At 56.4% G+C, this 57416-nt stretch carries 49 protein-coding genes (2 of these 49 only partly in view); 24 read left to right on the top strand and 25 right to left on the bottom strand.

Features of this window, described 5'->3' with window-relative positions:
- The 4 genes from pqqB to AC6I8K_RS08825 form a co-directional block, all read right to left on the bottom strand.
- On the bottom strand, nucleotides 1–465 hold the 5' portion of the coding sequence (gene pqqB / locus AC6I8K_RS08840) for a pyrroloquinoline quinone biosynthesis protein PqqB (RefSeq protein WP_483817311.1). The gene continues 462 nt to the left of window position 1, outside the view; 465 of the gene's 927 nt are visible here — the first part of the coding sequence; it begins with the start codon at nucleotides 463–465; its stop codon lies beyond the left edge, outside the window.
- A 55-nt stretch (nucleotides 466–520) separates the two neighbouring features.
- Nucleotides 521–592 (bottom strand): pyrroloquinoline quinone precursor peptide PqqA, encoded by a 72-nt coding sequence (gene pqqA, locus AC6I8K_RS08835; RefSeq protein WP_002905689.1) that lies wholly within the window; start codon nucleotides 590–592, stop codon nucleotides 521–523.
- Between the two features lie 148 nt (nucleotides 593–740).
- Nucleotides 741–1766, bottom strand: a complete 1026-nt coding sequence (locus AC6I8K_RS08830; protein WP_483817310.1) for a dipeptidase — start codon at nucleotides 1764–1766, stop codon at nucleotides 741–743.
- Between the two features lie 78 nt (nucleotides 1767–1844).
- A complete protein-coding gene (locus AC6I8K_RS08825; RefSeq protein ID WP_483817309.1) occupies nucleotides 1845–2777 on the bottom strand; it encodes an ABC transporter substrate-binding protein in 933 nt (310 codons plus the stop codon).
- A 281-nt stretch (nucleotides 2778–3058) separates the two neighbouring features.
- Here AC6I8K_RS08825 and leuA point away from each other — a divergent pair, with 281 nt between their 5' ends.
- Complete coding sequence (gene leuA, locus AC6I8K_RS08820) at nucleotides 3059–4744, top strand: 2-isopropylmalate synthase (RefSeq protein ID WP_497826538.1); 1686 nt, start codon at nucleotides 3059–3061, stop codon at nucleotides 4742–4744.
- Here the strand turns inward: leuA and AC6I8K_RS08815 are convergent.
- On the bottom strand, nucleotides 4695–5477 hold the full coding sequence (locus AC6I8K_RS08815; protein WP_497826537.1) for an AraC family transcriptional regulator: 783 nt from the start codon (nucleotides 5475–5477) through the stop codon (nucleotides 4695–4697). The genes leuA and AC6I8K_RS08815 overlap by 50 nt on opposite strands.
- Before the next feature lies 1 nt (nucleotide 5478).
- The gene (locus AC6I8K_RS08810; RefSeq protein WP_497826536.1) at nucleotides 5479–6342 is read right to left on the bottom strand and encodes an NAD(P)-dependent oxidoreductase; all 864 of its coding nucleotides are present in this window, start codon (nucleotides 6340–6342) and stop codon (nucleotides 5479–5481) included.
- 218 nt (nucleotides 6343–6560) lie between these two features.
- On the opposite strand from AC6I8K_RS08810, the gene pqqU reads away from it, so the two are divergent.
- From pqqU to AC6I8K_RS08795, 3 genes are all read left to right on the top strand, one after another.
- Nucleotides 6561–8660 (top strand): TonB-dependent receptor PqqU, encoded by a 2100-nt coding sequence (pqqU, locus tag AC6I8K_RS08805; protein WP_483817305.1) that lies wholly within the window; start codon nucleotides 6561–6563, stop codon nucleotides 8658–8660.
- A 134-nt stretch (nucleotides 8661–8794) separates the two neighbouring features.
- Nucleotides 8795–9046, top strand: a complete 252-nt coding sequence (locus tag AC6I8K_RS08800) for a type II toxin-antitoxin system prevent-host-death family antitoxin (protein WP_497826535.1) — start codon at nucleotides 8795–8797, stop codon at nucleotides 9044–9046.
- The gene (locus AC6I8K_RS08795; protein WP_497826534.1) at nucleotides 9046–9471 is read left to right on the top strand and encodes a type II toxin-antitoxin system VapC family toxin; all 426 of its coding nucleotides are present in this window, start codon (nucleotides 9046–9048) and stop codon (nucleotides 9469–9471) included. Before AC6I8K_RS08800 ends, AC6I8K_RS08795 begins: the two co-directional genes overlap by 1 nt.
- Nucleotides 9472–9579: 108 nt before the next feature.
- Here AC6I8K_RS08795 and AC6I8K_RS08790 read toward each other — a convergent pair whose 3' ends face one another.
- The 3 genes from AC6I8K_RS08790 to AC6I8K_RS08780 form a co-directional block, all read right to left on the bottom strand.
- Nucleotides 9580–10134, bottom strand: coding sequence for an isochorismatase family protein (locus tag AC6I8K_RS08790; protein ID WP_064741111.1), 555 nt, complete (start codon nucleotides 10132–10134; stop codon nucleotides 9580–9582).
- Between the two features lie 17 nt (nucleotides 10135–10151).
- Entirely contained in the window at nucleotides 10152–10577 is a 426-nt protein-coding gene (locus AC6I8K_RS08785) for a MarR family winged helix-turn-helix transcriptional regulator (RefSeq protein ID WP_064741110.1), read from the bottom strand.
- 232 nt (nucleotides 10578–10809) lie between these two features.
- Nucleotides 10810–11355, bottom strand: coding sequence for a helix-turn-helix domain-containing protein (locus AC6I8K_RS08780; protein ID WP_064741109.1), 546 nt, complete (start codon nucleotides 11353–11355; stop codon nucleotides 10810–10812).
- Between the two features lie 95 nt (nucleotides 11356–11450).
- On the opposite strand from AC6I8K_RS08780, the gene AC6I8K_RS08775 reads away from it, so the two are divergent.
- The 4 genes from AC6I8K_RS08775 to AC6I8K_RS08760 all read left to right on the top strand — a co-directional run bounded on the left by AC6I8K_RS08775 (nucleotide 11451) and on the right by AC6I8K_RS08760 (nucleotide 19469).
- On the top strand, nucleotides 11451–12629 hold the full coding sequence (locus AC6I8K_RS08775) for a benzoate/H(+) symporter BenE family transporter (RefSeq protein ID WP_497826533.1): 1179 nt from the start codon (nucleotides 11451–11453) through the stop codon (nucleotides 12627–12629).
- Nucleotides 12630–12781: 152 nt separating this feature from the next.
- Nucleotides 12782–14125: an SrfA family protein gene (locus AC6I8K_RS08770; RefSeq protein ID WP_497826532.1), complete on the top strand. Its 1344-nt coding sequence runs from the start codon at nucleotides 12782–12784 to the stop codon at nucleotides 14123–14125.
- Nucleotides 14126–14127: 2 nt separating this feature from the next.
- Complete coding sequence (locus AC6I8K_RS08765) at nucleotides 14128–17100, top strand: virulence factor SrfB (protein WP_064741106.1); 2973 nt, start codon at nucleotides 14128–14130, stop codon at nucleotides 17098–17100.
- Nucleotides 17097–19469, top strand: a complete 2373-nt coding sequence (locus AC6I8K_RS08760; protein WP_497826531.1) for a virulence factor SrfC family protein — start codon at nucleotides 17097–17099, stop codon at nucleotides 19467–19469. Before AC6I8K_RS08765 ends, AC6I8K_RS08760 begins: the two co-directional genes overlap by 4 nt.
- Nucleotide 19470: 1 nt before the next feature.
- Here the strand turns inward: AC6I8K_RS08760 and AC6I8K_RS08755 are convergent, their stop codons facing one another.
- From AC6I8K_RS08755 to AC6I8K_RS08745, 3 genes are all read right to left on the bottom strand, one after another.
- Nucleotides 19471–19743, bottom strand: a complete 273-nt coding sequence (locus tag AC6I8K_RS08755) for a barstar family protein (protein ID WP_497826530.1) — start codon at nucleotides 19741–19743, stop codon at nucleotides 19471–19473.
- 2 nt (nucleotides 19744–19745) lie between these two features.
- Nucleotides 19746–20180 carry a ribonuclease domain-containing protein gene (locus AC6I8K_RS08750; RefSeq protein WP_483817298.1) on the bottom strand — a complete coding sequence of 145 codons (435 nt, stop codon included), beginning with the start codon at nucleotides 20178–20180 and terminating at the stop codon, nucleotides 19746–19748.
- Between the two features lie 101 nt (nucleotides 20181–20281).
- The gene (locus tag AC6I8K_RS08745) at nucleotides 20282–20629 is read right to left on the bottom strand and encodes a helix-turn-helix domain-containing protein (protein WP_007891342.1); all 348 of its coding nucleotides are present in this window, start codon (nucleotides 20627–20629) and stop codon (nucleotides 20282–20284) included.
- A gap of 294 nt (nucleotides 20630–20923) precedes the next feature.
- Between AC6I8K_RS08745 and AC6I8K_RS08740 the strand changes: the two genes are divergently transcribed.
- A complete protein-coding gene (locus AC6I8K_RS08740; RefSeq protein WP_064741102.1) occupies nucleotides 20924–22078 on the top strand; it encodes an efflux RND transporter periplasmic adaptor subunit in 1155 nt (384 codons plus the stop codon).
- An 18-nt stretch (nucleotides 22079–22096) separates the two neighbouring features.
- Nucleotides 22097–25249: a multidrug efflux RND transporter permease subunit OqxB gene (gene oqxB / locus AC6I8K_RS08735; RefSeq protein ID WP_483817297.1), complete on the top strand. Its 3153-nt coding sequence runs from the start codon at nucleotides 22097–22099 to the stop codon at nucleotides 25247–25249.
- A 115-nt stretch (nucleotides 25250–25364) separates the two neighbouring features.
- On the opposite strand, the gene AC6I8K_RS08730 is transcribed toward oqxB, so the two are convergent.
- On the bottom strand, nucleotides 25365–25850 hold the full coding sequence (locus AC6I8K_RS08730; RefSeq protein ID WP_008110154.1) for an RrF2 family transcriptional regulator: 486 nt from the start codon (nucleotides 25848–25850) through the stop codon (nucleotides 25365–25367).
- A 158-nt stretch (nucleotides 25851–26008) separates the two neighbouring features.
- The gene (locus AC6I8K_RS08725) at nucleotides 26009–27235 is read right to left on the bottom strand and encodes an MFS transporter (RefSeq protein WP_483817296.1); all 1227 of its coding nucleotides are present in this window, start codon (nucleotides 27233–27235) and stop codon (nucleotides 26009–26011) included.
- A gap of 129 nt (nucleotides 27236–27364) precedes the next feature.
- Here AC6I8K_RS08725 and tus point away from each other — a divergent pair, with 129 nt between their 5' ends.
- The 4 genes from tus to AC6I8K_RS08705 all read left to right on the top strand — a co-directional run bounded on the left by tus (nucleotide 27365) and on the right by AC6I8K_RS08705 (nucleotide 30192).
- Nucleotides 27365–28294: a DNA replication terminus site-binding protein gene (tus, locus tag AC6I8K_RS08720; protein ID WP_483817295.1), complete on the top strand. Its 930-nt coding sequence runs from the start codon at nucleotides 27365–27367 to the stop codon at nucleotides 28292–28294.
- 92 nt (nucleotides 28295–28386) lie between these two features.
- The gene (locus AC6I8K_RS08715; RefSeq protein ID WP_483817294.1) at nucleotides 28387–28950 is read left to right on the top strand and encodes a fasciclin domain-containing protein; all 564 of its coding nucleotides are present in this window, start codon (nucleotides 28387–28389) and stop codon (nucleotides 28948–28950) included.
- 43 nt (nucleotides 28951–28993) lie between these two features.
- A complete protein-coding gene (locus AC6I8K_RS08710; RefSeq protein ID WP_497827233.1) occupies nucleotides 28994–29548 on the top strand; it encodes a sigma-70 family RNA polymerase sigma factor in 555 nt (184 codons plus the stop codon).
- A complete protein-coding gene (locus AC6I8K_RS08705; protein WP_497826529.1) occupies nucleotides 29545–30192 on the top strand; it encodes an anti-sigma factor in 648 nt (215 codons plus the stop codon). Before AC6I8K_RS08710 ends, AC6I8K_RS08705 begins: the two co-directional genes overlap by 4 nt.
- A 90-nt stretch (nucleotides 30193–30282) precedes the next feature.
- Here AC6I8K_RS08705 and fumC read toward each other — a convergent pair whose 3' ends face one another.
- Entirely contained in the window at nucleotides 30283–31680 is a 1398-nt protein-coding gene (gene fumC, locus AC6I8K_RS08700) for a class II fumarate hydratase (protein WP_064741095.1), read from the bottom strand.
- 197 nt (nucleotides 31681–31877) lie between these two features.
- Between fumC and manA the strand changes: the two genes are divergently transcribed.
- Both manA and AC6I8K_RS08690 read left to right on the top strand, forming a co-directional pair.
- A complete protein-coding gene (manA, locus tag AC6I8K_RS08695) occupies nucleotides 31878–33053 on the top strand; it encodes a mannose-6-phosphate isomerase (RefSeq protein ID WP_497826528.1) in 1176 nt (391 codons plus the stop codon).
- A gap of 132 nt (nucleotides 33054–33185) precedes the next feature.
- Complete coding sequence (locus tag AC6I8K_RS08690) at nucleotides 33186–34685, top strand: YdgA family protein (RefSeq protein WP_064741093.1); 1500 nt, start codon at nucleotides 33186–33188, stop codon at nucleotides 34683–34685.
- 115 nt (nucleotides 34686–34800) lie between these two features.
- Here the strand turns inward: AC6I8K_RS08690 and malI are convergent, their stop codons facing one another.
- Complete coding sequence (gene malI / locus AC6I8K_RS08685) at nucleotides 34801–35829, bottom strand: Mal regulon transcriptional regulator MalI (protein ID WP_497826527.1); 1029 nt, start codon at nucleotides 35827–35829, stop codon at nucleotides 34801–34803.
- Between the two features lie 173 nt (nucleotides 35830–36002).
- Between malI and malX the strand changes: the two genes are divergently transcribed.
- From malX to add, 3 genes are all read left to right on the top strand, one after another.
- The gene (gene malX / locus AC6I8K_RS08680) at nucleotides 36003–37589 is read left to right on the top strand and encodes a maltose/glucose-specific PTS transporter subunit IIBC (RefSeq protein WP_064741091.1); all 1587 of its coding nucleotides are present in this window, start codon (nucleotides 36003–36005) and stop codon (nucleotides 37587–37589) included.
- Nucleotides 37589–38767: a MalY/PatB family protein gene (locus AC6I8K_RS08675; protein ID WP_483817290.1), complete on the top strand. Its 1179-nt coding sequence runs from the start codon at nucleotides 37589–37591 to the stop codon at nucleotides 38765–38767. Before malX ends, AC6I8K_RS08675 begins: the two co-directional genes overlap by 1 nt.
- A gap of 118 nt (nucleotides 38768–38885) precedes the next feature.
- Nucleotides 38886–39884, top strand: coding sequence for an adenosine deaminase (gene add, locus AC6I8K_RS08670; protein ID WP_064741089.1), 999 nt, complete (start codon nucleotides 38886–38888; stop codon nucleotides 39882–39884).
- Nucleotides 39885–39948: 64 nt separating this feature from the next.
- On the opposite strand, the gene AC6I8K_RS08665 is transcribed toward add, so the two are convergent.
- The 5 genes from AC6I8K_RS08665 to AC6I8K_RS08645 all read right to left on the bottom strand — a co-directional run bounded on the left by AC6I8K_RS08665 (nucleotide 39949) and on the right by AC6I8K_RS08645 (nucleotide 45693).
- Nucleotides 39949–40989: an oxidoreductase gene (locus AC6I8K_RS08665; protein WP_008110233.1), complete on the bottom strand. Its 1041-nt coding sequence runs from the start codon at nucleotides 40987–40989 to the stop codon at nucleotides 39949–39951.
- Nucleotides 40990–41066: 77 nt separating this feature from the next.
- A complete protein-coding gene (gene araC, locus AC6I8K_RS08660) occupies nucleotides 41067–41984 on the bottom strand; it encodes an arabinose operon transcriptional regulator AraC (RefSeq protein WP_064741222.1) in 918 nt (305 codons plus the stop codon).
- Between the two features lie 67 nt (nucleotides 41985–42051).
- On the bottom strand, nucleotides 42052–43038 hold the full coding sequence (araH, locus tag AC6I8K_RS08655) for an L-arabinose ABC transporter permease AraH (protein ID WP_064741088.1): 987 nt from the start codon (nucleotides 43036–43038) through the stop codon (nucleotides 42052–42054).
- Nucleotides 43039–43055: 17 nt separating this feature from the next.
- A complete protein-coding gene (gene araG / locus AC6I8K_RS08650) occupies nucleotides 43056–44576 on the bottom strand; it encodes an L-arabinose ABC transporter ATP-binding protein AraG (RefSeq protein ID WP_483817289.1) in 1521 nt (506 codons plus the stop codon).
- 133 nt (nucleotides 44577–44709) lie between these two features.
- Complete coding sequence (locus AC6I8K_RS08645) at nucleotides 44710–45693, bottom strand: arabinose ABC transporter substrate-binding protein (RefSeq protein WP_064741086.1); 984 nt, start codon at nucleotides 45691–45693, stop codon at nucleotides 44710–44712.
- Nucleotides 45694–46059: 366 nt separating this feature from the next.
- On the opposite strand from AC6I8K_RS08645, the gene AC6I8K_RS08640 reads away from it, so the two are divergent.
- Together AC6I8K_RS08640 and araA are read left to right on the top strand one after the other, a co-directional pair.
- On the top strand, nucleotides 46060–47745 hold the full coding sequence (locus AC6I8K_RS08640) for a ribulokinase (protein ID WP_497826526.1): 1686 nt from the start codon (nucleotides 46060–46062) through the stop codon (nucleotides 47743–47745).
- Nucleotides 47746–47757: 12 nt separating this feature from the next.
- Nucleotides 47758–49260, top strand: coding sequence for an L-arabinose isomerase (gene araA / locus AC6I8K_RS08635; RefSeq protein ID WP_483817287.1), 1503 nt, complete (start codon nucleotides 47758–47760; stop codon nucleotides 49258–49260).
- Between the two features lie 1518 nt (nucleotides 49261–50778).
- Here the strand turns inward: araA and yjfF are convergent.
- The 4 genes from yjfF to ytfQ are packed head-to-tail and all read right to left on the bottom strand — an operon-like array spanning nucleotide 50779 to nucleotide 55305.
- Complete coding sequence (gene yjfF, locus AC6I8K_RS08630) at nucleotides 50779–51765, bottom strand: galactofuranose ABC transporter, permease protein YjfF (protein WP_064741080.1); 987 nt, start codon at nucleotides 51763–51765, stop codon at nucleotides 50779–50781.
- On the bottom strand, nucleotides 51762–52778 hold the full coding sequence (gene ytfT, locus AC6I8K_RS08625; protein WP_497826525.1) for a galactofuranose ABC transporter, ATP-binding protein YtfT: 1017 nt from the start codon (nucleotides 52776–52778) through the stop codon (nucleotides 51762–51764). The genes yjfF and ytfT overlap by 4 nt, the downstream gene beginning before the upstream one ends.
- Nucleotides 52771–54291, bottom strand: a complete 1521-nt coding sequence (locus tag AC6I8K_RS08620; protein ID WP_064741078.1) for a sugar ABC transporter ATP-binding protein — start codon at nucleotides 54289–54291, stop codon at nucleotides 52771–52773. The genes ytfT and AC6I8K_RS08620 overlap by 8 nt, the downstream gene beginning before the upstream one ends.
- A 57-nt stretch (nucleotides 54292–54348) precedes the next feature.
- A complete protein-coding gene (gene ytfQ / locus AC6I8K_RS08615; RefSeq protein ID WP_064741077.1) occupies nucleotides 54349–55305 on the bottom strand; it encodes a galactofuranose ABC transporter, galactofuranose-binding protein YtfQ in 957 nt (318 codons plus the stop codon).
- Between the two features lie 674 nt (nucleotides 55306–55979).
- Between ytfQ and ydgT the strand changes: the two genes are divergently transcribed.
- The 3 genes from ydgT to rsxA form a co-directional block, all read left to right on the top strand.
- Nucleotides 55980–56195 (top strand): transcription modulator YdgT, encoded by a 216-nt coding sequence (ydgT, locus tag AC6I8K_RS08610; protein ID WP_036650139.1) that lies wholly within the window; start codon nucleotides 55980–55982, stop codon nucleotides 56193–56195.
- Between the two features lie 110 nt (nucleotides 56196–56305).
- Nucleotides 56306–56749 carry a DUF2569 domain-containing protein gene (locus AC6I8K_RS08605; protein ID WP_483817284.1) on the top strand — a complete coding sequence of 148 codons (444 nt, stop codon included), beginning with the start codon at nucleotides 56306–56308 and terminating at the stop codon, nucleotides 56747–56749.
- Between the two features lie 123 nt (nucleotides 56750–56872).
- Nucleotides 56873–57416, top strand: partial view of an electron transport complex subunit RsxA gene (gene rsxA / locus AC6I8K_RS08600; protein ID WP_007893776.1) — the 5' portion only. It continues 38 nt past the right edge of the window; only the first 544 of its 582 coding nucleotides appear in the window; its start codon is at nucleotides 56873–56875; its stop codon lies off the right edge, out of view.

Below are 57416 nucleotides of genomic sequence, written 5' to 3'. Positions count from 1 at the left end.
CTGCAGGCTGTGGCACACGTCGACGCGGAACGGTTCCAGCGGGGTTAACGCATGATGCTGCAAGCCACCGTTCCAATGCTGCAGCATGGTGAAAATCGGGAAACCACTGGTGAGATCGCCATGCACTTCCTGCGTACACCACACCTGATGCGGGCAGCCTTCGCGCAGGCTCAGCAAGCCGGTGGTGTGATCGATTTGGCTGTCAGTCAGAATGATGCTGCCAATCGCCGTGCCGCGCAGTACACCCTGTTTAATTAATTCTGGCGTGTGGGCAATTTGCTGGCTGATGTCCGGCGAGGCGTTACACAGCACCCAATCTTCACCGTTATCACTGACGATGATCGAAGATTGCGTGCGCGCCTGCGCCTGAAGAGTGCCATTACGCAGGCCGCTGCAATTGGCGCAGTTACAGTTCCACTGCGGGAAGCCGCCGCCAGCCGCTGAACCGAGGACTTTAATAAACATGAACGTTGACCAGAGAGAGAGAACAAAATGCCCGCACGAACGGCGGGCAGAAGTCTTAGCGGTTGGAGATGTACAGAGTCACTTCCAGGCCCAGACGCAGGTCAATAAACGCAGGTTTTTTCCACATAATATTCTTCCTCATAAAGTGAAAACGCAGAGAAATCTCTGCTGGAGAGGATTGCTGCTGTGACGTAGATCACATTGCAATCCGTACGCGCGCAGATGTTGCGCTAATGTAGCGAGCAGATCAACCCTGATTCGGTAAGGGAATGGTGCTAATCCTGCCAAATGTGTTGCAACACGCGCTGCCAGTTGCCCCATGCGAGCTGCTCAAGTGCTGTTTGATCGTAGTCGAACGAACGCAACAACGCATAAAGATGCGGTAATCCGGTCACATCTTTCAGCGCCTCAGGCACGCTAATGCCATCAAAATCGGAGCCCAGCGCCACATGATCGCGGCCCATTATCGCGATCAGGTGTTCAACATGTTTAACAATTTCGATCAACGGCGTGTCGCTGTCGCGTTTTCCGTCGCTGCGCAGAAAAGCGTTACCAAAATTCACGCCCACCACGCCGCCGCTGTCGCGAATGGCGCGCAACTGATCATCGGTGAGATTGCGCGGCTGTGGACAGAGCGCGTGCGCATTGGAGTGCGTCGCTACCAGCGGCGCGGTCGACAGCCGTGCGGTGTCCCAGAAGGCTTTCTCGTTCATATGCGACATGTCGATCAACATACGATGGCGATTGGCTGCCGCGATCAGTTGCTCGCCTTCTGCGCTCAAGCCCGGACCGCTGTCCGGTGAGTTGGGGAATGATCCGTTCACGCCTTCACCAAAGCGATTGGGCAGATTCCAGAACGGCCCGATGCTGCGCACGCCCGCTTGATAAAAGGCCTCAAGCGCTGCGCCATCGCCATCAAAGCCGTCCGCGCCTTCGATATGCGCCACCAGCGCCAGCACGCCATCTGTGCGACAGGCCGCGATGTCCGCGGCACTAAGGCAGAAACGCGCCCGCCCGGCGGATTGCGCCGCCAGCGTTTTCAGGATGTCGAGCTGCTGCCAGAGAATCGTTAGCGGGTCGAGGTTTTCTTCCGCTCGCTGCGGCGCGACCTCTTTCACATATCGCAGTGGCGGCACAAACATCGCGAACAGACCACCGGCAAAACCGCCCTGCTGCATGCGCGGAAAATCGAGGTGGCCCTTTTCGATGCCGTGAAAAAATGCCTGCGCCGGATCATCGCGATGATGCAGCCATAGATTGAGAAGCAGGTCGTTATGACCGTCGAAGGTTTTTAGCAACATGAGGCGATCTTTGACGAAACAACATGCCGCTATGCTACGCGCGCGCTGCTGTTTCGCCAAATGCGGGCGCACAAAGGGTTAGTTCTGCGCAACCTTTAAGCCGTGATAAAAGGTGGGTTTCACATCAAGCGGCTTCTGGATTAAACCGTATTTCTGATAGAAATCGGCGGTCTCTTGCTGCTGGCTGATGGTGGCCTCGTCAATGCTCTGCCAGTGCGATTTGCGGCGTGAGAAGGATTTCGCTGCCGCTTCTTTTGGGAAGCCGATGATTTTTGCCAGCGTGCTGGAATACTCATCAACATGGCTGTTGGCCCAGCGATCGGCGGCGGCTAACCGGTTGACGTAATCCTGCAGCGCCACGCGTTTGGCCTCATCTTTCAGCGCTGCATCGGTGGCGGCGAGGAAGCTATTGCCGCTGGAAAGCCCGACGCCGTTAACCAGCACGCGGCCGGTATGGGTGACTTCCGCCAGCGCGGTGTAAGGATCCCACGTTGACCACGCATCCACCGATCCGTTTGCCAGCGCGATGCGCGCATCCGCCGGGGTTAAGAAGCGCCACTTAACCGCTTTATCGCTGACGCCCGCCTGCTCCAACGCCTTAAGCGCTTCAAAGTGGCCAATCGATCCGCGTCCGGTGGCGATATTTTTTCCCTTCAGCTCGGCAACGGTTTTGATGGGCGAATCGAGGCTCACCAGCACCGCCAATCCTTCGGGCACCGACTTACTCACCGCCACCGCTTTCACCTGCGAACCGGCCGCCAACGAGAACAGCAGTGGCGCATCGCCGATAATACCGGCATCTACCGCGCCGGCATTCAGCGCTTCCGCCAGCGGCGCCGCCGCCGGGAACTCAGCCCATTCGATTTTATAATTGAGGTTGTTTAACTGCTGCGCCGCGGCCATTTCGGCGTGCATATTCCCTTTCTGATCGGCAATGCGCAGCGTCACGGTTTCTGCTGCCGCCGCGCCGCTGGTGGCCAAAATCATTAGTGCCAAAGCTGCTCTTTGCATTGTGTTTTATCTCATGGTGCAAAACCCCAGCCTAACCCGCGCAAGCCAAATGACCGATGCCGATTTCGCATGAGAATTGCCGCCTGGCGCATATGCACGTTAGAGCAAATAACCGCACATTTTGTAGCGGCGCAATTTATTGCGCGATAAATCGCGCCGCTACAGATTGAGCGCGCGGAATGAACGGCATTCTGTCAGTTATGCGCTAAGGATTGTCAGCAATCGGCGAGCCTGTGGCGGCGTGGTAGGTAACACTGAAACCACACCACAAGGAGATCGTTATGCTTACGCAACCCGCTGCAAAATACCGTCCATTCCCGGTCATCGATTTACCCGATCGTCAGTGGCCGTCGCGCCAGCTGACGCAGGCACCCCGCTGGCTCTCTACCGATCTGCGCGACGGCAACCAGGCGCTGGCGACGCCAATGGACAGCGCACGCAAACTGGAGTTCTGGCAACTGCTGCTGCGCTGCGGCTTTAAGGAGATTGAGGTGGCGTTTCCAGCAGCATCGCAGACAGATTATGATTTTGTGCGCTTGCTGATTGAGCAGAACCACATTCCAGACGATGTGGCGATTCAGGTGCTGACCCAGGCACGTAGCGATCTGATCGATCGCACCTTTGACGCGCTGCGTGGCGCGCCCAACGCCATTATTCATCTGTACAACGCCACCGCGCCGCTGTTCCGTGAACGGGTGTTCCGTCAGAGCAAAGCCGAGATTATTGAACTGGCCTGCGCCGGTGCGCGACAGATCCGCGCCCGCTGCGCAGCACAAACGGCGACTGCGTGGACCTTCGAGTATTCACCAGAAACCTTCTGCTTTACCGAACCCGACTTTGCGCTGGAAATTTGCGAAGCGGTAGCGGCGATTTGGCAACCGGGGCCTACACGTCCAATGATCATTAACCTGCCCGCCACCGTCGAAGTGAACACGCCGAACGTCTATGCCGATCAGATTGAGTATTTCTGTCGCCACTTCAGCCAGCGACCGCAGGTGTCGATTAGCGTGCATCCGCATAACGATCGCGGTACCGGCATCGCCTGTGCGGAGTTGGCGATGCTGGCGGGCGCCGATCGCGTAGAAGGCTGCTTGTTTGGTAATGGCGAACGCACCGGCAACGTGGATATCGTCACGCTGGCGCTCAACCTTTACACCCAGGGCGTGGCGCCGCAACTCGATTTCAGTGATATCCAGCAGGTGCTGGAAGTGGTAACACGCTGCAATCAGTTACCGATTCATCCACGCCATCCTTATGCCGGTGAACTGGTGTTTACCGCCTTCTCCGGTTCGCATCAGGATGCGATCCGTAAAGGCTTTGCCGAACGCGCACAACGCGAAGAAACGATCTGGCAGATGCCGTATCTGCCGCTCGATCCGCTGGATATCGGCTGCAGTTACGAAGCGGTGATCCGGGTGAACAGCCAATCCGGCAAAGGCGGCGCAGCATGGCTGCTGGAACAGAATCATGGATTGCAGCTGCCGCGCGGATTGCAACAGGATTTCAGCCGCCTGGTGCAGCAGCAAACCGATCGACACGGTCAGGAGATGACACACCATGCGTTATGGCAGCTGTTTTGTCAGCATTACGGTTTAACCCAGCCAGTGCGACGTTTGCTGGAAGCGGAAAGCCACAGCGATGATAAAGGCGAAACGCGTTTCAAAGCGCGGCTGCAACAAGGTACGCAGCAGGTAACGCTGGAGGGCAAAGGCAATGGCTTGCTCTCTGCCGCCGTCGCCGCATTGCGTCAGCGCTATGATGTGGCCGTCACCATTGAGGATTATCACGAACACACGCTAGGCAAACGCAGCGATAGTCGTTCGGTGACTTATATCAGCTGTATTAATGCACGCGGAGAACGCGCGTGGGGTGTGGGCATTGATAACGATGTGGCGCGCGCCTCATTGCAAGCGCTGCTCAACGCAGCGCACGCTTCTCTGCCACAGGAAAATAGTTCACTGGCGTAACGCCGAGCACGCGGCGAAACATCGCGCTGAAAGCGCTCGGGCTGTCATAGCCGAGATCGAGCGCCACCGTCAGCACGCTTTCACCTTGGGCTAAGCGGGTTAACGCCACGCTTAGCCGCGCGCGGCGCACCCAGTCGCTGAACTGCAAACCGGTTTCGCGACTGAAATGGCGCGCCAGCGTGCGTTCCGCCACGCAAAGTTGAGCCGCGGCGCGGGCCAGCGTCCAGTTTTCGCCGGGTGCTTGCTGGATCTGCTGGCACAAACTCAGCAAACGATCGCTTTCCGGCAGCGGCAAGCCAAAGGGCAGCACATCCATCACGCGGATCTCATCGAGGATCAGCTCGTAAATGCGCTCTGCGCGGCTGCCAGGAACGTACAGCTCCGGCAGCGCCAGCGCGCTCACGATCAACTCGCGCAGCAGGGGCGAAATCTGCACCACCTGACAACTGGCGGGCAGATCGGCGCGCGCGAGCGGATCGACAAACAGCGTGCGCGCGGCCACTGCACCAACGATATGCAGCGCGTGGCGTGTTCCCGCCGGCAGCCAGACGCCGCGACTCGGCGGCACAATCCAGCTGCCGTGCTGCGTTTCAACCTTCACCACGCCGCTTAGCGTATGGATCAACTGTGCGCAGTGGTGGAAATGCCACGGCTCCGCGTCGCCATGCGCATAATCGTGCGCAAAGGGCACCAGCGGACGGTAGGTGAAGTCGAAATTGAGTCGCGCACTCATGTTAGCGCTTCAGGTATTGATACACCGCCGCCAGATCCTGCTCGCCGTAGCCAGCATCCACCGCCTGCTGCCAGACATCCACGATATTTTCCAGCGCCGGCAGTTTGCTATCACCCGCCGCGTCCAGCGCCAGTTTGGCGTCTTTCAGCGCCCAGACCAGATGCATTTGCGGGGTAAAATCACCACTGGCGATCATGCCGAGTTTCATTTTGGCGTACGGTGCAGCCAGCGGGCCGCCATCCAGCACTTTCCACAGATCGTCGGTGCTGAAACCAAACTCTTCCGCCAGGCGTGTGCTTTCCGCCAGGCTCTGCATCAGACCAATCAGCCAGCTATTCACCACCAGCTTCATGCGCGAACTGGCACCTGCTGCGCCCAGCCACTGTGTGCCTTTACCGATCGCGGCAAAGACCTGCTCGGCGGCCTGCGCCTTGCTCTGATCGCCACTCGCCATCACCAGAATTTGTGCATTCTCTGCGGGGGCTTTAGTGCCGGAAACCGGTGCATCGATAAACACCACGTCCGGACGTGTGCGGTTAATTTCCGCGATCAGTTGATCGGTGGCGTCCACGCCGATGGTGCCCATCTGGCACACTGTCGCGCCCTGCTTGAGCGCGCTGCTGGCCGCGTTCAGCGCCTCGCGCGTGGTATCGCCGTCGGCGAGCATGGCGATCACCACATCCGCACCCTCAACCGCTTGCGCTGCGCTGTCAGCCAGCGTGATACCTGCGTCCAGCAGATCTTCGCCTTTGGCACGCGTGCGATTCCAGCCGCGCACCGTGAAGCCTTTTTTCAACAGGTTGGCGGCAAACGCATGGCCCATCGCGCCCAATCCCAGTACCGCTACCACAGGTTGTTGACTCATATTCCCTCTCTTTTATGCCTTCAGACAAAACCGCCAGACTGACAGAATTTCCCTGAGGCAGCCAGGCCAGAGATGCGATGGGAAAACATTTTCAACACCGCAAACAGTAATAATCCGTCATACTATTAACGCTTTTCAAACAATTGAAAAAACGATTAACATACGCGCCATTAATGTTCCACCTGGTACATTCCACGCCCTTTTTACGGTCTTTCATAATGAAAATAGCTTTACTGCGCCAGGCTTCGTTGCTGATGTTGCCTGCGATGTCGCTGGCGGCTGGCGCTGCCAGCAATACTATGGTGGTGAGTGCTGCGCCTGCAGCGTCCGGCCTTTCTGAACTCGACACGCCCGCGGCGGTCAGCGTGGTGTCTGGCGACGATATGCGCCACGCCGCACCGCGCGTGAATTTGTCAGAAAATCTCGCCAGCGTGCCCGGTTTGCAGATTCAGAATCGGCAAAACTATGCGCAGGATTTGCAGATTTCAGTGCGTGGTTTTGGATCACGATCGACGTTCGGCCTGCGCGGCATCCGTATGTACGTTGATGGGATTCCCGCCACCATGCCCGATGGCCAGGGACAAACGTCCAACATCGATATCGGCTCGATCGATCACATCGACGTGCTGCGCGGCCCCTTCTCCGCGTTGTACGGTAACTCGTCGGGCGGGGTGATTAACGTTGAAACCGAAACCGGACAGCAACCGACCACGCTTGAAGCCAGCAGCTGGTACGGCAGTTACGGCAGCTGGCGCAACAGCGTGAAAGCCAGCGGTGCAACCGGCGACGGTACGCAAGCCGGGGATGTCAATTACACGGTTTCCGCCTCGCGCTTTACCACCCACGGTTTTCGCGATCACAGCTCGGCGCAGAAAAATCTCGGCAACGCCAAGCTTGGCGTGCGCATTGATGATGTCAGCACCCTGACGCTGCTGTTCAACAGCGTGCACGTTGAAGCGCAGGATCCAGGTGGTTTGACCGCCGAGCAGTGGAAAGATAATCCGCGCCAGGTAGCCAGCAACGTTACCTTGTACGATGCGCGCAAAACCGTCGATCAGACGCAAGCGGGACTGCACTATCAGCGTCAGATGAGTGAAAACGACGATCTCAGCGTGATGATGTACGCGGGTGAACGTGAAACTACGCAGTATCAATCGATTCCCAAAGCCACCCAGTTGCGCGCAGGTTATCCCGGCGGCGTGATTTCGCTGTCCCGCCATTATCAGGGCATTGATACGCGCTGGACGCACCGCGACGCACTGTTCACCCTTCCGGTGACCTTCACCGCCGGCCTCGACTATGAAACCATGACCGAGAAGCGCAAGGGTTATCAGAACTTTAGCGGCGACGAATTGGGCGTACAGGGCGATATGCGGCGTAATGAACGCAACCTGATGTGGAATCTTGATCCCTATCTGCAAACTGCGTGGCAGCTGACCGATAAGTTATCGCTGGATGCGGGCGTGCGTTTCAGTACCGTCAATTTCGACTCCAACGATTACTACGTTACCGCCACCGATCCTGATGACAGCGGCAATCGTCGCTACCATCGCTGGCTGCCTGCCGCTGCGCTGAATTACGCCATTGATAATAGCTGGAACGCCTACGTTTCTGCCGGTCGCGGTTTCGAAACGCCAACGCTGAATGAGTTGTCGTATCGCGCGGCCGATCAAGCCGGACTGAATCTTAACTTGCAACCCGCCACCAGCGAAACCGTTGAATTGGGCAGTAAAAAACGTATCGGCAATGGCCTGCTAACCGCTGCGATTTTCCAGACCGACACTAAAAACGAGATCGTTTCGGACAGCAGCTTTGAAGGCCGCACCAGCTACAAAAACGCCGGTGAAACGCGTCGTCGCGGCTTAGAGCTGGGCCTCGACCAGCAGTTCGGCGAGAGCTGGCGTTTCAAAGCCGCATGGACCTTGCTGGATGCCCGTTATCGCTCTAACGTCTGCGGCACCGAAAGCTGCGACGGCAACCGCATTCCCGGCATTGCCCGCAACATGGCTTACGCCGGCTTGGCTTACGCGCCCGATCAAGGCTGGTATGCCGGAACCGATGTGCGCTACCTGAGCGATATCGCCGCGGATGATGAGAACGATGTAAAAGCGCCGTCTTACACCGTGGTTGGCGTGAACAGCGGTTATAAATGGCTGGTGCAGAACTGGACGCTGGATCTGTTTGGCCGCGTCGACAACCTGTTTGATCGCAACTACATCGGTTCGGTGATCGTCAATGAAAGCAACGGTCGCTACTACGAACCGGCGCCAGGTCGCAACTACAGCGTGGGTCTGACAGTGAGTTATGCGTTTCAGTAAATAAACGCGTTCTTACGGTTGAAATCCAGGCCCTGCAAGCTTATTGCGGGGCTTTTTTTTGCGCAAATATTGTTCACCTCAATCAATCGTACTATAGTGATGTAGCAACATAACTACATGCCATGGAGGTCTTTATGACAGTGACTCGTATAACTAGTCGAGCATTTAATCAGGAAGTTTCACGTGCCAAGAGAGCCGCAGAAGAAGGCCCGGTCTATATTACTGACCGTGGCAATCCTGCACATGTTTTACTGACGTTTGAAGCGTATAAGAAACTCACCGGATCAAACAGAAGCATCGTTGAATCACTGGCCATGTCAGACGGCGTTGAAATCGACTTTGAGCCTGAACGGGTAACCATCAACACCAGGGATGTGGAGTTCTAATGCGTTATTTGCTGGATACCCATGTTATTTCTGAACTACGTAAGGCAGGGACGCCTAAAGCCAATCCTCAGGTCGTTGCCTGGGCCAAAACCATTGATGCAGATGAGATGTTTATCTCAGCATTAACATTGATGGAGATCGAAAAAGGCATTCTGAAATTTGCCCGGAAAGACCCACAACAAGCTCATCATCTGCAACGTTGGTATCAAGAGCAGGTTCTCACTGAATTTGCCTGGCGCACACTTTCGATTGATAGCGCTATTGCCCGCCTTTGCGCACAGCTACATATTCCCGACGAACGCCCGCATACCGATGCGCTGATCGCAGCGACGGCCATTTATCATGATTTAATTCTGGTCACTCGAAACGTACAGGATTTTGACACGACTGGCGTGATGCTGCTGAATCCGTGGCGGGCATTGTAGGGCAGACATACATGGCAACCTGCAAACCAGATGCGCATCAATGCGCACCCTACGAAAACCCAGCTCTATATACGTAAGGTCGCCATTGATGGCGACCGAAGTTGTCTTTTACTTCAGCAACGCCAGCACATCTTCAGTTGTGCCGGTTTCACCCAGACGCGGGAAGATGCGCTCAACGCTGTTTTTGTGCGTTTCGGCATCCAGGCACGTCATCGCATCGGTTGCCAGCGTGACGTTGTAACCTAATTCATATGCCTGACGCGCCGTCGATTCCACGCCAATGCTGGTGGCGATACCGCAAACAACCACTTGCGTGATGCCACGCTGCTGCAGCTGCTCATGCAAATCCGTGTTGTGGAAGGCGCCCCAGGTTTTTTTGGTGATGGTGATATCGCCACGTTGCTGCGCCACATCCGGCACTAAAGTGGCCCAATCGGCCGGCAGTTCGCCAGCGTGTTTAGGCTGTTCATTACGGCCTGGCGCACCGCCCGCTACGTTGACCAGCACCACCGGGCGCTTTTGTCCACGAAATGCATCGGCCAGGCGCGCTGAGCGCTCAATCACTTCATGCGCCTCTAACGGTGCGACAGGTAACGCGACAATGCCGTTTTGCAGGTCAATCACAATCAGCGCGGTGTTGTCGTCAAGGGTAGTTAAAGCCATGTTGAGTCCTCTCAGGATTATTGGTCAGCAAGTCGTTGCAGTAAGGGAATGGCGGCCAGCAGCGTTTGCTGTTCGTGGGCATTGAGCTGCGTCGCGATGCTGTCCACCAGCCAGTCATCGCGCTGTGCACGATTGGCGGCGATCAGTTGCAGGCTCGCAGCAGTGGGTTGATAGCGCGTTTTACGGCCATCCAGCGGATCGGCGGCACCCTGCACCATGCCCAGCGTTTGCAAGCTGGCCACGGTGGCGCCCATCGACTGCGTGCGCACACCTTCAAGCGTTGCCAATTCAGTGACCGTCATTGCGCCATCACGCACCAGATAACCGAGTACCGACACCTGCGGCCAGGTGAGATCGCCCGGCGGCGCAGATTCCCGCAGGCGACGCGCCAGTTTGCCATTGATGCTACGCAGTAACGCGGCCGCGCTATTAAGGTCGCTCATGGCACCTTCTCCTTAATGATGAACCGCGAGTATATAAATACGAAGGCAAACTGTGTAGTTTACCTTCGTATCAATTTGTAATTACGCGCGCTGTCAACGGGTTTCGTAGGGTGCGCATTGATGCGCACCGGGTGTTCGTCGCCATGAATGGCGAACTGCCAAACAGTTTAGCGCCCATCACATCACCGCACATTCCGTAGCGGCGCGATTTATCGCGCAATGAATTGCGCCGCTACGGGCGCTGCAGATAGTGAATCAAACTGTGAAACCGCAGCGGCGTGCTGAGAGGATTGCGGTAGCTGTGCGGTGTATCGGCGGCAAACTGGCTGGCCTCGCCAGAGAGCAAGCGGCGCCAGGTGCCTTCCACGCCCAGCAACAATTCGCCCTCCAGCACCACAACCTGCTCAATCACTCCGCTTTCATGCGCCGATGAATCGCTCTGCGCGCCACCCGCCAGCGTAACTTCCAGTAGGTCAAAACGCAGTGTGGCATCGTACGGCAGCAGCGGCTTGACCTGCATCTGCGCATTGGGCTGGCTGAATGTCGCCGCGCTGCCCGGTGGGTGATCGCTGCCCTGCACAAAGAAGGAAAACGGCACGTTAAAGCCGGTGGCGATTTTCCACAGCGTTGCCACCGTGGGGCTCGATTCACCGCGTTCAATCTGGCCAAGCATCGCTTTACTCACGCCGGTGCGATCCGCAGCCAGCGTCAGGCTCCAGCCGTTGGCCTGACGCAGTTGCTTCAGCGCCAGACTCAAATATTGATGCAAATTTTCCATGTATTCTCCCAAAAGCTCGCGCGCAGTGTATCACTTGTGCGCTATAACGCTCCATGCCACAATGTGCGTTATAACGCACAACCGGATGTGATCTGATGACAACCGCCGCCTCACACAGCGCCTTCTCTTTCCCGATGCTGATTTCAGGATTTATCGCCGTGCTGGTCGGCTACAGCAGCACCGCGGCACTCATTTTTCAGGCAGCACAAGCGGCTGGCGCTTCGCCAGAACAGATTGGTGGCTGGTTTTCAATGTTGGGCATCGGCATGGGACTGGCGTCATTTGGCTTGTCGTTGTGGACGCGCATGCCGATCCTCGCCGCCTGGTCAACGCCTGGCGCGGCTCTGCTCGCCACCAGCGTGCAGGGTTTGACGCTGAATGAAGTGGTTGGCGTGTTTGTAGCGACTAACCTGTTGATTGTGTTATGCGGTATCACCGGCCTGTTCGCCCGATTAATGAATTACATTCCACAGTCGCTGGCAGCGGCGATGTTGGCCGGGATTCTGCTGAAGTTTGGCATCAGTACGTTTAGCGGGTTACAGAGTAATTTCGCGCTGTGCGGCAGCATGTGCCTGGTATGGCTGATTAGCCGTCGCTGGCTGCCGCGCTACGCCATTATTCTGGCCTTGATCGCGGGCGTGCTGGTGGCGCTCGGTCAGCAAGCAATCCACTTTCCGCCGCATGCGCTGGCGATCAGTCGGCCGGTATTCATCATGCCGCAGTTTACTCTGACGGCGCTGATTGGCGTCGGTTTACCCTATTTTCTCGTGACAATGGCATCGCAAAACGCGCCCGGCATCGCCACCCTACAGGCGCACGGCTATCAGCCGCCGGTGTCCGCGCTGACCGGCTGGACTGGATTTATCGCCTTAGTGCTGTCGCCGTTTGGCGGTTTTTCGGTGTGTATTGCCGCCATTACCGCTGCCATCTGTATGGGCGACGATGTCGATGCCAATCCGGCGCGCCGCTGGATGGCGTCCACCATCGCCGGCGTGTTCTATCTGTTGACCGGCTTAACCGGCGGATTGATTGCCGTGATGCTGAGCGCCCTACCGCCGGTGTTGATTGCCACACTGGCAGGACTGGCGCTGCTGGCGACGCTCTCCGGCAGTTTGCAGCGCGCGTTAGCCGAGCCCGATCAGCGCGACAGCGCCATCGTGGCGTTTCTGATCACCGCCAGCGGCATTTCGCTGCTCGGTATCGGCTCCGCCTTTTGGGGTTTGATCGGCGGCATGCTGACGTATTTGATCCTTTCCCCGCGCAGCCGCGCTTAAAAATTCAACAATCTTCTCTGCACGCGGGAAAAACGCCCTGTTTTTCCCCCTTTATCAGCCGTTTGATTTGTCTGCATTTGGCTTAAGATCACTATTATCGCCAAAAACACACACTGTTCTGCCTCAGACAACCACCGATAAGGGCCCAACGAGTGGCAAAAACTTTTCTGCGCAGCGGCAATCTGGATACGGTACTGGCACTGGGTGAAAACGGCCAGCCGGTCTGGACGTCCGCGCTGCAAATCCGTGAAACCTTGCGCCTGCGCCGCCAAACTACGCTGGCCAATTGCCTCGCGATTCCGCAGGTTAACGAGCGCGGTGACCGCCTCGATTGGTATGCCCCTTTTAACGGCAAAGTAAAATCCTGGCTGGGTGCCAGCGATCATGAGCGCCGTCAGGCGCTGGAACTGCTGACGCTGAACCAGCAGGATCTGCTGGCGCTGAGCCTGCGTGCGCGCGACGCTGAGAATCCGGCGATGCGCTTGTTTGGCGCGCTGCTGAGCAAAACCCTGCAGTTCCCGGATCAGCAGTACGTTTATCTGGTGGATGGCAAACCGGTGATCACCTTCTGGGGATTTGTCGATCCGCAGGCGCGCTCACGCGATGACGCATTGGCCTGCCTGCGCGATTCGCTGGAAGATGAATTGCCACCGCTGCTGCCAGACCCGCCAGCGCCCGCTCCGCTGGTGGTTGCGCCGGTGATTGCGCCGCTGATCGACGTGCCGCCTGCCGCTGCCGAATCGGTGAACGAGCCTGAAGCTGAAATCGACGCACCGGTGGCTGACGTCATTCCTGAGCCCGTGCCTGAACCCGCACCCGAACCTGTCGCGCCGCCCCGTCGCGCCTTTGCCGTACGTCCGCTGATGCTGCTGTTGCCGGTTGCCGCGGTCGTCGCTGCTGGCGTCGCCTTCTGGCTGCACAGCGCGCCGCAACCTGCTGCGACAACGGGGGCAGACAGCGCTGTGCCAAGCAGCAAGCCGTCTGCCGTCATGGTTAACGTGGAAAAACTCGCCACCACCTTGCCGCAAACTGCCGCGACCGTCATCGCCGCTGCGCCGGTGGCCGCGCCTGCCGCACCGCCTGAAGTGGTGGCAGAACACACCGAACCGGCCAAAGCCGATGATCTGGTGATGACCACTGACGATGCACGCGTTGGCTCGGTGAAATTTATCAATGGCACCTGGCGCGTCACCTTGCGTCAAACCAATCTGCCAACTGGCAAGCCGCCAAGCCTGCGCTATCAGATCCGCAACGGCAAAGGCACCGCCACCATTACCCAGGGCGACAACATCCGCTGTAAAGCCGATGTCACCGCCGCGATGACCACCGCCGGCAGCATGGAAGTGCGCAGCCGCTATACTGCGACGTGCAGCGATAAATCGCGTTACCGCATGCCCGAACTGGTGTGTAAAGCCGGTGATGGCATCGCTAGCTGTACTGCGCAATACGGCGCAGATCAGGTGTTCCCGTTGACGATTAAGCGTGAGAGTAAGTAAACATGTTGGCTCCCCTCATCGATGACAAACAGAAAATCACGCTGATTGAAGATAGCGGTGTGCAGTTTCTTGATTTTGGTTTGCGTTTACCTGCGTTGCAGGCACGCCGCCAGTTCGTCCGCCAAACGGCTAATGGCCCGCTGCTGCGCCTCAACGTTGACGGTAACAGCGGCAAATTCCTGCTCTTCCCGGAAGATGGCGGCGCGGCGGAAGTGGTGCGGCCGGAAACGGATATCGCGCTGGCCGATTCACTGAAACTGCTGGCGCAGCAGTGGCTACCGCTGCCGGTGCTACGCTGCACCAGCGGACGTCGTTTTATTGGCGGGCCGGATAACTGGGCGCGTTTGCATCTGGCGCCGCTGACGCAACCCGACGCGGCGGGCAACACCCATCGCATCACGCTCGCTTTTGATACGCGCATTGTGTCAGAACAGGATGGCGGCGAGCAGCACGGCTTAAGCAAAGCCGATGCGCAGAATGGCGTCAGTTTCGCCCTCGCCTGGCACAACTACGAGCTGGGCGAATTCCTTGATCACACGTGGGTTGATGGCTGGCTGCGTGAAACCTTTAGCCAGCAGGTGCATGCGCTGGAATCGCGTCGCGAACAGGAGCTGAATCAGGCGCTACGTGAATTTGAATATCAGGCGCACTACCTTAATCTGCTGGAACTGCTGGGCGAACAGCTCGATCTGGCGGAAATCACCCTTCAGGCGGCATCACACCAAACCCCGGCGGTTAATGTCGATATCATTCTCGACGTCGGCAACTCGCATACCTGCGGCATTCTGGTGGAAGACCACGCCGAAGAGAGCAGCGGCCTGCGTCAAACCTATGAGCTGCAGCTGCGCGATCTCTCCGAGCCGCATCAGGTTTATAACGAGCTGTTCGATAGCCGCGTGGAGTTTGCGGAAACGCGCTTTGGCAAAGCCAATTTTTCGCTCGAGAGCGGCCGTGAAAACGCGTTTATGTGGCCGTCATTGACGCGTGTAGGACGTGAAGCCAGCCGTCTGGCGCTGCTGCGTGCCGGTACCGAAGGCAGCACCGGTTTATCCAGCCCACGCCGCTATTTGTGGGATGAAGCGCGCTATCAGCCAGGCTGGCGCTTCAACGCCAACGGCAGCAGCGATGAGCCGCAGGCCACCGCATTGCCGTTTACCTTGCTGGTCAATGACGAAGGTCAGCCGCTGCACGCGCTGGCGGAAGACGATCGCTTACCCGTGTTCTCAGCCAGCTACAGCCGCAGTTCGCTGATGACCTTTATGCTGTGTGAGCTGCTGGCGCAGGCGATGATGCAGATGAACAGCGTAGCGCAGCGCCAGCGCATGCCGCAAAGCCAGGCGCCACGCCAGCTACGTCATGTGATTTTGACGCTGCCCTCCGCCATGCCAAAGCCGGAGCGTGAGATTTTCCGTCGCCGCATGCAGGAAGCCATCGCGCTGGTGTGGAAAGCTGAAGGCTGGCATCCGGCCGAAGAGCCCTTTACCGCCGCCAGCCAGGCGCACAGCCTGCGTCCGGTGCCGGACGTGCAGATGGAGTGGGACGAAGCCACCTGCGGCCAGATGGTGTGGCTGTTCAACGAAACCCAGGTCAACTTTGCCGGTCGCGCAGAAGATTTCTTTAGCAGCATGGCGCGTCCGGATCGTCCGCGTGAAGTTGATGAGCTGCCAGGTAAAAGCCTGCGCATCGCTTCAATTGATATCGGCGGCGGCACCACCGACTTAGCCATTACCCAATATCGCCTCGATGACGGCCAGGGCAATAACGTCAAAATTACCCCGCGCTTACTGTTCCGCGAAGGCTTTAAAGTGGCGGGTGACGATATTCTGCTGGATGTGATTCAGCTGTGGATTCTGCCAGCGCTGCAGCAAAGTTTGCAGAAAGCCGGTTTGCAGCTGGCTGAGCCGCTGATGAACAAACTGTTCGGTCACGACAGCCGCATGGATGGACAGGCCACACTGCGTCAACAAGTGACGCTGCAGCTGTTTATTCCGCTGGCGCAGGCGGTGCTGGAACAGTATGAAAACTGGGATCCGCTCGACAGCCACAGCGAAATCAACGCGCTGTTCGGCGAGCTGGTGCCACAAAAGCCGGCCATCAACGTGATGGCATTTGTAAACGGTGAGATCCAGCGCACGCTCGGCAGCGACAGCCGTTTCGATCTGCTCGACGTGCCGTTGGTGGTCAGCATGGCGCAACTGCACGGTGAGTTTCTGCAACACCGCATGGCGATTATTCCGGCGCTGCGCGCGATGTGCGAAGTGGTGTCGCTGTATCAGTGCGATGTGCTGCTGCTCACCGGTCGCCCATCACGCTTCCCCGGCATTCAGGCGCTGGTGCGCCATCTGCAACCACTGCCGGGCAGCCGTATTTTGTCGCTGGAAGGCTATCACACCAGCGACTGGTATCCGTTCAACAAACAGGGGCGCATCGATAACCCGAAATCCACTGCCGCAGTGGGCGCGATGTTGTGCTTGCTGGCGCTCGATTTGCGCCTGAGCAGCTTCTGGTTCCGCGCCGGTGATTTCGAACCTTACTCCACCATTCGCTATCTTGGCGTGCTGGATGAGACCAGCGCGCTGAGCGACGACAATCTGTGCTACAGCGAGATCGATCTCGACAGCAGCAGCTTTGCGCTGGATCGCAAAAGCAGCTTCCGCATTCGCGGCAATGTCTGCCTCGGCTTCCGCCAGCTGGAAAACGATCGCTGGCCGGCCTCGCCGCTGTATAGCCTGAGCATTGTTGATCCGACGCTGGCGCGTCAGGTTGCCGGTGAAAGCGTGCTGCGCATCAAGCTGGCAGTGCAGCCGGGACCGGATAATCTTGGCCCGGAACGCTTAGTGCTGAGCGATGCACGCATGGATGACGGCACGCGTGTGCCGCTGGAACAACTGAGTCTGAAACTGAACACGCTGTCTGCCACCGGCAACGCGAATGCGCAATATTGGATCGACAGCGGGAGCGTCTGCAAACGATGAGAACTGCCAAAAAAGCCTCGCCGGTAACGCCTGCGAAACGTCTAAGCCTGATGCAGGAGACCCTGGACGGCGCGCTGAACTGGGTGGAAACCCATCAGGCGCACGCCCCGCGTCTGGCGATGGAAGCCGAAACCCTGACGCTGCAGCTGCGCCGCGCGCGCGTCGAAAGCCATGCGCTGGCGCGTCAACTGGCGCGCCCGGTGACGCTGGCGCTGTTTGGTCAGTCGCAGGCGGGCAAAGCCTGGCTGCTGAGTGAAATGGTCGGCGATGCGCAGGGCCAACTGATTGCGCGCCTCGGCGATAAGACGCTGAATTATTTCCAGAATATCAATCCCGGCAATGTGGATTTCGCTATCGCTACCCGCTTCAGCCATCTGCGCGAAGCGCAGTCAAATGCCTGGCCGCTGGAGATGACGCTGCTGAGCGAAGTGGAACTGATTCGCCTGATGCTGGCCTGTGCCAACACGGACCTTCAGCCTGACACGGCACAGATCGATGCCGCACTGCAGCGGTTGCAGCGCCATCGTCAGGATGAACTGCAGCCGGGACTGGACAGCGATGCGCTGATCACACTGTGGGCGTGGAGTCGTCGTCACCATCGTCATGCCGACATGCTCGATCGTCACTTTTGGCCGCAGGCGGTTGCGCTGGCGCCGTGGCTCAGCGTCGATGACCGCGTCCAGCTATTTGCCCTACTGTGGCCGGGTCAACACGCGCTGAACGAAAGCCTGCGCGACCTGATGCACTTACGCCACCAGCTGCGCCACGCACCGCGCGTATTAGCGCCGCTTAGCCTGCTGGCGGATGACGCCGCGCTGCCAGCGGAAAAACTGATTGGCAACGATGCTGATTGGCTGGAAATGATTGAAGTGTGTCCAATCGTCGCCAATCGTGTAGGAAAAGCGCAGCATGTTCCGCTCGGTTTACTGGCGCTGCTCACCCTGGAGATCACCCTGCCGCTGAGCTCCACGCCGCGTCAGGCGCTGTACGATGATGCAGATATGCTGGAGCTACCCGCGCCGGGCACACCCGCCGATCGCGCCCAGCAAGATGAACTGGCGCAGTTGCGCAAACGCGATCCGCTGCGCGCCACCCTGTTGGAACAGAAACGCGCGCTGATGCCAGGACTGTACGCCGCGCGTCAGGGCATCGATTTGATGCTGATTTGTACCGCGGCCAGTCAGCGTCAGGACACCGATGTCGCCGCCAGCGCGCTGCGTGAATGGCACATGCATCAACCGATCGCCGCCAGCGGTGAGAAGCCGCGTCTGATTTGGGCAATTACGCCGCATGATGCGCGCTATCAGCAACAGCAGATTAACGTCGATGAAGCGGTGCAACGGCAGATTGGTCAGCCGGGTCAAAGCTGGGGGTCGATGTTGGCGCTCGATCGCGCCGGTGTCGATCGCATGGGCAGCTGGTTGCAGGATGAGATGCAGCCGGAAGCACGCCGCGATCGTCTGGCGCAGCAACTTAGCGCCTTGCAGCAGAAGCTGGTGGAGCGTTTGCAGCCGTGGACCGAGTCCACAGCCACGCCCGAACAGGCAGCACGCAAACAGGCCATCTCCGATACGCTGCTGAAATGTTTGCAACATCGCACCGGATTGCACGGTGAACTGCTGGAGCGCCTCCAGCCTTCACGCGAAGCGGTACGCCAGCTGTGGCTGAGTCAAAGCAGCAGCACCCATATTCAGCACAGCGCCAAAACCGCGGCGGCTGAGCAGAGTTATTTTGGCATTGGCTTCGAGTTCGATCTGTTTAAAGATGAGCCGGTGGCCGCCGCTGAGCCGCGCAGTTCAGGTGGTCAGCGCGATCAGCAATTCCCGCAGCAGGTCTTTGCGCTGTGGCTCGAGCATTTACGTCAGTTGCCGGAAAGCCGCAGCCTGCTGGCGTTGCTCAACGTCGATAAACCGACGCTGGAGATGCTGGTAGAGGAGTTAATTACCGCCAGCTTCCGTCTCAAGGTGCTCAACAAACTGCAGAGCGCGCTCAACGAGCCGGATGCGCAGGCTAGCGCGCATGAAGCGCGAACCGATCGTCAGGTTTCACGCGCCATGACGGTGCTGGGTGATTTTGTCGCGTGGCTGGGCTTTTTACAGCGTCCGGAAAGTGAACGTCCGGAGAGTCGCGTCAATCGCGGTCAGACGATTTTTGCGCGTCCGCCAGCGCCAAGCGTCAGTTTCTCGCCGGGACAGCGTTTAACCCGTCTGTCGGTCGCACCCGCCAATCACACTGCTTACTACATTTATGACTGGCTGGTGGGGTTGAATTCGGTGATCGTTGAGAATAATGGCTATACCGGCGGCGGCGATCTGCCTGCCAATGCGCGGCAGATGCTGGCGATTTTACTGCTGCCGCTGCACGCCTGATTTACGCCTCTCGTACCAGGCGCAGCTCGCCTTGCAACTGCTGCTGCGCCTCTTCAAGCAGCGCCAGCAATGGCGCAAACTCGCCACGTTTACTGGCGTCATCGGCATGCACCAGATAGAACGTCGCAGGCAGCGCCATACCGCCGGTTAGCCAATCCCACATGGCATCCAGATTATTGCCAAAATCCATCGGGCAAGCGCTTTGCTGCGCCAGCGCGTGATAAAACGCCTGGCGGTCCGGCAAGTGTTGGAAGTCAAAATGGAGCGTCAACATGGTTAAGGCACCTGTTTGAAGCTGCGATAGTGATCGGTGGTGAGGAAAATCAGGCCATCGGAAGAGTAAAGCAGACGATCGGCATCGCGGTGACCGCAATCGTAATTGACGTCGGCTTCATACCACTGTCTACCCGGCTGCATCGGCAACCGTCTTTCACGATTACTAAAGCGATCGCCACCAATGGCGCGACCGGGCAAGACTTCGCACAAGTTGCCTTTGCCTGGATTCCAGCCCTGATGACGCGCTTCACCTTTGGTGAGATAGAGAGGAGGTAATTGATGATGTTGTTGCAGCCAACGCGCCACGGTATTGGCATCGGTGAGTTGCGAAATATCGGGGTGGCTTTTTGCCCATTTGTTGGACAAGTGCGGTTTTAACCCGAGCCACAGCGCGGCAAGGATCAGAATTAAGGCAATCCAAAGTTTCTTCGACATAGTGACATCCTGAATAACAGGACGACGATAGTAGCAGATTTAGGGCAGTGAATTTACAGCGGAAAGTAACGCGGGCCAGCCAAGCTGGCCCTGGCGGGGTGTTACTGCATTGCGCTGGCGGTTGGCGCGGCGTGACGACGCCATGCTCCCGGCGCTACGCCATATTGGCGTTTGAAGCTGCGGTTAAACGACTGCTGTGAATCGAAACCAAGTGAAATCGCGACGTTGAGAATCGGCTCGTTGCTGGTGGTCAAACGGTCGGCCGATTTTTTCAATTTCTTGTTACGAATGTATTCACCCAGTGGATAGCCGGTGTGCTCTTTGAACATCCGCTGTAGGTGCCACTTCGAGTAGCCAGCGCGCCCTGCTACGGTGTCCAGATCCAGACGTGCTTCAATGTTGTTATCAATCCAGTCGATTAGATCGTGAATAAATGCGTCGCTCATCATGCCATTCTCTCCCGTCGCCTCGGCGAACAGTATCAGTATCAGTTGCAATTACACTTTAAGGGTGACCGATGTTGCCATTTAATGCAAGTTTTATTAGTACATTAAATGCCGCACAGCATGTAGGGGCTTTGCTCGCTGTGCAACGCAATGATCAAAACCGCACATAAAGTGTATCAGATATTCTTGCAGTTGCAGTTTGCACAAGCCTACACTCATCGCGTTTTAATGCAATCTTCAAAGTTGCAGATTTTTCGTACGTCTCCTTTCTTTATTCACCAAAGCGGAATAACAACAATGCATCTGCAAATAAATGGGGTTCGTCGGGCGGTAAGCCTGTCAGGAGTGATGTTGCTGGGAAGCCTGCTGGCCGGTTGCGATCGCGGTGTAGCGCAAAATGCCCCACCACCGCCGCCCGAAGTGAGTGTCGCGCAGGTGGTAGAACAGAAAGTTAGCCAATGGGATAGCTTTAATGGCCGCTTCGAAGCGGTGCAGAGCGTGCAGCTGCGTCCGCGCGTTTCAGGCTATATCGATCAGGTCAATTATCGCGAAGGCGAAGAAGTGAAAAAAGGTCAGGTGCTGTTCACCATTGACGATCGCACTTATCGCGCCACGCTGGAACAGGCGCAGGCCGAGCTGGCCAATGCGCGTAGTCAGGCCACGCTGGCACGCAGTGAATCGGCGCGTACCGATAAGCTGATCGGCACCAATGTCGTTTCACGCGAAGAGTGGGAACAGCGTCGTTCTGCGGCCAATCAGGCGCAGGCCAGCGTATTATCCGCGCAAGCTGCGGTGGATATGGCGCAGCTCAACCTCGATTTCACCCGCGTTACCGCGCCGATTGAAGGTCGCGCTAGCCGTGCGATGATCACCACCGGTAATTTGGTTACCGCTGGCGACAGTGCCAGCGTGCTGACCACCTTAGTCTCGCAGGATCGCATGTACGTCTACTTCGACGTGGATGAAGCAACCTATCTGCATTATCAGGCGATGGCGCGTAAAGGCGAAAATCGCGGATCGCTGCCGGTAGAAGTGGCGCTGACCGGCGAAGAGGGTTTTCCGCACCGTGGCACCGTGGATTTCCTTGATAACCAACTGACCGCCAGCACCGGCACCATTCGCATGCGCGCCTCGCTGGATAATCAGCAGCGTCAGTTCACGCCGGGCCTGTTTGCACGCGTGCGCTTGCCGGGCAGCGCTGATTTCACTGCGCTGTTGATTGACGATAAAGCCGTGCTAACCGATCAGGATCGTAAATACGTTTACGTGGTCGATGCGCAAGGCAAAGCCCAGCGCCGCGACATTCAGGCCGGTGAGTTAGCCGATGGTCTGCGCATTGTGCAGCAGGGCCTGAAACCCGGCGACAAGGTCATCGTTAACGGCTTGCAGAAAGTCTTTATGCCTGGCATGCCGGTGACCGCTCAACCGGTGGCGATGCGCTCCGCTCAATAACCTTCGAGACTGCCTTTTATGGATTTCTCCCGCTTTTTTATCGACCGCCCGATCTTCGCTGCGGTGCTGTCGATTCTGATCTTTACCACCGGACTGATCGCCATTCCGCTGCTGCCGATCAGTGAATATCCTAACGTGGTGCCACCCAGCGTGCAGGTGCGCGCGGAATACCCTGGCGCCAACCCCAAAGTGATTGCCGATTCCGTGGCCACGCCGCTGGAAGAAGCCATCAACGGGGTGGAAAACATGATGTACATGAAGTCCGTGGCCGGTTCCGATGGCGTGCTGGTCACCACCGTGACCTTCCGTCCGGGTACCGATCCGGATCAGGCGCAGGTTCAGGTGCAGAACCGCGTGGCGCAGGCCGAAGCGCGTCTGCCAGAAGAAGTACGGCAACTGGGCCTCACCACGCAGAAAATGTCGCCGACGCTGACGCTGGTGGTGCACATGTTCTCGCCGCACGGTAAGTACGATTCACTCTATTTGCGTAACTACGCCACGCTGAAGGTGAAAGATGAACTGGCACGCCTGCCGGGCGTGGGTCAGATTCAGATCTTCGGTGCCGGTGAATACGCGATGCGCGTCTGGCTCGATCCCAATAAGGTGGCGGCGCGTGGCTTGACCGCTTCCGATGTGGTCAGCGCGATGCAGGAGCAGAACGTACAGGTTTCTGCCGGCCAGCTTGGCGCTGAGCCGCTGAAGAAACAGAGTGATTTTCTGCTGTCGATTAACACCCAAGGCCGTCTTGAAAGTGAAGAGCAGTTTGGCAATATCATCCTGAAAACCGCCGACGACGGCACGCTGGTGCGCCTGCGTGACGTGGCGCGTATTGAGATGGGTTCCGGCAGCTACGCATTGCGTTCGCAGTTGAACAACAAAGATGCGGTCGGCATTGGTATCTTCCAGGCACCGGGTGCCAACGCCATCGACCTGTCGAATGCGGTGCGCGACAAAATGGCCGAACTGGCGACCCGCTTCCCGGACGATGTACAGTGGGCTGCGCCTTACGACCCCACCGTGTTCGTGCGTGATTCGATTCGCGCCGTAGTGCAAACGCTGTTCGAAGCGATTGTGCTGGTGGTGTTGGTGGTGATTCTGTTCCTGCAAACCTGGCGCGCCTCGATCATCCCACTGCTGGCGGTGCCGGTTTCGGTGGTCGGTACTTTCAGTATCCTCTATCTGCTGGGCTTCTCGCTCAATACCTTAAGCTTGTTCGGGCTGGTGTTGGCGATCGGCATCGTGGTGGATGACGCCATCGTGGTGGTGGAGAACGTCGAACGTAATATCGAGCAAGGCTTGTCGCCGACGGCGGCGGCGCATCAGGCGATGCGCGAGGTGTCAGGACCGATTATCGCCATTGCGCTGGTGCTGTGTGCGGTGTTCGTGCCGATGGCGTTCTTGTCCGGTGTGACCGGTCAGTTCTATAAGCAGTTTGCAGTGACGATTGCTATTTCCACGGTAATTTCCGCCATCAACTCGCTGACGCTGTCACCGGCGCTGGCGGCGCTGCTGCTGAAGCCGCATGATGCCGCGAAGGATATGCCGACGCGCATTATCGATCGCCTGCTCGGCTGGCTGTTCCGACCGTTTAACCGCTTCTTCCAGCGCAGTTCGGATGGGTATGAATCGCTGGTCGGCAAAACCTTGCGGCGCCGTGGCGCGGTGTTTGGCGTATACGTGCTGCTGCTGGCGGGTGCGGGCTTTATGTTCCACACCGTGCCGGGCGGCTTTATTCCGACCCAGGATAAGTTGTATCTGATTGGCGGCGTGAAGATGCCGGAAGGATCGTCGCTGGCGCGTACCGATGAAGTGATTCGCAAGATGAGTGAAATCGGCATGAACACCGAAGGCGTGGCCTATTCGGTTGCTTTCCCCGGCCTGAATGCGTTGCAGTTCACCAACACGCCGAATACCGGCACGGTGTTCTTCGGCCTGAAACCGTTCAACGAGCGCACGCGCAGCGCGGCGGAAATCAATGCCGAGATCAACGCAAAAATCTCGAAAATCCAGCAAGGCTTTGGCTTCTCGATTATGCCACCGCCGATTTTGGGTCTGGGACAAGGCTCCGGTTATTCGCTGTATGTGCAGGATCGTGCGGGCCTGGGTTACGGTGCGCTGCAAACGGCCATTAATACACTGACGGGAGCGGTATTGCAGACGCCGGGCATGATGTTCCCGATTTCATCCTATCAGGCCAACGTGCCACAACTGGATGTGCAGGTGGATCGTGATAAAGCCAAAGCGCAAGGCGTATCTTTGACCGAGCTGTTCAGTACGTTGCAAACCTATCTGGGATCGTCTTACGTTAACGATTTCAATAAGTTTGGTCGTACCTGGCGCGTGATGGCGCAGGCGGACGGCGATTTCCGCGATAGCGTGCAGGATATAGGCAATCTGCGCACCCGCAACGATCGCGGCGAAATGGTGCCGATTGGTAGCATGGTGAATATCACCACCACCTACGGCCCGGATCCGGTGATTCGCTACAATGGCTATCCTGCGGCGGATCTGATTGGCGATGCCGATCCGCGCGTGCTCTCTTCGGCGCAGGCGATGCAGAAGCTGGAAGAGATGTCCACGCAGGTGCTGCCGAACGGCATGAACATTGAATGGACCGACCTGAGCTATCAGCAATCAACGCAGGGCAATACCGCGCTAATCGTTTTCCCGGTCGCGGTTTTACTGGCGTTCCTGGTGCTGGCGGCGCTGTATGAAAGCTGGACCTTGCCGCTGGCGGTGATTCTGATTGTGCCGGTAACCATGCTCTCTGCGCTGGTTGGCGTGTGGCTCACCGGCGGCGATAACAACGTGTTTGTGCAGGTTGGGCTGGTGGTGTTGATGGGGCTGGCGTGTAAGAACGCGATTCTTATTGTCGAGTTTGCGCGCGAGCTGGAGATGCAGGGCAAGAGCATTGTTGATGCGGCGCTGGAAGCCTGTCGTCTGCGTCTGCGTCCGATCGTCATGACCTCGATTGCCTTTATCGCCGGTACTATTCCGCTGATTCTGGGTGAAGGTGCCGGCGCCGAAGTGCGCGGCGTAACCGGGATTACCGTGTTCTCAGGCATGCTGGGCGTGACGCTGTTTGGCCTGTTCCTGACGCCGGTATTCTATGTGACGCTGCGTAAGCTAGTGACGCGCAAACAGCCTCAAACGGAAGTCCAGACCGCGTAAAAGTAAAGTGTGAAGTGAACAATCCGGGCCGATGTGCCCGGATTTTTTTATGGCTGGAGTTCGGGGCAATAAAAAAGGTCGCCATGAGTGGCGACCTTACGGGATTGGTGCGGTTTTAGCGGCCTTTTTTGCACAGATCGGCGAGTTCAAGATCGGGCAGTTCTTCGCAGTTGCTGGTGTCATTATGCTTCAGTTCGGCCAGCGCATCCGCTACGGTGCGGGTTTCCAGGACTTTCAGCGAGGCCTCTTCCGCCTCTTCAGCTATCGATTTGAAGTACCAACACAGGTTGGCACTGACCAAACAACGCGGTGCCACGTCTGGACGCGACGCCCAGAGTTTTTTGTCTTCGATCACCGACGTATAAATGTCACGCAGTGTGATCTCCGCAGCCGGGCGGCCCAGGTGAATCGAGCCGGTGCGGCCAAGTGTCGAGACGATAATGCCGTCACGCGTGAGCGGAACCATAAGTTTCCGAATGAAACTGGGGTTCGCTTCAAGACCATACGCCAATATGGCGCTGGTCGAGCGTTTGCCCAGTTGCTCCGCCATCGCTACGCTCAAAACCATCTGCAAAGCTGTCGGGAAGCGGTAATCAAGCATTTCAATATCCTGAGTTGCGGTTATCTGGTTGTTTTTATGCCGCGACAGTGAGTGATCAATGAGCAATAAATATAACAAACACTGTTGCTTTTTAGAAGCCAACGCCGGTGATCCTGGCACGTATTCACCATTTTACTGGGCGGAAACGCACAGGCTGCTTAATTTATCACTCCCCTTGCCGATGGTGGGCTGGCATGCGGCAATTTCTGTTTCAACACCATCACCAACAGCACGTTGACCAACGCCAGCAGGCACAATATCCACAACGTCGCATTGCCACCAAGGTGCTGAAACACATAGCCGCAAAACAGCGGCGTCAGCGCTTGTCCAATCAATGCGGGACGCGCCATGCGGCCCACCACAATTGCATAAGCCTCTGGTTTGACCATCACCAGCGGTAAAGTTCCCCGCACAATGGCACGCAAACCATTTCCGGCGCCGTACAGCACCATGCTGAGCACGGCAAACTGCGGATAACAGGTCAGCAGCAGTAAACCGAGCGCCACCAATCCTACCGAGAAAAAAGTGGTCCAGATGGGATGTCCGCGCTTAAAGGCGATATCAACGATGCGCGAAGCCACCTGACACGGACCGAGAATTGCGCTGATGGCGAGAGCCGAGGCCAGCGTATGTCCGCTGGCTTGTAGCAAGGTGATCAGCTGCACGGAGATTGCCGTCATGATTACCGACGCGAGGGTAAAAATGCTGCACAGCAGCCAGAACAGCGTGGGTGCGAGTTCGTTGTCATCAGCGGAAGACGTGGATTTAGCGCTGGCAACTTTCCCCTCGGGCGCAGGCAACGCATATAAATAGGCGGGTAACACCGACACGCACAGCAGTCCAGCGATAGCAAAACAGGCACCGCGCCAATCCAGCCAGTGAATCAGCAGCGCGGTGCCTGGCCACACTAACGTGGTGCAGAAACCAGAGATCAGCGTGATGCCGGTAATCGCGCCGCGCGCCTGGCCGCCATACAGCGTGCCGAGCGTTGCAAACAGCGCGTCGTATAATCCCATCGCCATACCTATGCCGATAATCAGCCAGGCACATAAAAACAGCGGTAGATTATGGCTCAGCCCCATAATCACCAAACCCAGCGCCATCACCGCCCCGCTCGCCGCCAACAATGCGCGACCATAAGAACGAAAAATCAGCCGACCAGTTAACGGCGCCAGCAAGCCGGAAACTAACATGCCGAGCGACAGCGCACCGTACACCCATTGTTGTGACCAACCGGTTTCCGCCACGATGGGATTGGCCATAACCGCCATTAAATAAAAGGATCCGCCCCATGACAGGATTTGCACGAATCCGAGCGTAATGATGGCGGGTGCGGGGGGTTTTGGCTGTGGCTTCACAACGTTTTCCGTTAGCAGGCAAAGCATTGTTATAACACGTTCATCCCACTGGAAAAATCCTGAGCATTCCTGGCTGACGAAATCCGCGCATTGCACTGGCAGATTCGCACCTAAGCGAGTAAGCTTAAAAGTATGTTGTAACTATTGAGGTGTGTTATGGCTCGCTACGATTTGGTTGCCGATTTACATGAGTGCGTGAACGCGCTGGAAGCGGGTTTAAGTCAGTTGCGTCAGCAGATTGAACAGCAGCCGCTGCTGATTGCGCGCGTGTTTAGCCTGCCGGAAATCGAAAAGGGCCGCGAGCATGATGAAATTGAACGCATCGCGGTGACGCAGCACCTCGGCAAAACCGCGCGTGAGATGGCGCTGTCGCACTATTGCCGCCTGTTTATGCAGCATCAATCCGAAAAGCTCAGCACCAAAGCCGCCGTGCGATTGCCGGGGGCAATCTGTATCGAAGCTGAAGGTGATATACATGAACAGATCACCCTGCAGGTGGTGGAGATTAACGCCCTGAAGCAGCGGCTGGAACAGTTAATCACGGTAGATTCGGGCTTGCCGAGCGAGGCGCGCTTTGAATTCGTCCACCAGCATCTGCGCGGATTAATTACCCTCAACGCCTATCGCAGCGTCACGCTCCTCAACTCGCCCGACAGTTTGCGCTTTGGCTGGGCGAATAAAAACATCATCAAAAATGTCACGCGCGATGCGGTGGTGGAACAGCTGGAGCGCAGCCTGAAAGCCAATCGTGCTCAGGCGCCGTGGACGCGTGAACAGTGGGCGGAGAAAGTGCAGCAAGAGCTGGAAGCGATTCTCGCCTTACCCGCCGGGGCGAAGCTGAAAATAAAACGTCCGGTAAAAGTGCAGCCTATTGCCCGCGTGTGGCGCGCCAGCGAGAAGAAACAGGTGCAGCTTGCCTGCCCTTCCCCGTTGCTGGTGCTGTGCCGCGATAAGACGCAGGTTCCAATCCTCGGTGAGCTATTGAATTACGATGCGGAGAACGTTGCGTATCGCCATAAACCGCTGGCCGAGCCGCTGCATCTGATCATTCCGCGCCTGCATTTATGGAGCGATCGGCTGGCATAAATTTATTTTTAAATCGCTGCATCCAATTAGCATCCTGCCCTCGTATATCAATGTGTGAGCAACTTCTTCGCTCCCTACTACGAGGATTTAAGATGAAAAAGCTAATCAGCATTGCAGTCGTATCCGGCACCTTACTGTTCACCACAGGCGCTTTCGCCGCCATGGACAATGGCTCGGTGATGGTGGGCGGCGCAGCGATGTCTCCGCAAAAAAATATCGTCGAAAATGCGCTAAATTCTAAAGATCACACCACCTTGGTGGCTGCAGTGAAAGCCGCCGGTCTGGTGGAAACCCTCGAAGGTAAAGGTCCGTTTACCGTGTTTGCGCCGACCAATGCCGCCTTTGCTAAATTGCCGGCGGGCACCGTGGATAATCTGGTAAAACCAGAGAACAAAGCCACGCTGACCAGCATCCTCACTTACCATGTGGTGGCCGGTAAATACGACATGAAAGCGTTGGAGAAAAAGATTAAACAAGGTGGCGGACATGCCGAGCTAAAAACTGTCAACGGCCAGCCGCTGTGGATCATGAGCAACGGGCCACATAACATTCAGTTGAAAGATGGTCAGGGCAATGTGGCCAACATCAGCACTTATGACGTCAACCAGAAAAACGGTGTGATTGATGTGATTGATACCGTCTTGATGCCTAAGTAATTGCCTATACTCGGATGGGGCATTTTAGCCAACCGGGAAGATGATGGATAATAGGCTTGCAGAACGGTTAGACAACTTATTGCCGGCGATCGCCCGAGGTGACCGCCGCGCATTTGAACAACTGTATCGACTCACTTCGCCGCACCTTTTCGCTCTCGCCCTGCGAATGTTACGTCAGCAAGGTTGGGCGGAAGAAGTGCTGCACGATTGTTATCTCACCATCTGGCACCGTGCCGCCTCTTACGATGCCGCCCTCAGCGCGCCGATGACGTGGATGACGCACATTGTGCGCAATCGCTGCATCGACGGGTTGCGCAGCGGACAAGCGCGCCTAACGATGGATGCCGTAGAGTTTAACGATCTACTGCAAACAACCACCGAAGACGAACAGAATAACTGGCACGATCCGGCGCAAGCCGATCGTCTGCGACACTGCATTGGCCATCTGAGCAGCGAACAGCAGCAAAGCATCACGCTCGCCTATTATCAGGGGATGTCCCACAGTGATATTGCCGCCTGGCTGCAACAGCCGGTTGGCTCGGTAAAAAGCTGGATACGCCGCGCGCTGGAGCATCTGCGGGAGTGTGTGGGCCTATGAACGATAAATTACAACGCGATGATGCCTTATCGGCGGAGTACGCGCTGGGCACGTTGAGTGGCCTTGCGCGCTTACGCTTTGAACGCAGGCTGCGCAACGAGCCAGCGCTGGCGACTAATGTCGCCCGTTGGCAAGCCGTGCTGGCGGGCCTTGATAATCAGCTTGCGCCCGTCATGCCGCCTGAAAAGGTGTGGAAAAAAATTACGCTGAGCCTGCCTGAGAAAAGTGGGCAGCCACCTGCACGCCGCTACGTGGGTTGGATGCTGGCAGCCAGTATTGCGGCCATCGCGCTGGTGGCCTCGCTCTTCCTGCAGCAACCCACATTAACGCCGTTAACGGTATTGAGTGATGCACAGCATCGTGAACAGTGGGTGGTCAGCGCAGATAGCAAGCTGGCACAGCTGAGCCTGACACCGTTACATCCGGTGACGCTGACGACGAGTCGCAGCCTTGAACTGTGGTTGATTCCGGTGGGCAAAGCGCCGATTTCACTCGGTTTAGTCGATAACCAAAACACCACGGCTATCACGCTGAAAGATCGTGAGTTAGCGCGTTCCGGCATGATTGCAATCAGCCTGGAACCGCAAGGCGGATCGCCCACCGGCCAGCCAACCGGGCCGGTGTTGTACAGCGGGCAGCTGTAAATAACCGCACATTCCGTAGCGGCGCGATTTATCGCGCAATGAATTGCGCCGCTACGATGGGTGCTATGTCTCCCAACTTTTAACAGCAGTTTACTGCTTCATGCTGCCCACCATCTCTTCCGGACGCACCCACTCATCGAACTGCTCTTCAGTCAGATAGCCCAGCTTCAGCGCCGAGCCTTTCAGCGTCAGGCCTTCTTTATGGGCTTTCTTGGCGATTTCCGCCGCTTTGTCATAACCGATATGGGTATTCAGCGCCGTCACCAGCATCAGTGATTCGTTCAGCAACTGATCGATGCGCTCGCGCACCGGTTCAATACCCGTCGCGCAGTGGTGATTGAAGCTGTCCATACCGTCGGCCAACAAACGCACCGATTGCAGGAAGTTGTGAATCACCATCGGACGGAACACGTTGAGCTCAAAGTTGCCGGAGGCGCCGCCAATATTCACCGCCACATCGTTGCCCATCACCTGACAACACAGCATGGTTAGCGCTTCGCACTGGGTTGGGTTCACTTTGCCTGGCATGATGGAGCTGCCTGGCTCATTTTCCGGGATCGCCAGTTCGCCGATGCCGCAGCGCGGACCAGACGCCAGCCAGCGTACGTCATTAGCAATTTTCATCAGCGAAGCCGCCAAACCTTTCAGCGCACCGTGCGCATGAACCAGCGCATCGCAGGTCGCCAGCGCTTCAAACTTATTCGGCGCGGTGACAAACGGCTGTTTCGTTAGATCGGCCAGCGCTTTCGCTACGCGTACCGCATATTCCGGATGGGTGTTCAAGCCGGTGCCGACCGCAGTACCGCCCAGCGCCAGCTCGGCCACGTGCGGAATACTGTTTTCAATGTGCTTGAGATTGTGCTCCAGCATCGCCACCCAGCCGGAGATCTCCTGGCCGAGCGTCAGCGGTGTCGCATCCTGCAAGTGGGTGCGGCCTATCTTGACGATGTCTTTGAATGCGTCGGATTTCTCACTCAGCGTCTTTTTCAGCACCTGAATCTGCGGAATCAGCTGCTCCCGCACTGCGATGACCGCGGCCACGTGCATGGCGGTGGGGAACACATCGTTGGAGCTTTGGCTTTTATTCACGTCGTCATTCGGATGCACCAGACGCGCCATGCCACGCTCACCGCCAAGAATCTCACTGGCGCGGTTAGCCAGCACTTCATTCATGTTCATGTTGGTCTGCGTGCCGGAACCGGTCTGCCAGATCGCCAGCGGAAACTCATCGCTGTGTTTATCTGCCAGCACTTCGTCGGCGGCGTTGAGAATCGCTTGTGCACGATCGGCGGGTAATAAGCCGAGATCCTGATTGACCTGCGCGGCGGCGCGTTTGGTCAGCGCCAGCGCATGCACCAATGCCACCGGCATCTTCTCGGTTGAGATTTTGAAATGTTCCAGCGATCGCTGGGTTTGTGCGCCCCACAACTTATCCGCCGGTACTTCTATCGGTCCCATTGAGTCTTTTTCAATGCGATTGGCTGCCATGACTCCGTCTCCTTAGCTCAGATTTTGAGGTTTCCGCTCTAAACGCCTTCCCGCGACGCCATTGAGCGAGCAAGATTGTCACATACAAGAATTTAACATTATGGGAGGCTATCGCCTTTATTGCACATGTTCGTGTATTTTCTATGGCACTTTCTGCTTTAATAAGCCTATTTACTTACGGTTATTAAGGGTAAACGATGCAAAAATTGAACAATTCGCTGCAAAATTACGCCTGGGGCAGCAAAACTGCGCTGACCGAACTCTACGGCATCGAAAATCCACAAGGCTTGCCGATGGCGGAATTGTGGATGGGCGCGCACCCGAAAAGCCCCTCAACCGTTGAGATTGACGGTGAAGCGCGTTCGCTGCGTGAGGTGATTGAGGCCAATAAAACCGCCACGCTGGGCAAGGAGGTCGCTGAGCGTTTCGGTGAGCTGCCATTTCTGTTTAAAGTGTTGTGCGCCGATCAGCCGCTGTCGATTCAGGTGCATCCCAGCAAAGCCGCTGCCGAAGAAGGTTTTGCCCGTGAAAATGCCGCCGGCATTCCACTCAGCGCCGCCGAGCGTAACTATAAAGATGCCAACCATAAGCCCGAGTTGGTGTATGCGTTAACGCCCTTCCAGGCGATGAACGGTTTCCGCGAGCTGCATGAGATTGTGTCATTGCTGGAACCGGTGGCCGGTGCGCATCCGCACATCGCCCATTTTCTTGAGAATGCCAACGAAGCCAACCTGGCAACACTGTTTGCCACGCTGCTTTCGCTGCAAGACGAGGCCAAATCGCGCGCCATCGGCGTATTGAAATCAGCACTCAATGCGCATGAAGGCGAACCGTGGCAGACGATTAAATCCATCGCCGCCGATTATCCGGAGGATAGCGGCCTGTTTTCCCCGCTGCTGCTTAATGTGATTACGCTGCAGCCGGGCGAAGCGATGTTCCTGTTTGCCGAAACGCCGCACGCTTATCTGAAAGGTGTGGCGCTGGAAGTGATGGCGAACTCCGATAACGTGTTGCGCGCCGGTCTGACGCCGAAGTTTATCGATATCCCGGAACTGCTGGCTAACCTGAAATTCCAGGCGAAACCGGCCGCCACGTTGCTGACTCAGCCACAGCGCGACGGCGAAACGCTGAACTTCCCGATTCCGGTAGAAGACTTTGCCTTTGCCATTCATGGGCTTTCCGCTGCGCCGCAAGCGCTGGCACAAAACAGCGCTGCCCTGCTGTTCTGCATTGAAGGTCAGGCGATTATCGAGAAGTCCGGTCAACAACTGGTGCTGAAACCAGGGGAATCATGCTTTGTGGCCGCAGAAGAGTCGCCGGTGAACGCGGCGGGTACCGGACGTCTGGCGCGGGTGTTTAATACGCTGAACTGAGATCCGGCTGACGCTGCCAGCATTAACTGCTATTCTTTCAAACTATTAATTTAAAACGCCTGCGGGCGTTTTTCTTCACCCGTCGCGCACCGACCAGCGGCGTGCGGACGCAAGGATAAGGACGACACAGCGATGAAAAAGACCAAGGTTGCCGTAGGTGTAATTGTGGCGCTCGGCGTGATTTGGACTGGTGCTTCATGGTTTACCGGTAAACAACTGGAAAGCCATATGGATGAGATGCTGCAGAATGCCAACACGCAGCTGAATGCCTACGCGCCGAACAGCCGTTTGACCCTGAGCTATCAGGACTATCAGCGCGGCGTGTTCAGCAGTAAAACCAAACTGGTGGTACAGGCTAGCTCGCAAACCAATGACAATCCGCTGTTGAAGCCTGGTCAGAGCATTGTGTTGAACGAAACCATCGATCACGGTCCTTTCCCGTTTGCGCAGCTAAAGCGTGGCAGCCTGATCCCAAGCATGGCGTCGGTGCATACCGAGCTGGAAAACACCGATGCGGTGAAGAAACTGTTTGAACTGACCAACGGCAAATCGTTGGTTAACGCTGATACCCGCGTCGGCTACAGCGGCGCTACCGATACTGACCTCAACCTGCTGGCGGTGGATTACAACAACGCACAAACCGGCGATCGTCTGGCGACCAACGGCGGCACGCTGAACATCAGCGCGGATAGCAAAGGTGACAAAGTCAGCCTCGACGGCGATTTCTCCAGCATCGCGGTGACCCGCAAAAACCAGGTTGAGATGCCGGTGCTGTTCACGCTGAATGGTCTGAAACTGAGTGGCGATACCCATCTCAGCCCGGAAGGCGTGCGTGTGGGTGATCAAGCGATCTCTCTGGATAAACTGGATGCCAGCATCAACGGTCAGGAAGGTTTGTCGCTTGAGAAGCTGAAAACCACCTCTTCCTTCGATAATAAAGAGGGCAAGATTGGCGGCCAACTGGATGTGAACGTTGACAAGATTACTCTGCAGAAGCAGCCATTTGGTGAAGCTAAACTGGCGATGAAATTTGCTCAGTTTGATGCGCAGGCGGTGAAAGCCTTCTCGGACACCTATAACGCGCAAATGCAGGATCTGCTGAACCAGCCGGGCGTGGCGGAAGATCCGATTCGCTATCAGGCTAGCGTACAAACCATTCTGCGTAATAACCTGCCAACGCTGTTGAAAGGCTCACCAACACTGAGCATCGCACCGCTGAGCTGGAAAAATGATAAAGGCGAAAGCACCTTTAACCTCAACGTTGGCTTTAACGATCCGGCTACCGTAACCGGCGAAGCGCAGAGTTTGGGTGCCGCGGTTGATCGCGTGTTGAAAACCCTCGACGGCAAATTAACCATCAATATGCCGATGGCTACCGAAACCATGCGTCATGTTGGATTGGCGGAAGGTTATCAGGGCGATGATGCGCAGAAGCTGGCTGATCAGCAGGTGAAAGGTTTAGCGGCGATGGGCCAGATGTTCCGCCTTACGCAGCAGCAGGATGACAACATTGTCACCAGTCTGCAATACGGCAACGGCCAGGTCACGATGAATGGCGACAAGATGACGCTGGAGCAGTTCCTGTCACGTTATATGTTGGGCGCACCGACCAGCGAAGGTATGCCAGAGTAATCATCAAGACGGGGTAACGCCCAGATTACCAAGCGCACAAAACGTCGCGGCGCAATTAATCGCGCCGCGACGGAATGTGCGATGAGTTGATGCAGCGCTTAGCAGGTATAGCCCCTTAGACATCCCCACGTATCAGCTGCGGCGGTACGATCAAGCTTTGAATCTCCGCTTCCGGCTGCGACAGCCGCTGCATCATCCGCTCCGCCGCCCTTCTTCCCACATCACGCGCTTCACTACTGACAAAGGTCATGGTGGGATCGTGCAGTTCACGCTGCGGATCATCATTGAATCCCACCAACGCCAGCTGCTGCGTGTAATAACTATCTACCGCGCCCTCGCCGAACGTCCGCCCACAGCGTAGCGCGCCAAAATAGCAACCCAGCGCGGTACTGCCGTTATACGCCAGAATCGCCGTAATACCGGGATGCTGACGCAACAGCGCCAGCGTCAACGCGGATACACTTTGCTGCCGGTCGTCGCACTCAATAATCCAATCAGAGCGAAACGGTAAACCGTATTGCAGCAAGGTGGCGCAATAACCGCCAATCCGCTCGGCGCGCGTCAAAGACGATCCCAATCCGCCCATCCAGGCGATGCGCTGATGTCCCTGACGAATCAGGTATTCGGTCGCCATGCGCGCCGCCTGACTGTTATCGGGACGTAATGAATCAACATTGTCCAGGCTGCTGGCGCGCGAGGCGCAGACCAGAGCAATGTTTTGCTCTTGCGCCAACGGCACTAACGTTTCCGCCTGCACCACCGCGCCGCCGAGCACAATGCCCTCGGCGCCCTGCGCCACCAGCGTGTCAAAGCAGCGTTTAAGATGCTGGCCGTGCTGACCGCTTTGTGTCAGCACCAGCACTTTGCCCTGCTGTTCCAGCACTTCGCTGAGTCCAGCGGTCATCGCGGCATAAAATGGCTGGCTGAGATCGCGTACGATCAGCCCGATCACGCCGCTTTCGCCGCCGCGCAAAATCGAAGCCGAGCGATTACGTACGTAGCCAAGCTGCTCAATCGCCTGATTGACGCGCGTGGCCGTGGCGGGCGAGATACGCCCTTTGCCGGAGAGCACCAACGACACGGTAGAGACCGACACCCCGGCGACCAACGCCACATCATGAATAGTGGTTTTCTGCTGGGACATAGTGTTCCGTTACCGACGTCCAAATCCAAAGAGGTAAAACGTTACACTGATTCCACCAAAAATAAAGTCTGCAATTAGTCACTCTTTGTGATTATAGCCACAAAAATAAGTGGTAAAACGTTTTATCATCCTTGACCTCATTGAAGCCTTTCACTTTATTGCCAGGAGAGTCTATGTCCGCCAGTCGCCCCAAAATGTCACTTTGGGAGTTTTTCCAAAGTCTGGGTAAAACCTTTATGTTGCCCGTTGCCCTGCTGTCGTTTTGCGGCATTTTGCTGGGGATCGGCAGTTCACTCAGCAGTCATGACGTCCTGACGCTGATTCCCTTGCTGGATCAGCCGTTGCTGCAATATCTGTTTATCTGGCTGGCGAAGATCGGTTCATTTGCCTTCAGCTATTTGCCGGTGATGTTTGCGATTGCCATTCCTCTAGGGATGGCGCGTGAGAACAAAGGCGTGGCGGCGTTTGCCGGCTTCGTTGGCTATGCGGTACTGAACCTGAGCATCAACTTCTGGCTCAACATCAACGGCATTCTGCCCACCACCGATGCGGCGGTGCTGAAAGCCAATAACGTACAAAATATTCTCGGCATTCAGTCAATCGACACCGGTATTCTCGGTGCGGTAATTGTCGGTATCGTGGTGTTCTGGCTGCATGAGCGCTTCCACAACATTCGTCTGCCGGATGCGTTGGCATTCTTTGGCGGCACACGCTTTGTCCCGATCGTCACGGCGATGGCAATGGGCGTGCTGGGTCTGGTGGTTCCACTGATTTGGCCCTTCTTCGCTCGCGCCATTACCGGCCTCGGCTGGGTAATTAACAGCGCAGGGGAATTTGGCCCGATGATCTTCGGTACCGGCGAACGCCTGCTGCTGCCGTTTGGCTTGCAGCATATTCTGGTGGCGATCATACGCTTTACCGATGCGGGCGGTACGCTGGACGTGTGCGGCAAAAGTGTCAGCGGCGCATTAACCATCTTCCAGGCGCAGCTGGCTTGTGCCGATACACACGGCTTTGCCGAGAGCGCCACGCGCTTCCTGTCACAAGGTAAAATGCCGGCCTTCCTCGGTGGTTTACCGGGTGCGGCATTAGCGATGTATCACTGCGCCCGTCCGGAAAACCGTCACAAAATTAAAGGCCTGCTGATTTCCGGCGTGGTGGCTTGCGTGGTGGGCGGAACCACTGAACCGCTGGAATTCCTGTTCTTGTTCGTCGCACCGGTGCTGTATCTGATCCACGCGCTGTTGACCGGTTTAGGCTTCACCGTGATGGCGATGCTGGGCGTCACCATCGGTAACACTGACGGCAACGTCATCGACTTCTTCGTCTTCGGCGTGTTGCACGGCCTCTCCACCAAATGGTATTGGGTACCCGTGATTGCTGCGGTGTGGTTCGTGGGTTATTACGCCATCTTCCGTTTTGCTATCAGTCACTTCAATATCAAAACGCCAGGCCGCGAAGTGGAAAGCAACAGCGTGGCGCAGCAGGTTAATCGCGCGGCTGTCGGTAAATCCGGCTTTAACACCCCGGCGATTCTGTCAGCGCTGGGCGGTGTGGAGAACATCGCGTCCCTGGATAACTGCCTGACCCGTCTGCGCATTACCGTAGTCGATATGAGCAAGGTGGATGATGCGACACTGAAAGCCAATGGCGCAATTGGCGTGGTGCATGTCAATGCCACCAATCTGCAGGTGGTGATGGGTCCGCAGGTGCAGTCCGTCAAAGATGAAATGGCGCACCTGATGAGCGCGACGGTGTAATGATGCAGGATTTCGATTTCAACAGCGTGGTGGATCGTCACGGCAGCTGGTGTACGCAGTGGGATTTCGTTGCCGACCGTTTTGGCGTGGCGGACTTGCTGCCGTTCACGATTTCCGATATGGACTTCGCCACCGCGCCTTGCATCATTGCAGCCCTGCAACAGCGGCTTACGCACGGTGTATTTGGATACAGCCGCTGGCAGCATGATGAGTTTATCTCCGCACTTCAGCACTGGATGCACAGCCGTTTTGCTACTGAAGTCCCGGCTGAATCACTCGTTTATGGCCCGTCAGTGATCTACATGGTGGCGCAATTGTTGCGCCACTGGACGCAGCCGGACGATGAAGTGCTGATTCACACGCCCGCTTACGATGCCTTTTACCACACCATCACTGGCAATCAGCGCCGTGTGCTGGCGCTGCCGTTACAGCGTCACGGCAACGAATGGGTGTGCGAGATGGCACAGCTTGAACGCCTGCTGGCGCGGCCGCGCTGCAAAGTCATGCTGTTGTGCAGTCCGCACAATCCCAGCGGAAAAGTGTGGCATGAAGACGAATTGCGTCAGATGGCGGCGCTGTGTGCCAGGCATGGGGTGAAGGTTATCAGCGATGAAATTCACATGGATATGGTGCTGAGCGATGTGCAGCATACGCCGTGGAGCCAGGTTGCGGAATCCGCCTGGGCGTTGTTTACCTCGGCATCCAAGAGCTTCAATATTCCGGCGCTGACCGGCGCGTGGGGCATGATTCCCGATGAGCGCGATCGTCAGGCTTGGTTCCATGCGTTGAAGCAACAGGATGGCTTATCCTCACCGGCGGTAATGGCGCTTGCTGCCACCATCGCGGCTTATCGCGATGGTGCGCCGTGGCTGGATGCGCTGCGCGCTTATTTGCGTGGCAACCTGCAGCATATCGCGCAGCGACTGAATGCGGCGTTTCCGCAACTCAATTGGCAGCCGCCAGCCGCGACATACCTGGCGTGGATCGATCTTAATCCGCTTGGCCTTGACGAACAGGCGCTGCAACAGCGTCTGATTCATCAACACAAAGTGGCGATCATGCCCGGTTCCACCTACGGTGCCGCGAGTCGCGGTTATTTGCGTCTCAACGCCGGTTGCCCGCGTAGCAAACTGGATGATGGACTGGATCGCCTGATCGCCGCGTTAAAATCGTTCTGAAATGCGACGGATGCTGATTAATTCAGCATCCGTTTTACTGTTTGCGCAAATCGCTGGCGCTGTTGCGCAAGATGTTTTTATAATCCTCTGCACTTTATGAAACTTAAGCGAGTGCGCCATGATTGATCTAAAACTCCCCCTTACCGACATTCACCGCCACCTTGATGGCAATATCCGCGCACAAACCATTCTTGATTTAGGTCGTCAGCACAATCTTGCGCTCCCCGCTGATTCGCTGGATGCCTTGCGTCCGCATGTGCAGGTCACCGCCAATGAACCGGATCTGGTGAGCTTCCTGCAGAAACTCGATTGGGGCGTGAAGGTGCTGGGCGACCTTGATGCCTGTCGTCGTATCGCGCTGGAAAACGTAGAAGATGCGGCGCGCGCCGGTATTCACTATGCCGAGCTGCGCTTCTCACCGGGCTATATGGCGATGACGCATCAACTGCCGATTGCAGGCGTAGTTGAAGCGGTGATCGATGGCGTGCGTGCCGGCATTCAGCAATACGGCGTCGATGTGCGCTTGACCGGTATCATGAGCCGAACCTTTGGCGATGAAGCCTGCCTGCGTGAACTGGAAGGTTTGCTGGCGCATCGCGATGGCATCACCGCTGTTGATTTGGCCGGCGACGAGTTAGGTTTCCCCGGCAGCGAATTCCTCAGCCACTTTAATCGTGCGCGTGATGCTGGTTTCCGCATTACCGTCCATGCCGGTGAAGCGGCAGGCCCGGAAAGTATCTGGCAAGCGATTCGCGAGCTGGGCGCTGAGCGTATTGGTCACGGCGTTAAGGCGATTGAAGATCGCGCGCTGATGGATTTCCTCGCCGAGCAACGCATTGGTATTGAGTCTTGCCTGACGTCGAATATTCAAACCAGTACTGTTTCGTCGCTGAGTAGCCATCCGCTGAAAACCTTCTTGCAGCATGGCATTCTCGCCACCATTAACACGGACGATCCAGCCGTACAGGGCGTAGAGCTAGCACACGAATATGAAGTCGCGGCACCGCAAGCAGGATTGACGGCGGAAGAGATGCGTCAGGCACAGGATAATGGCGTGACCATCGCGTTCCTGAGTGATGCAGAGAAAGCCGCGCTGCGCGCACGCGTGGCGGGATAAAAAAAGTGCGCATCAATGCGCACCTTTTAATGTAGGGTCGCCATTCATGGCGACCGATACTGAATTATCGCAGTGACATGGTCTGGCGCTTCTCGGCGGACTGCAAGCCCAGCTCGATCAACTCCATCACCTGAATGGCCTCTTCTGCCTGTACCGGATTGGCACCTGTACCGGCAATCGCATCACGAATCCCTGCGTAGTACGCCGGATAGTTACCCGGCAGCGTCAGTAACTCTTTTTCCACCATCACATCGCCTTCCGCCAGCGTCAGCGTACCGTTGCGCATGTCGTAGCCCCAATCTTCCTGCGGCGGACGTTCACCCGCTTTCAGACGATCTTCCTGCGGATCGAGGCCGTATTTCACGTAGCTGCCGCGCGTGCCATGCACCACAAAGCGCGCGGATTCCGCCGCCACCAGCATGCTGGCGTGCAACACCACACGGCGTGTTGGATAGGTCAACACGGCATGGAAGTAATCGGTGGTTTGCGCGCCCGGGCGCAGTTCCGCCATATCCACGTTGATGGCAACTGGCGTGCCAAACAGCTGCAGCGCCTGGTCCAACACGTGCGGTCCAAGATCAAACCAAATGCCGCTGCCCGCACCTTTCATTTCACGCCAGCGTTGACGTACTTCTGGGCGGAAACGGTCAAAGTGGGATTCGAAATAACGCACTTCCCCCAGCGTGCCGTCGTTCAGCAAAGACTTCAGCGTGAGGAAATCGCTGTCCCAGCGACGATTATGGAACACCGACAGCAGCAGACCTTTGGCTTTTGCCAGCGCATCCAACTCACGCGCTTGTGACAACGTCACGGTAAAGGGCTTATCCACCACCACGTGTTTACCGGCGTTAAGGGCCGCTTTAGCTAACGGGAAATGGGTGTCATTCGGGGTCGGAATAACAATCAGTTGCAGTGTCGGGTCATCCAGCAGCGCTTGTGGATCGGACACCACTTGCACTGACGGCCAGTCAGCATGCACTTTGCTGGCATCGCTGCTTGAGATCGCTGCCAGCTCAACATCCGGCGTACCGGCGATCAAGGGTGCATGAAAGGTTTTGCTGGCAAAACCGTAGCCGATTAGGCCGACACGTAGTTTATCGCTCATTCTCATTCCTCTTGTTCGTTTCCTGACTGATTTAAGACGAATCAGACTATAAGAACAAGGCGGAATCACCTGAAAACTCAGGAAATAGCACTCCGTGCGGATTGCCAGCTCTCATGAGCCACTAATGCATCCTGCGCATCCTGGCTGCGGCGGCGGAAGTCGCTGGGACTGACACCCACGCGTTTACGGAACACACGCGAGAAGTAGAGTTGGTCATCGTAACCCACTTCACGCCCCACGGAAGCAATCGGCTCCTGGGTGGTTTGCAGCAGCAGTTTGGCACGAATCACGCGCTGATCTTCACGCCAGCGCAGCAGGTTAATGCCCATTTGCTCACGAAACAGATGCGCCAGGCGTGACGGCGACAGGCAAACATGGCGCGCTACGTCTTCAATCTTCACTTCACCTGCCAGATGGTTGGTGACGTACTGACAGGCTTCAATAACGCGCGGATCGCGTATTTGCTGATGGCTGCGCGGATCCTCTTCTACCGCACGCAGCAGTAAACGCTCCAGCAGGTTCATCGCCAACTCTTCGGCGAAGCGGCGTCCGGAGTTGTGCGTTTGTTCAATGCTGGCGAACAGGCGATCAAACTCGGCACGCTGCGCTTCCGACAGACGCAAGCGCCCCACGCCCTGGCTTTCATCCTGCCACTGCAACCAATCGGTCCAGTAGGCACGCGGACGGAAATAGACCCAGCGATGGAACCAGCACGGGCTGTCTGGCGCGCGACCATAATAGTGCGGGGTTTTTGGTTGAAACAGCAGCAAATCGCCCGGTTCGCAGTCGAAGGCGGATTCACCATCAAACACCCGCCCCTGACCTTTAATGGTCAAATTGAGAATGTAGCCTTTCATGCCGTGCGGACGATCAATAAAGAAATCGAGCGCGTCATTGGCATTAATCGGCGTCAATCCGGCCACCAGCCAGGCATTGAACGCATAGCCCGGCAATAAGGGATTCTGCTGCTCACTTGGGGGTTCACGGTGGTACATACTGCCCTCACTTATCGCGTGAAATGCACTGAGCATGCCCGCCATCGGGCACGCTCAGCCTTGGTTATCAGGCGGCTTTACTTTTCTGTTTGTAGCGGTCAAAAATCACCGCCGCTAACAGTATCAAACCGCGCACCACATACTGTGAGAACGGCGAGATATTCAATAAATTCATCGCATTCTCAACGGTGCCGAGGATCAAAACGCCTGCCACCACATAAGAGATTTTGCCAATGCCGCCTTTCAGCGAGACACCGCCCAGTACGCAAGCCGAAATCACGATCAGCTCGTAACCGAGAGAGGTCATTGGCTGGCCGCTGGTCATGCGCGAAGCCAGAATGATACCCGCCGCCGCCGACACTAAACCGGACAGGATGAAGATAATGATGCGTGTGCGCACCACCGGCACACCCGCCAGACGCGCGGCTTCTTCGTTGCCGCCAATCGCCAGCGTGTTGCGGCCAAAGGTGGTTTTATTCAACAGAAAACCAAACAGCACCATGGTAGCGAGGGTGAGCCAGATGGGTGCCGGCACGCCGAGCCAGTTGGCGTAACCGAGGGTAAAGAAGCGCTCATCTTCAATTCCCACCGCTTTGCCGTCGGAGAAGATGTACGCCAGGCCGCGCACAATCTGCATGGTTGCCAGCGTGGTGATCAAGGCGTTGATTTTCAGCCGGGCAATGACGAAGCCGTTAATAAAGCCGGTTGCCATGCCGAGCACTAAACCTGCTGCCACGCCAATCCATAAACTTTCGGTCATGTTGATCACCACTGCGGTGACCACGCCAGCGCAGGCGATCACGGAAGCCACGGAGAGATCAAAGTCACCGGAGGCCAGGCAGAACAGCATGCCGCACGCCACCATGCCGGACATCGACATCGCCAGGCCCAGCCCTTTCATATTGATAATGGAACCAAAATTTGGCACGAAAATGGCACAGACGATAAACAGCAGTGCGAACACCACCAGCATGCCGAAGTTGTCCCAAATCCGCCCAAGTTGCAGCCCGTTGCGCTGCACAGGTGGCGTGTTGGAAGTGGTAGATGAAGCCATTATTGCTCTCCTTTACGTCAGGCCACGGCGGCCGCTTGCGTTGTTTTCGGCATCGCCAGGCTCAGCGTCAGCTGCTCTGTGGCCGTGTCATGGGGTAATTCTCCGGCGATTTCGCCTTCACGCATCACCAGGATGCGATCGGCCAATCCCATTACTTCGGGCAGATCGCTGGAGGCAAACAGCACCGCAATCCCTTTCTTCGCCAGTTGGTAAATCAGGTTGTAGATTTCGTGTTTAGCACCAACGTCAATGCCGCGCGTAGGCTCATCCAGCATGATCACGTTCATCTCTTCCGACAGCCAGCGGCCCAAAATCGCCTTCTGCTGGTTGCCGCCGGAGAGGTTCATGATCAACTGCTGCGGCCCCGGCGTTTTGATGTTGAGGGAACGAATATGGATATCGGCGTTTTTCGCCTCCCAGCTCGGTTTGATCAGGCAACCGGCGTTGAGATTGTGGCGACGCGCGCTGATGTTGATGTTATCGCGCACCGAATGCACCGGAATGATGCCCTCAGATTTGCGATCTTCCGGGCACAGCATGATGCCGGCGCGAATCGCATCAATCGGTTGGCGAATGTTGAGCTTTTTGCCATCCAGCGTCACGGTACCCCCGCGCAGTTTGGTGGCACCAAACAGCCCTTTCATCAGTTCGCTGCGCCCTGCGCCCACCAGACCAAACAGGCCGACGATTTCACCGGCGCGCACCGTGAGCGAAATGGGCATACGCACGCCCTTTGCCTCTACCGCGTCCAGCTGCAGACGCACCGGGCCCAATTCACGCGGCGCGTAACCATAAATATCCCCCAGATTACGTCCCACCATCGCTTGCACCAGATCGTCGTGATGGGTGTTTTTCATGTCGGTGAAGGTGCGCACGTAGCGACCATCTTTAAACACGGTGATGGCATCACTGAGTGCAAAGATCTCCTCCATGCGATGCGAGACGTACAGCACGGTGCGGCCCTGCTCACGCAACTGGCGAATCACGCGAAACAGATGATCGATCTCGCGCGCCGACAGTGAACTGGTTGGCTCATCAAAGGCGATGATGCGCGCATTGCGCGCCAGCGCTTTGGCAATCTCCACCATCTGCCACTGGCCAAGCGACAGATATTTCAGCGGCATATCCGGATCGATATCCATCCCCAGATTTTTCAGCTGTAAACCGGCTTCATAACGCAGCAGTTTGCGATTAACCAGTCCACGTTTGTGCGGCAACTGACCGAGATAGATGTTCTCCGCCACGCTCATTTCGGGTATCAGATGTAATTCCTGATAAATGATGGCGACGCCCGCATCCAGCGCCTCCACCGTGTTGCTAAATCTCTTTGGCTGGCCCTTGATACGAATCTCGCCACCAGTCGGCTGGTAGCTGCCGCTGAGGATCTTCAACAGCGTCGATTTACCGGCACCGTTTTCCCCCATCAGCGCGTGTACTTCACCGGCACGGCAGCTGAACGAAATGTCCTGCAGCGCTTTCACGCCGGGAAAGGTTTTACTAATGCCATGAAACGACAGAAAGGCAGGATCAGTGTTCATGGGAACTCCTTGACGACTTAATGCGTGTAGATCCTGCACACTTCGTAGCGGCGCAATTTATTGCGCATGGCTACCGCCAAAAATCGCGCGATAAATCGCGCCGCTACAGAGGGTGCGTGATATCGATTCGGAATTACTTCAGCCCTTTCTTATCCAGCTCGGCTTTGAAGTTATCGCGGGTAATCAGCACCACATCGGTGACTTCGGTGAACTTCGGCGGCTCCTGATCTTTGGTCACCCAGTTGTAAAGCATTTCACTGCTCTTATAACCGTGTACATCTGGGCTCGGCAGCAGCGAACCATAGAAACCGGTGGCTGAACCTTTCGACAACTCACTCACCGCATCAACACCGTTGATACCGATACCAATCACGTCCGGCGCTTTAAAGCCCTGACCTTCGGTGGCGCGAACGCCGCCCAGCACGGTGTTATCGTTCATGCCGAGAATCAGCCAATGTTTCACTTCCGGATGCTGCACCAGCAGCGAGTTACCGGCATCAAATGCGCCGGGGATATCGTTGGATTTGGTCGGGACCTGATAGATCTGTTTCTCCGGGAAACCGGCGGCTTTCAGGGCGTCCATGGAACCGCCGGTGCGACGACGCGCGGTGTCGAGCTCATTGGCGGTGATCGCCATGACGCCGGTCTCTTTTACATCCCAACCGCGTTTCTGCATCTCTTTATAAAGCTCTTGTCCCTGACGCTCGCCGATTTTGGTCGCCGCCATCATGACTAACGGCACAGTATCCATCGGCTTGCCTTTGGCGGTGACAAACTGGTCGTCAACGGCAATCACTTTCAGGCCATAACCGCGAGCCTTAGCAACAATTGCGGAACCCAGCTTTGGATCCGGCGTACAGATGACGAAGCCTTTCGCACCGCTGGCAGCCAGGCTGTCAATGGCATTTAGCGTCTTCTCACCGTCGGGCACGGCAATTTTAATCACTTCGAAACCCAGATCTTTGCCGGCTTTATCCGCAAATTTCCATTCGGTCTGGAACCAGGGTTCCTCCGGCTGTTTGACGAGGAAACCGAGTTTCATGGTCTCGGCGATAGCGGATTGTGACATAACCGCGGCGAGACCTACTGCCGCCAGCGCTTTAGTGAATTTATGCATGATGCTCTCCGGCACAATGATGTTTAAGGCTGTTATTAGCGAATCGGTGTAAACGCTACCAATCAAATATTTTTGTGGGGTACAGCTAAAAATTCAGCGCGTTAGCACACATGTTGTACAAAGGCTGTGCAAACGCTGGGCTAGTTGTAGCGGGAATGGAAAGGAAAAATGTAGAGCGGTATCACATCTCAAAACGATGACAAAATCCTCCATATATTCAGCAAATTTAACCGGTCGTTAACTTTTGCGATGGATCACACATCTCCGCCGATGGCAGAAAAGTGCATATTCTCAGCGACTGATGACTAACCGCTTCTGCCGCCCCATTCTAGGATAGAGCCAGATAACTCACACAGGAGAATCCCAATGGGTGCTGGCACCATAACAATTGGGCTGGATTTCGGCAGTGACTCGGTGCGGGCGCTGGCCGTGGACTGCCACAGTGGTAAAGAACTGGAAAAAGCGGTGGTCAATTATGCGCGTTGGGCCAAAGGTGAATTTTGCGACGCGCACGCCAACCGCTTTCGTCACCATCCGCAGGACTATATTGATGCGCTGGAACAGGCGATTGTCGAGGTAGTCAACGCATTAACACCCGAACAGCGCGCAGCTGTGGTCGGCATTGGCGTCGATTCCACGGGCTCGACGCCTGCGCCCATCGACCGTGATGGCAACGTGCTGGCGCTGCGTCCGGAATTCGCCACCAACCCGAACGCGATGTTCGTGCTGTGGAAAGATCACACCGCGATTGAAGAAGCCGAAGAGATCAATCAGCTGTGTCGCAGCGGTCGTTTCAACGATTACACCCGCTATATTGGTGGCGTGTATTCGTCGGAGTGGTTCTGGGCCAAGATACTGCACGTGTCACGCGCAGACGCTGCGGTACGTGACGCGGCAGTGTCTTGGGTGGAACTGTGCGATTGGGTGCCGGCATTGCTCAGCGGCACCACCGCACCCGCACACCTGCGTCGTGGACGCTGTGCCGCCGGGCACAAATCACTGTGGCATCCGGAGTGGCAAGGTTTACCGCCCGCTGACTTTTTCAACGCGCTTGATCCGCTGCTGATCAAACAGCTCGATTCTCCGCTCTTCACCCAAACCTGGACCGCCGACGTGCCGGTTGGCACGCTCAGCCGCGCATGGGCGCAGCGCCTTGGTTTATCGGAAAAAGTGATTCTGTCGGGCGGTGCCTTTGACTGCCACATGGGCGCCGTCGGCGCGGGTGCGCAACCTTATACGCTGGTGAAAGTGATTGGCACGTCAACCTGCGACATTTTGATTGCCGACAGCGACACCGTCGGCGACCGCGCCATTAAAGGTATTTGTGGTCAGGTTGACGGCAGCGTAATGCCAGGTGCGATTGGCTGCGAAGCCGGTCAATCCGCGTTTGGCGACATTTATGCCTGGTTCAGCCGCCTACTCGGCTGGCCGCTGCAGCAGGCCGCGCAGCAGCATCCGGAACTGCAGCCGCAGTTAGCCGCGCTGCAAAAAGATCTGATCCGCACTCTCACCGAAGCCTGGGCTGCTAACCCGCAACTCGATCATCTGCCAGTGGTTCTGGACTGGTTCAACGGACGCCGCACGCCGGATGCCAATCAGCGCTTAAAAGGCGTGATTACCGATCTCAACCTCGGCACCGATGCGCCCGCGCTGTTTGGTGGCCTGATCGCGGCAACGGCGTTTGGCGCACGCGCCATTATGGAGTGTTTTGAACAGCAGCAGATTCCCGTGCAGAGCATCCTGACGCTCGGCGGCATCGCGCGCAAATCTCCCGCCATCATGCAGGCGTGCTGCGATGTGATGAACCGTCCGCTGGATATCGTTGCCTCTGACGAATGCTGTGCGCTGGGCGCCGCCATTTTTGCCGCCGTGGCTGCGGGCGTGTATGCCGACGTGCCAGCTGCCCAGCAGGTCATGGCCAGTCCGATTGATGTGACGCTGCAACCCAACGCCGAACGCGTGGACGCTTATCAGCAACTTTATCAACGTTATCAACAATGGTGCCAGGCCGCTGAACCGCAGTATGCCGCTCGCACCGCATCCGCTCAGTAAAGGAGAGATTTTATGGAACAGCACAACGCACAACAGGTGTGGTTTGTCATTGGTACACAGCACCTTTACGGCGCGGAAACCTTGCGTCAGGTGGAGCAGCACGCTCGCCAGGTGATGGACGGATTAAATCAGGCCGGCACATTACCGGTGTCGCTGGTGCTCAAGCCGCTGGTGAAATCACCGGACGAAGCGCTGGCACTGTGCCGCGATGCCAACCACGACAACCAGTGCGTCGGCATCATTACCTGGCTGCACACCTTTTCTCCGGCCAAGATGTGGATTGGTGGCCTGAGTATCCTGAATAAGCCGCTGCTGCAATTCCATACCCAGTTCAACGCGGAGATTCCGTGGGACAGCATGGATATGGACTTTATGAACCTCAATCAAACCGCGCACGGCGGCCGCGAGTTCGGCTTTATCGGCGCGCGCATGGGGCTGCAACACAGTGTTGTCACCGGTCACTGGCAGGATAAAGCCAGCCAGCAACGCATTGGACGCTGGATCAATGCCGCATTAGCGAAACAGGCTAGCCAGCAGCTGAAAGTGGCGCGCTTCGGTGACAATATGCGTGAAGTCGCAGTTACCGAAGGCGATAAAGTTGCGGCACAGATTCAGTTCGGTTATTCGGTGAATGGCTGGGGCGTTGGCGATTTGGTCGAGGTGGTGAACAGCGTCAGCGACGGCGACGTCAACGCGCTGATCGATGAATATGAGAGCCAATATCGCTTTACCGAGGCCGCCGCCGTCAACGGCGACAAGCGTCAAAACGTACTGGATGCCGCACGTATTGAGCTCGGCCTGAAACGCTTCCTCGAGGCTGAGGGCTGCAAAGCCTTCACCACCAACTTCCAGACGTTGCATGGCATGACGCAATTGCCGGGTTTGGCGGTGCAGCGCTTAATGGGCCAGGGCTACGGCTTTGCCGGAGAAGGTGACTGGAAAACTGCCGCGCTGCTGCACATTCTCAAGATACAAGCGGGCGCACGTGCCGGCGGTACGTCATTTATGGAGGACTACACCTATCACTTCTCACCGGGCAACGATTTAGTGCTGGGTTCGCACATGCTGGAAGTGTGCCCGTCCATCGCCAAAGAGGAAAAACCGCTGATTGATGTGCAGTTCCTCGGCATTGGCGACAAAGCCGATCCGGCGCGCATGATCTTCTCCACACCTGCGGGACGTGCGGTGAATGCCAGCGTGATCGATCTCGGCGATCGTTTCCGTTTGCTGGTGAATGTGGTGGATGCCATCGAGCAGCCAAAACCGCTGCCAAAACTGCCGGTAGCGCGTGCGCTGTGGCGTGCGCAACCGTCACTGGCCACCGCATCTGAAGCATGGATTCTGGCCGGCGGCGCGCACCATACGGTGTTTAGCCAGGCGCTGGATTTAGATGATATGTATCTGTACGGCGAGCTGAACGGCATTGAAGTGCTGGTGATCGATGAGGAAACACGCTTACCGGCGTTTAAAGATGCCCTGCGCTGGAATGAGGCTTATTACCGCTTAGCGCGTTAAAGTTGAAAGGATTAATCAAGGCCGCGATGATTCGCGGCCTTTTTATTGGCTGAGGAATTCGCACTTATCAGTCTGAAAAGGTGGGCGTTACGTAAAGACGGCGTGAATACATCCCTGTAGCCTCGGCCGCCGCATCCTTGCGGCGGACGCTTTACTCCACTGCCCACATCTTCCTCCTTAATGGAAGTAGGTAGCCGCTTTATTAATTAGCGATGACATTATCCACATGGTCAGGAAAGGCCAGCCCGAAGAGCAAAGCGTCCGAGCCAGGATGGCGAGGCCGAACTGCATGGATGCAGGGTTTCTTTGCGATCGGGCTGGTTTTTCCTGGCCTAAGCACCCAATCCCACCGCCACAAAGCAAACCAGGTGGCCATGAATGGCCACCCTACGAAAGTGAGCAAGGCGAACAGCAGATTGCCGATGGCGGCACTAAGCCCATCCCGACATTGCGCAATAAATTGCGCCGCTACAGCCGGGCAGAAAGCTTAGGTTTACTGCCCGAAACAGCGATGAAAGTGTCCATTAGGCCGGGAAAGGCCAGCCCGAAGAGCAAAGCGTCCGAGCCAAGGACAAAAACGCCGGGAGCGTTTTTGCACAATGCAAAGCATTGCCCGCTAGCGGGTGAGCCTCATGGATGAGGCGAATACTTGCGAGGCCGATCTGCATGGATGCAGGGTTTCTTTGCGATCGGGCTGGCCTTTCCTGGCCTAAGCAGCCGTTCCCACAGCCACAAAGCAAACCAGGTGGCCATGAATGGCCACCCTACGAAAGTGAGCAAGGCGAACAGCAGATTACCGATGGCGGCACTAAGCCCATCCCGACATTGCGCAATAAATTGCGCCGCTACAGCCGGGCAGAAAGCTTAGGTTTACTGCCAGAAACAGCGATGAAAGTGTCCATTAAGCCGGGAAAGGCCAGCCCGAAGAGCAAAGCGTTCGAGCCAGGGACAAAAACGCCGGGAGCGTTTTTGCACAATGCAAAGCATTGCCCGCTAGCGGGTGAGCCTCATGGATGAGGCGAATACTTGCGAGGCCGAACTGCATGGATGCAGGGTTTCTTTGCGATCGGGCTGGTTTTTCCTGGCCTAAGCACCCAATCCCACCGCCACAAAGCAAACCAGGTGGCCATGAATGGCCCCCCTACGAAAGTGAGCAAGGCGAACAGCAGATTGCCGATGGCGGCACTAAGCCCATCCCGACATTGCGCAATGAATTGCGCCGCTACAACCGGGCAAAAAGCTTAGGTTTACTGCCAGAAACAGCGATGAAAGTGTCCGTAAGGCCGGGAAAGGCCAGCCCGAAGAGCAAAGCTTCCGAGCCAGGGACAAAAACGCCGGGAGCGTTTTTGCACAATGCAAAGCATTGCCCGCTAGCGGGTGAGCCTCATGGATGAGGCGAATACTTGCGAGGCCGATCTGCATGGATGCAGGGTTTCTTTGCGATCGGGCTGGTTTTTCCTGGCCTAAGCAGCCGTTCCCACAGCCACAAAGCAAACCAGGTGGCCATGAATGGCCACCCTACGAGGTTAAACGCTTAACCGGCGCGTTCTTCTGGCGATCCCACATCACCGTTAACAAGCGTTGCAGCGCGATAAAAGCAAACAGCAGAATGCCGATGGCGATCTTTGTCCACCACGAACTCAAGGTACCGTCGAAGTTAATCCAGGTCTGAATTAAGCCCTGAATCAACACGCCGAACAGCGTGCCCAATACCGTGCCCACGCCGCCAGACAACAAGGTACCGCCAATCACCACGGAGGCAATGGCATCCAGCTCTACGCCCAATCCCGCCAGCGCATAGCCTGCCGAGGTATAAATGGAGAACACAATGCCCGCCAGCGTTGCCAGCGTGGTCGACAACATATAAATCTTGATGGTAGTCGCGCGGGTGGAAATGCCCATCAGCTGCGCCGAGGTCAGGCTGCCGCCAATCGCATACACCTGATTACCAAAGCGCGTGCGGTGCGCCAGAATAATGCCGCCAATCACCACTACCAGCATAATCACCGCCAGCAAACTCAGCCGCCCGCCGCCGGGAATTTTCCATGCCAGACTCGACAACGTGCTATAGAGCGGATGATCGATAGGGATCGAATTCTCCGAGACTAAATAGCTACAGCCGCGCAGGAAAAACATTCCTGCCAGCGTAATAATGAAGGCCGGGATTTTCAGCGCATCAATCAGCCAGCCCATCATCGCGCCAAACAGTGCGCCCATCGCCAGCACCAACGCAAACGCCAGAAGCGGATCGAGATGATAATCACCAATCACCCGCGCCAGAAACACGCCGCTAAAGGCGATCACCGCACCTACCGACAGATCAATCCCGCCGGATAAAATCACGAACGTCATACCCACGGCGATAATACCGAGGAAGGCATTATCGGTCAGAATGTTACAAATCACGCGCGTTGAAGCGAAGCCGGGAAACTGGCTCAGGCAAAACAGATAACCCGCCACAAACACCAGCAGCGTGATCATCAATGGCAGATGACGTTTAATCATTTCGGGCGTCTCCGTTTCAAGATGGCAATAAAGCGTGGCGACTGCAGCAGCAGCACGCACATCACCACCACCGCTTTAACGACCTGATTGAGTTCAGGCTGGAAGCCTGACAGCAAAATGCCGGTATTCATGGACTGGATAATCAGCGCGCCAATCAATGACAACACCAGATTAAAGCGCCCGCCCATGAGCGAGGCACCGCCTATCACCACCGCCAGAATCGCATCCAACTCCAGCCATAAGCCTGCGTTATTGGCATCGGCACCGCGAATATCCGCGGCGACAATCATCCCGGCAACCGCCGCGCACATACCGCTAATCACATACGTCGACATCACCACCAGCCAGCCATTTACACCGGCATTGCGCGCCGCACGCAAATTAATACCCACCGCCTCGATGAACAGTCCGAGCGCAGTTTTACGCGTCAACAACCACACCACTAACGCTACCAGCAGCGTAATCCATACCGGCACCGGCAACAGCCACAATGACCCGCTACCGAACCACGCCAGACTATCGCTGTTAAAGGTCACAATTTGGCCTTGGGTAATCAGCTGCGCCACGCCGCGTCCCGCCACCATCAAAATCAAGGTGGCAACAAAAGGCTGAATTTTTAGCAGTGCCACCAGCACGCCGTTCCACAAACCGCACGCCAGGCCAGTCCCCAGCGTCACCAGAATAATGAACGGCAAACTGTGCCCCGACACGGTCAAGGTTGCCGCCGTTGCGCCCGCAATCGCCATCACCGCGCCTACCGACAGATCGATGCCGCCAGTGGCAATCACCAGCGTCATACCAATCGCCAGCAGCGCAACCGGCGCGGCGCGATTGAGGATATCAATCGGGCTGCCGAACAGGCGTCCATCCTGAATGTGGATGGCAAAAAAGTTATTCGCCACCAGGCTGTCCACCAGCAGCACCAGAATCAGCGCTACGATCTGCGGCATGCCGGGCGGCAGCTTCGGCTTACGCCGTTCGGATTTGTCATGTGTCATAGGGGATTCAAGCATGTTGTGCTCCTCCATCGGCGATGGCATTGACGATCGAAGCCACCGACAGCTGCTCCAGCGGGATTTCGGCCACCTGCTTCAAATCGCGCATAATCAACACGCGATCGGCATAGCCCACCAGTTCTTCGAGTTCAGAGGAGATAACCAGCAGCGCCAATCCGTCGGCGCACAAGGTTTCAATTAAGCGAATGATCTCGGCGTGCGCACCCACATCAATTCCGCGCGTCGGCTCGTCGAGGATCAGGAATTGCGGTTTGGTCACCAGCCAGCGCGACAGCAAGACTTTCTGCTGATTACCACCGGACAATAGCTCAACCGGTTGATCGGCATGCGGTGTGCGAATACCGAGGCTTTTGATAAAGCGTTCAGCGATCTCCTGCTGCTCACGACGCTTAATGGGTCGTAACCAGCCGCGCTGCGCTTGCAACGCCAGAATGATATTTTCGCGGACCGATGCTCCGCCAATAATACCGTCAGTTTTGCGATCTTCCGGGCAGAAACCCATGCCGAGCCGTGAGGCCTTGGCGGGCGTGCGAATGGTTTGCTGTTTGCCTTTGATGGTTGCGGTCCCGCGATCGGCTCGGCGGATGCCAAACAGCACTTCGGCGGTTTCCGTACGACCGGAACCCAGCAATCCGGCCAGCCCCACCACTTCACCCGGTCGTACCTGCAGATTGAACGGTTCAATGGTGCCCTTCTTGCCGTAATCCTCAAACGACACCACCGGCTGATTGCTGCGTAATGTGCTGCCCTGCCGCTGCAAGGCAGTTTCCAGTAGCTCGCGGCCGAGCATCAGTTTAATCAGCTCAATTTGCGGCAGCGTGGCGGTATCGCGCGTGGCGATAAACTGCCCGTTGCGCAGCACGGTAATGCGATCGGTAATGCGGTAAACCTGGTCGAGGAAATGGGTAACAAAAATCAGGCTCATCCCTTTGGCTTTTAGCTGCGCCATTAGGGTAAACAGCATCTCAACTTCGTTGGCATCCAGGCTGGCGGTGGGTTCATCGAGGATCAGCACCTGCGCCGAGAGATCCACCGCGCGACAAATCGCGATGATCTGCTGCATCGCCACCGAGTAATGCCCGAGCGGACGCGTCACGTCGAGCACAAAACCGTAATTGCGCATCAGCACATCGGCATCACGCACCATACGCTTGCGATCAATCATGCCAAAGCGACGGGGTTCGCGACCAATGTACAAATTATCCGCCACCGACATGTTCGGCAGCAGATTCACTTCCTGATAAACGGTGCCAATGCCCATTTCCTGCGCATCGGCGGTATTGTGGGGTGTTATCGCTTTGCCATTCAGGGTCACCGTACCGGCATCGCGCGTGTACACGCCGGTCAGCACTTTGATCAGTGTGGATTTACCCGCGCCGTTCTCGCCCAGCAAGGCCATGATCTCGCCCTTGCGGATGCTGAACGAGACATTATCCAGCGCCTTCACGCCGGGAAAACCTTTGCTGACGCCGCTGATAGTCAGCAGTGCGGTTTCATCGGAGGTGCTCATCAGGTTCTACCTCGCCTAACGTCATCAAAAAACCGCCCCGCGGGGCGGTTGCGGGGATCAGTAACCCATGCCTTTTTTGGTATCGAGCTGCGCCTGCGCGGTATCCGGCAGATACAGTTTCGATTCTGTTTTGATGATTTTCGGCGGCATCGTGCCGTCTTTCTTGAATTTCTCCAGCGCGTCGAAGGCCGGGCCGGCCATGTTTGGCGTCAGCTCCACGTTGGCATTGGCTTCACCGGCAAGCATCGCTTTGTAGATATCTGGCACGCCGTCAATCGAACCGGTAAGGATATCTTTGCCTGGCTTGAGGCCCGCTTCTTTGATCGCCTGAATAGCACCGATCGCCATATCATCGTTGTGCGCATAAACCATGCAGATGTTTTTGCCGTTGTTTTCCGCTTTGATGAAGCTCTCCATTACCTCTTTACCTTTGCTGCGGGTAAAGTCACCGGATTGCGAACGAATCACTTTGATATTGTCGTGGCCGGCGATGGCTTCGGCGAACCCTTTCTTACGGTCAATCGCCACGCTGGCACCGACGGTGCCTTGCAGCTCTACCACGTTACATTTTTTGTCTGCGACAGTTTTCACCAGCCAGTCACCAATCAACTTGCCTTCCAGCACGTTGTCAGCGGTGACCACCGCCATGTACAGCGATTTATCTTTCACTACGATGGCGCGATCGAGTAAGAACACCGGGATTTTGGCGTCTTTGGCTTCTTCCAGCACCGGCTCCCATCCCGTTTGCACCACCGGCGCAATAAAGATGGCATCCACGCCTTGCGCTATGAACGAGCGTACGGCTTTGATTTGGTTCTCTTGTTTCTGCTGGCCATCGGCGATTTTCAGGGTGATGCCGCGCTTTTGCGCTTCACTTTTTGCCACATTGGTTTCTGCTGAACGCCAGCCAGATTCCGAGCCAACCTGTGAGAAGCCCACCGTCATATCAGCAGCCAGCACCGACGTACTCAGTGCCGAACTCACCATGGCGGTTAAGAGTAAACGTTTCCACATAGTTTCATTCCTCTGAAGGGAGTGTGTTGTAGGGGTACAAAACGCGAATTAAGCCTGGCTGAAAAGCGCGTAAACAAGCGCGACGCACCTCACAAATCAGAGTGAATTAAAGGAGTTACGAGAACGAGCAAAGTCGAAATGACAGGAAGATTATGGATAAAATGCCTGCGCAATATTACGCAGGTGGTTAAATAAATGTAATAAACAGAATCGGTTATGCGTCAGGCTACTGGAAACGATTACAACGGATGCGTAAAGAATGGTTATTGCCTGAGCAGACATACATTTATTGGTTTTGTGATTGCTCGCACAGATTGTGAGTGGCAGTTTCATGGCATGTACATAAATTTGCCGACCAGTAAGGAATAATTAACGGATTTATCAGCAGTACGATCGGAAATACCTATTATAGAGACGGATAAATAAGGGCTTTCCTGAATGGATTAAATAGTGTGAGATTTTCTCACAAGCCCACTAAATAGCGGCTTAAACCTGGCTTAAAGTGCACTTTACATGCGCGTTTAAAACACTTAAACGCCAAAAAAATATCGTTTCATGAGCGAATTAGCGCATGTTGTCTGAATTTTGTATTTTTTTGTGAAGAGTGTATGGACTCTCGCGGCGTGCTCCCTATACTTGGGCACTTCCGAGTACTTTATATTTAAATGGCAATCATGACTGCGTTAGATTACCTGCTGAAATTCCGCAAAGTGAATAATCTCGATAGTCTGGAAAAACTCTACGACCATCTTAATTATTCGCTGACTGATGATAACGAGATCATCAATATGTATCGCGCTGCCGACCATCGACGTGCTGAATTAGTCTCTGGCGGACGTCTGTTCGATATGGGCCGCGTGCCTAAAACCGTTTGGCGTTACGTGATCTAATTGATTTATCCCCTCTTTATCTGCGCTCTTGCGTTGTCCAGGTCGGGCGTGCCCCGTTTGGACATGATACGCTCTGCATCGCCCTCTTTTCTGTAAACAGGATCTTGTCGATGACCGAACAGGTTTTCCCCCCACGTATTGCTGGCTGGCTATTGCTGCCGTTGGCGTGGCTGATTATGACCATGCTGACCAGTGCGCTGGTGGTGGCAATGTATTTGAGCCCGCTTTTCAATCCCGAATTACGTACTACGCTGTTTTCACACGGCGGCACCTTACTGATGCAATGGTCAGTCTCGCTGCTTACTGCTGCGGTGGTGTGGGCTTATAGTATTTGGGTGTGCTGGATTTTCTGTAAACGTTCGCGTCGATTACCGCGCCACTACATTCTGTGGCTGCTCATGACGATTCTGCTGGCGCTGAAAACCTTTGCCTTTACACCGGTTGCAGATGGCAAAGCGATACAGACTTTGCTGCTGTCGCTGTTGGCAGCGGCAGTGTTTGTCCCCTATTTCAAACGCTCTCAGCGCGTAAAACAGACGTTTACCCAGCCATAATGACGTGAGTTTCGTCAGCAATTTAATTCTGAGTGCTCTTGACGACCACACAAACCGCGTGAAGGTTGAGATGCACCTCTCGATTTCGGATAATAGGCGCCTTTCGGCTTCCCAGGTTAAAAAATGACCGATTACTTACTTCTCTTTATTGGCACCGTGCTGGTGAACAACTTCGTGTTGGTCAAATTCCTCGGCCTTTGCCCATTTATGGGCGTGTCAAAAAAACTGGAAACGGCCATTGGCATGGGACTCGCCACCACTTTCGTGATCACGCTGGCGGCGATCTGCGCCTGGCTGGTGAATCACCTGATTCTGGTGCCGCTCGATCTGGTTTATCTGCGGACCATGGCTTACATCCTGGTGATCGCAGTGGTGGTGCAGTTCACCGAAATGGTGGTGCGCAAAACCAGTCCGTCGCTTTATCGTTTGCTCGGAATCTTCCTGCCGCTGATTACCACCAACTGCGCGGTGCTGGGCGTGCCGTTGCTGAGCGTCAATCTGAATCACACCTTCCTGCAAGCGGCGCTGTATGGCTTCAGTGCTTCGCTGGGCTTCTCGCTGGTGATGGTGCTGTTCGCTGGCATGCGCGAGCGTTTAGTTTTGGCGAATGTCCCCGCACCGTTTAAAGGCAACTCCATTGCGCTGATCACCGCCGGTCTGATGGCGC

Source organism: Pantoea sp. X-Soil-ISGK-421 (assembly GCF_059730785.1).
Note: the sequence above shows the minus strand (reverse complement) of the source record. Positions and strands in the feature narration are given on the sequence as shown.

What these genes read in the sequence shown, in the direction of transcription:
- ytfQ (WP_064741077.1), bottom strand. Translation starts at nt 55,305, where the DNA reads ATGTGGAAACGTTTACTCTTAACCGCCATGGTGAGTTCGGCACTGAGT.
- AC6I8K_RS08765 (WP_064741106.1), top strand. Translation starts at nt 14,128, where the DNA reads ATGTTGGCTCCCCTCATCGATGACAAACAGAAAATCACGCTGATTGAA.
- AC6I8K_RS08620 (WP_064741078.1), bottom strand. Translation starts at nt 54,291, where the DNA reads ATGAGCACCTCCGATGAAACCGCACTGCTGACTATCAGCGGCGTCAGC.
- AC6I8K_RS08750 (WP_483817298.1), bottom strand. Translation starts at nt 20,180, where the DNA reads ATGTCGAAGAAACTTTGGATTGCCTTAATTCTGATCCTTGCCGCGCTG.
- pqqU (WP_483817305.1), top strand. Translation starts at nt 6,561, where the DNA reads ATGAAAATAGCTTTACTGCGCCAGGCTTCGTTGCTGATGTTGCCTGCG.
- AC6I8K_RS08665 (WP_008110233.1), bottom strand. Translation starts at nt 40,989, where the DNA reads ATGAGCGATAAACTACGTGTCGGCCTAATCGGCTACGGTTTTGCCAGC.
- oqxB (WP_483817297.1), top strand. Translation starts at nt 22,097, where the DNA reads ATGGATTTCTCCCGCTTTTTTATCGACCGCCCGATCTTCGCTGCGGTG.
- AC6I8K_RS08775 (WP_497826533.1), top strand. Translation starts at nt 11,451, where the DNA reads ATGACAACCGCCGCCTCACACAGCGCCTTCTCTTTCCCGATGCTGATT.
- malI (WP_497826527.1), bottom strand. Translation starts at nt 35,829, where the DNA reads ATGTCCCAGCAGAAAACCACTATTCATGATGTGGCGTTGGTCGCCGGG.
- AC6I8K_RS08800 (WP_497826535.1), top strand. Translation starts at nt 8,795, where the DNA reads ATGACAGTGACTCGTATAACTAGTCGAGCATTTAATCAGGAAGTTTCA.
- AC6I8K_RS08740 (WP_064741102.1), top strand. Translation starts at nt 20,924, where the DNA reads ATGCATCTGCAAATAAATGGGGTTCGTCGGGCGGTAAGCCTGTCAGGA.
- AC6I8K_RS08745 (WP_007891342.1), bottom strand. Translation starts at nt 20,629, where the DNA reads ATGATGAGCGACGCATTTATTCACGATCTAATCGACTGGATTGATAAC.
- manA (WP_497826528.1), top strand. Translation starts at nt 31,878, where the DNA reads ATGCAAAAATTGAACAATTCGCTGCAAAATTACGCCTGGGGCAGCAAA.
- araC (WP_064741222.1), bottom strand. Translation starts at nt 41,984, where the DNA reads ATGTACCACCGTGAACCCCCAAGTGAGCAGCAGAATCCCTTATTGCCG.
- ytfT (WP_497826525.1), bottom strand. Translation starts at nt 52,778, where the DNA reads ATGCTTGAATCCCCTATGACACATGACAAATCCGAACGGCGTAAGCCG.
- AC6I8K_RS08605 (WP_483817284.1), top strand. Translation starts at nt 56,306, where the DNA reads ATGACCGAACAGGTTTTCCCCCCACGTATTGCTGGCTGGCTATTGCTG.
- fumC (WP_064741095.1), bottom strand. Translation starts at nt 31,680, where the DNA reads ATGGCAGCCAATCGCATTGAAAAAGACTCAATGGGACCGATAGAAGTA.
- AC6I8K_RS08830 (WP_483817310.1), bottom strand. Translation starts at nt 1,766, where the DNA reads ATGTTGCTAAAAACCTTCGACGGTCATAACGACCTGCTTCTCAATCTA.
- AC6I8K_RS08810 (WP_497826536.1), bottom strand. Translation starts at nt 6,342, where the DNA reads ATGAGTCAACAACCTGTGGTAGCGGTACTGGGATTGGGCGCGATGGGC.
- ydgT (WP_036650139.1), top strand. Translation starts at nt 55,980, where the DNA reads ATGACTGCGTTAGATTACCTGCTGAAATTCCGCAAAGTGAATAATCTC.
- AC6I8K_RS08785 (WP_064741110.1), bottom strand. Translation starts at nt 10,577, where the DNA reads ATGAGCGACCTTAATAGCGCGGCCGCGTTACTGCGTAGCATCAATGGC.
- AC6I8K_RS08755 (WP_497826530.1), bottom strand. Translation starts at nt 19,743, where the DNA reads ATGTTGACGCTCCATTTTGACTTCCAACACTTGCCGGACCGCCAGGCG.
- araH (WP_064741088.1), bottom strand. Translation starts at nt 43,038, where the DNA reads ATGGCTTCATCTACCACTTCCAACACGCCACCTGTGCAGCGCAACGGG.
- AC6I8K_RS08825 (WP_483817309.1), bottom strand. Translation starts at nt 2,777, where the DNA reads ATGCAAAGAGCAGCTTTGGCACTAATGATTTTGGCCACCAGCGGCGCG.
- AC6I8K_RS08715 (WP_483817294.1), top strand. Translation starts at nt 28,387, where the DNA reads ATGAAAAAGCTAATCAGCATTGCAGTCGTATCCGGCACCTTACTGTTC.
- AC6I8K_RS08725 (WP_483817296.1), bottom strand. Translation starts at nt 27,235, where the DNA reads ATGCTTTGCCTGCTAACGGAAAACGTTGTGAAGCCACAGCCAAAACCC.
- AC6I8K_RS08780 (WP_064741109.1), bottom strand. Translation starts at nt 11,355, where the DNA reads ATGGAAAATTTGCATCAATATTTGAGTCTGGCGCTGAAGCAACTGCGT.
- AC6I8K_RS08760 (WP_497826531.1), top strand. Translation starts at nt 17,097, where the DNA reads ATGAGAACTGCCAAAAAAGCCTCGCCGGTAACGCCTGCGAAACGTCTA.
- tus (WP_483817295.1), top strand. Translation starts at nt 27,365, where the DNA reads ATGGCTCGCTACGATTTGGTTGCCGATTTACATGAGTGCGTGAACGCG.
- AC6I8K_RS08815 (WP_497826537.1), bottom strand. Translation starts at nt 5,477, where the DNA reads ATGAGTGCGCGACTCAATTTCGACTTCACCTACCGTCCGCTGGTGCCC.
- AC6I8K_RS08710 (WP_497827233.1), top strand. Translation starts at nt 28,994, where the DNA reads ATGGATAATAGGCTTGCAGAACGGTTAGACAACTTATTGCCGGCGATC.
- leuA (WP_497826538.1), top strand. Translation starts at nt 3,059, where the DNA reads ATGCTTACGCAACCCGCTGCAAAATACCGTCCATTCCCGGTCATCGAT.
- araA (WP_483817287.1), top strand. Translation starts at nt 47,758, where the DNA reads ATGGAACAGCACAACGCACAACAGGTGTGGTTTGTCATTGGTACACAG.
- AC6I8K_RS08640 (WP_497826526.1), top strand. Translation starts at nt 46,060, where the DNA reads ATGGGTGCTGGCACCATAACAATTGGGCTGGATTTCGGCAGTGACTCG.
- yjfF (WP_064741080.1), bottom strand. Translation starts at nt 51,765, where the DNA reads ATGATTAAACGTCATCTGCCATTGATGATCACGCTGCTGGTGTTTGTG.
- malX (WP_064741091.1), top strand. Translation starts at nt 36,003, where the DNA reads ATGTCCGCCAGTCGCCCCAAAATGTCACTTTGGGAGTTTTTCCAAAGT.
- AC6I8K_RS08730 (WP_008110154.1), bottom strand. Translation starts at nt 25,850, where the DNA reads ATGCTTGATTACCGCTTCCCGACAGCTTTGCAGATGGTTTTGAGCGTA.
- AC6I8K_RS08705 (WP_497826529.1), top strand. Translation starts at nt 29,545, where the DNA reads ATGAACGATAAATTACAACGCGATGATGCCTTATCGGCGGAGTACGCG.
- AC6I8K_RS08645 (WP_064741086.1), bottom strand. Translation starts at nt 45,693, where the DNA reads ATGCATAAATTCACTAAAGCGCTGGCGGCAGTAGGTCTCGCCGCGGTT.
- AC6I8K_RS08790 (WP_064741111.1), bottom strand. Translation starts at nt 10,134, where the DNA reads ATGGCTTTAACTACCCTTGACGACAACACCGCGCTGATTGTGATTGAC.
- AC6I8K_RS08690 (WP_064741093.1), top strand. Translation starts at nt 33,186, where the DNA reads ATGAAAAAGACCAAGGTTGCCGTAGGTGTAATTGTGGCGCTCGGCGTG.
- AC6I8K_RS08675 (WP_483817290.1), top strand. Translation starts at nt 37,589, where the DNA reads ATGATGCAGGATTTCGATTTCAACAGCGTGGTGGATCGTCACGGCAGC.
- araG (WP_483817289.1), bottom strand. Translation starts at nt 44,576, where the DNA reads ATGAACACTGATCCTGCCTTTCTGTCGTTTCATGGCATTAGTAAAACC.
- add (WP_064741089.1), top strand. Translation starts at nt 38,886, where the DNA reads ATGATTGATCTAAAACTCCCCCTTACCGACATTCACCGCCACCTTGAT.
- AC6I8K_RS08795 (WP_497826534.1), top strand. Translation starts at nt 9,046, where the DNA reads ATGCGTTATTTGCTGGATACCCATGTTATTTCTGAACTACGTAAGGCA.